This is a genomic window from Streptomyces sp. NPDC041205 (assembly GCF_055591765.1).
The window spans coordinates 136,783-192,229 of sequence record NZ_JBVIZH010000012.1 but is presented as its reverse complement, the minus strand read 5'-3'; the positions used below and the strand labels follow the sequence as shown (position 1 = coordinate 192,229).

Below are 55,447 nucleotides of genomic sequence, written 5' to 3'. Positions count from 1 at the left end.
GCAGCTCGTCGAGGTCACGTCCGGCCCCGTGGAGCGGTACTTCGGCCTGGCCGGCGTCCAGCTGCACACGGCCGCGGCAGCCACGGACGCCCGCATCCCCGGCCTCGACCCCCAGGAGGCCGAGCGCCTGCGCGACCGCCTCACGGAGCTCGGCGAGGCCCGATCGGCGGGGCTGTGAGCGGGGCTCGGGAGCGTGAGCAGGGCGAGGCGGAGACGGCCGCTGACGTGCGGCCGCCCGCTGAGGACGTGGAACCGGCACGCTCCGACGATCTGGAAGCCGCGGAGGCCGCAGAGGCTACGGAAGCCGCTGGTGACGTGGGTGACGCAGGTGACACGGGTGCCGCAGACGACACGCAAGGCATACGAGAACGGCGTCTGCACCCCGTCACGCCACTGCGCCGCGCCTGGGCGCCGGTCGCGATCCTCGTCGGCTGGGCCTTCCACGACCCGGACGGCACCCAGCGCCGACTGTCCGAGCTGACCGCGACGACGCTCGCCCTCGGCGCCACGGCCGTGGTGGTCGGCGGCGCCCTGTACGGCTTTCTGAGCTGGTGGTTCACGCACTTCGCCGTCACGGACACGGAGTTGCGCATCCGCACCGGGCTGCTGTTCCGGCGCACCGCGCACATCCGCCTCGACCGGCTCCAGGCCGTCGACGTGACGCAGCCGCTCGCGGCCCGCCTCGTGGGCGTGGCCAAGCTCAAACTGGACGTGGTCGGCACCGAGAAGAAGGACGAGCTGGCCTACCTCGACGAGAAGCACGCCGCCGCGCTGCGCGCCGAACTGCTCGCGCGGGCGGCCGGTTTCGCCCCGGAGACGGCCCGCGCGGTCGGCGAGGCGCCTGCCCGGAACCTGCTGCACGTGGAGCCCCGCATGCTCGCCGTGTCGCTGCTGTTGACCGGCGCGCCCTGGGCGCTCCTGGTGGCCGCGCTCGTCGTGCCGACGGTGCTGTGGCTGATCACGCACAACGCGTGGACGGTCATCGCGACGGCGCTGCCCATGCTGGGCGGCGCGTTCGCGAGCAGTGTGGGCCGGTTCATCGCGGAGTACGACTGGCGGGTGGGCGAGTCCCCCGACGGCCTGCGCATCGACCACGGGCTGCTCGACAAGGCGCACGAGACGGTGCCGCCGGGGCGCGTGCAGACGGTCCACGTGGTCGAGCCGATGCTGTGGCGGCGCCTGGACTGGGTGCGCGTCGAGCTGGACGTGGCGGGTTCGTCCAACAGCGTGCTCGTGCCGGTCGCCCCGCGCGCGCTCGCCGAGTCGGTGATCGCGCGGGTGCTGCCCGGAGCGCGGGTGCCGGCGGCGAGCGAACTGTCACGGCCGCCGAAACGGGCCGCGTGGTGCGTGCCGGTGTGGTGGCACGGCTACGGCCTCACGGTCACCGACGCGGTCTTCGCCGCCCGCCACGGACTGCTCCGCCGCCGCCTCTCCCTGGTCCCGCACGCGAAGGTGCAGAGCGTAAGGCTGTCCCAGGGCCCCTGGGAGCGCTTCAAGGACGTCGCCGACGTACTGGTGGACACGGGGGCCAACAAGACGGTCACAGCCCGCCTACGGGGCACGGAGGAGGCCGCGGAACTCCTGCGCGCCCAGGCGGAACGCTCCCGGACGGGGCGGCGGGAGGCGTTGCCGGACCGGTGGATGGTGGGTGGGGGTTGAGGGGAGGGGGCGCGGGGCGAATCTGACTCGTGGGCGCGGGGCGACTCCGACCCGCACGCATGCGCAGTGACTCCGACCCGCACACACGCGCAGCGACTCCGACCCACGGACGCGCAGTGACTCCGACCCACGGACGCCCGGCACCACCAACGCCCGGCGGTGCGCCGCGTCCTGCGGAGACGGGTCGGCGGAAGGCGCGCGGCAAACCCGGGGACGAGGGCACGAGACACGGCCAGGGCCGAAGGGTGCGCCGCGTCCGGGTGAAACGGGTGGGCGGTCGGGGGAGGGCGCACGGCGACTCAGCGACGAGGCGCACGCAGGACCACCCGTGCCGGACGGCGCCCCGCGTCCCACAGCAACGGGCGGGCGGGTGGGGGAAAGGCCGCCGCGCAAGCGGCGGTCGGCCCAGGGCGCCCCGGGTCAGGGGAACGCTACGCGCGCAGTGCGGTGCGCAGCCCCTCCACGTCGATCTGCTCCGTCTCGTCGTGGGCCGTCAGGTCGATGACCTGCCCGACCCCGCGCTCGGCGTCCGTCGCCGCGTCCGACGGCCTGAACTCGGCCTCGGCCTCCGCCTTGTGCACCGCGAGGGCCTCCTCGCCGACGACGTCCGCGAGGTCCTCGTTCTGCACGGCCTCCAGGGCGGCCGGAGCCACACTCTTCGCGGACGTGCTCTTCGTACCGAAGAAGTCGAAGCCGCCCTCGCCCGCGGGCCGCCGCACCCGCGCGGGCGGCACCACGGCCGCCGCGGCGGGAACCGCGAAGTGACCGGCGACCGCACGCTCGTGACCGTGCCCGTCGGCCGCCGCGGGCTTCCCCGGGCCGTCACCGCCGTCCACGTCACCGGGGCCGTCGTCGGCGACGGCGTCGGCGATGTCGGCGGCGTCGAGGCCGCCCTCCGTCACCGCGGGCCGCGCGCGTGCCCGCACCAGCCGGTCCAGCGCGTCGTTGGCGCGCCCGTACAGCGAGGGCGTAGGACTCGCCCCCGGCCGGACCGCGCCCCGGGCGCCCCCGGAAGTCCCGGAGTCCTGGGCGGAACCAGCCACGTCGGCGGACGCAGCGGGCACCGCGCCCTGACCCGAAGAAGCCGGATCGACGGACTCGACGGACTCGACCAACGAACCAGATTCGACCGACTCGGCGGAATCCGCGGACTCAGCAGCCGAAGCGACATCCCCAGCCCCGCCCGCAGCCCCGTCCACCTCAGCGGATACGCCCGCCTCGCCGTCATCCGCCCCCGCCCCGGGCGGCAACGCCCGCGTCGGAGTGCTGCCTGTCTCGATGGCGAGCAGCCGCCGCCGCTCAAGGGCGCTGGCCCGTTCCGTCTCCGCCGTCGCGTACCGCCGCAGCAGCGCCGCGTGCTCGTTGCGGAGCGCCGCGAGCTCGGCCCGCTTGGAGCGCAGCTTGGCCTCCAGCTTGGTGCGCAGCTCGCGCGACTCCTCCAGGTCGGACTCGGCCTCGGCTATGCGCTCGTCGTAGCGCCACTCGTCGCTCGCCCGGGCCCGGCTCAGCTCGGCGACGCGTTTGCCCGCCGACCGGTCCCACTGGCGCATGACGACCGAGCCGATGACGGCACTCGCGGCCGCCGCGGCGGCGAGGCCGCGCAGCACGACTGGTTCCGCGAACATCCAGGCGCCGCCGGCGCAGACGAGGGAGAAGCCTGCGACCGCCGACGGAGGAAGCAGCCTGTGCAATGGTGGGGAATGGCGGTGACGTCCACGTGGCATGGCCAGAAACTTACCGCGCGTAGGCGAAGTCTGGTGCCCCGCCCGCCAAATTCCCGGTACCCCCACCACAACTCCCCACCACGCCGAGCCACTTCCTCCTGGAAGCGTCACTCCATCTCCTCCGCGCGGATTCCGCAACCCGGCGCGCTCCGCTTCCGCATTCCGCCGCGAAGGCTCCCCGAGGATCCGGAGTTCGGCCTGGCCCGGGACCGCGCGGAGCGCGCGCCCGGGCCGTCCGGGGGCCTACTTCTTGATCAGCCCCTTCGACTCCAGATACTCCTTGGCGACATCCGCTTCCTTCTCGCGCTCGGCGTCGACCTTGCGGTTGAGTTCGATGAGATCGTCGGTCGTGAGCGTCTTGGTGACCTTGGCGAGGGCCGTGGCTATCTTCTTGTCGCCCGCCGACTTCTCGTTGACCACGGGAAGGATGTTGTCGGCGTTCTGGAGCTTCTTGTCGTCCTCCAGGATCACGAGGCCGAAGTTCTTCAGCGTCGCGTCCGTGGTCGTCGTCAGGACGAGCTGGTCCGTCCCGTTCTTCACGGCCTGCTTGGACTGGGTGGTGCCGACGCCCTTGGGGTCGATTCCGGCGACGTCGATGCCGTACTTCTTCTTCAGGCCCGGCGCGCAGAACGGCCGCGTCTCGCATTCGTCACCGGCGGCGATCCGGACCTTCTCACCGGACTTTCCAAGATCGGAAAGCGTCTTGAGCTTGTGCTCCTTGGCGTAATCCTCGGTCACCGCGAAGGCGTTCTGGTCCACGGCCTCACCGGCCGGGAGTGCCTTCAGACCGCGCGCCCCGGCGAGCTTGGTGAGCTGACCGTAGGTCGCGTCGAGATCACTGGAGGCGACCGGCTCGGCGTCCGCGCCGTTCTTCTTCAGGTTGAGGAATTCCGTGAGCGTGGCCGCGTATTCGGGCGCCACGTCGATGGTGCCCTTCTTCAGCTCGGGCTCGTACACCTCGCGGTTCTGGACGGTCTTCACCGACGCGTCGTACCCGGCGTCGCGCAGGACGCCCGCGTACAGCTCGGCCAGCACCTTCTGCTCGGTGAACCGCGCCGAGCCCACCACGATCTTGCCCTTGTCGCCGCCGTCGGACCCCTTGTCGTCCTCCAGGCTGTCGCCGCCGCACGCGGTGAGACCCGCGGTCAGCGCCACGACGGCCGTGGCCGCCCCTGCCATCCGTCGCGCGCGACGCGTCCTGCTGTTCATCGGTGAACCACCATTTCGAGAGTTTCCACATCAAGCGTCAAGAAGGGCCCCGGCCCGAACGGGCGGAGCCGACACGGAGCGCCCCGCCGCTCACTCGCTCACACGGGACCGCCCCCGCATCGGATCGAAGACCCACCCGGCGAGGACCAGGACACCCTCCACGGCCAGCGCGAGCAGCGCCACCAGGAAGGCGCCCGCGACGACCTGCGGGGTGTTCTGGAGGTTGAACCCGGCCGTGATGATCCGCCCGAGGCCCCCCTCCCCCGCCATAGCGGCGAGCGTCGCCGTGGCGACGACCTGCACCGCCGCCGACCGGACGCCCGTCATGATCAGCGGGTACGCCAGCGGCAGTTCGACGCGCGCGAACAGCTGCCGCCCGCTCATGCCCATGCCGCGCGCCGCCTCGACCACCGACCGGTCCACCTCGCGCATGCCGATGTAGGCGTTAGTGAGCAGCGGCGGCACGGCGAACAGGACGAGCGCGATCAGCGTCGGCAGGTCCCCGTGCTCGCCGAGCGGGGTGAGCGTGAGCAGGATGAGGACGGCGAGCGTGGGCACCGCACGGCCCACGTTGGAGATGTTGACCGCGAGCGCGCCGCCCTTGCCGATGTGGCCGAGCAGCATGGCGAGCGGCAGCGCGATCAGGCAGGCCACGGCGAGGCACACGCCGCTGAAGTACAGATGCTCGGCGAGCCGGTGCCACACCCCCTTCTCGCCCTGCCAGTTGGCCGACGTGGTCAGCCAGTCGTAGGCACCGGATATCGCGTTCATACGGGCTCAGCCACCTTGGCCACGCTCTTGGCCGCGCCCGCCTTGCGCGCGAAGCGGCCCGGTCGTATTCGATGAGCTCGCGTCCAGGGCGTCAGGAGCCGCTGGAGGGCGAGGAGCAGCAGGTCGGCCGCGATGGCGAGCGCGACGCACAGCGCCGATGCCGTGAGCACCTGCGCCTTGAACTGGGTGTCGAGGCCGTCGAGGATCAGCGTGCCGAGGCCGCCGTAGTCCACGATGGCGCCGACGGTGGTGAGGGCGACCGTGGAGACCGTCGTGATCCGCACACCCGCGAGCAACGCCGGAAGTGCGAGAGGCAATTCCACTTCCCACAGCAGTCGCAGCGGGCCGTACCCCATCCCCTTGGCGGCTTCTCTGGCTTCTTCGGGGACCGCCTGGAGACCCGCGAGGATGTTCCGCACGAGGATCGTCAGCGAATACAGCACGAGGCCCGTGACGACCAGGGACGCCGACAGGCCGAAGAAGGGCAGCAGCAGCGAGAACATCGCCAGGGACGGAATCGAGTACAGCACGGTGGTCACGCCGAGAATCGGTGCCGCGAGGAAGCGCCAGCGGCGCGCGAGCAGCGCGAGGGGCAGTGCGACCGCCACTCCTATCGCCACTGACGCAGCCGTGATCGCCACGTGCTCCACCGTCGCGTCGATCAATTCCTGGCTGCGGGAACGGACGTACTCACCGCAGATCCAGTCGTTCGCCACCAGGCAGTCGCGCTTGCTCACCCGCCCCGCCTCCCCCGAAAGCCCGTCACCATGCCCACCCGTACACGTGCCGAAAGCCACATGTTCCGCTGTCTGGCGACCCTAACCCCGAGCACTGACAATCACCGAGACGCAGCGAGGCTCTTCGTGCCGGCGCAACACGGCCTTCACAGAACACGCGCCACAATGGGGAATCATGATCCGGTTCGAGAACGTGACCAAGCGGTACGCGGACGGCACAACGGCCGTCGACGACCTGTCCTTCGAGGTGGGCGAGGGTGAACTGGTCACGCTCGTCGGCCCGTCGGGCTGCGGCAAGACCACGACGATGAAAATGGTGAACCGGCTCATCGAGCCCACCGGCGGGCGGATATTCCTCGACGGCGACGACATATCCGGAATCGACCCCGTCCAACTCCGCCGCCGAATCGGCTATGTCATCCAGCAGGTCGGTCTGTTCCCGCACAAGACGGTCCTGGACAACACGGCGACCGTCCCGCACCTGCTCGGCGTGAAGCGCGCCAAGGCCCGCGAGCGCGCCGCCGAACTGCTCGACCTCGTCGGCCTCGACCCGGCGACCTTCGGCGACCGCTACCCCGAGCAGCTCTCCGGCGGCCAGCGCCAACGCGTCGGCGTGGCCCGGGCGCTGGCGGCCGACCCGCCCGTGCTGCTGATGGACGAGCCGTTCGGCGCGGTCGACCCGGTGGTGCGCGAGCACCTGCAGAACGAGTTCCTCCGCCTCCAGCAGGCCGTGCGCAAGACCGTGCTCTTCGTCACGCACGACATCGAGGAGGCCGTCCGCCTCGGCGACCGCATCGCCGTCTACGGCCACGGCCGCATCGAGCAGTTCGACACCCCCTCGACCGTCCTCGGCTCACCCGCGACCGAGTACGTCGCCGACTTCGTGGGCGCGGACCGGGGCCTGAAGCGGCTTTCGGTGACCCCCATCGAGGAGGGCGACCTGGAGCAGCCGCCCGTCGTGCACCTCGACGACCCGCTGCCCAAGGAGTTCGACGCGGACGCCCGCTGGGCCGTCGTCCTGGACGGCGAGAACAACCTGCACGGCTGGCTCTCCGCCGAGCACGCTCGCGTGGGCACCGGCACGGTGCGCGCGCACGCGCGCCGGATGGAGGCGTGGCTGCCGGTGGGCGCGAGCCTGAAGCAGGCGTTCTCGACGATGCTCCAGCACGACGCGGGCTGGATCGCGGTCATCGACGAGAAGAGCGAAGGCCGGTTCCTCGGGGTGCTCACCCCGGCCCGGCTGCACGAGGCGCTGCGCCGCTCGACGGCGGCGGACGCGCGGGCCATCCCGCGCGACGAGGTGGAGCTGGAGACGGTGGCCTCGGTCCTGGGAGCCTGACCCCCGGCACCGGACGCCCGGCGTCAGCGCACGCCGGGCGCCGCTCCGGGGCCGCCGTCGGCGCGAGCCGGGCGCTCCTTCACGGCCGGCGTCAGCGCACGTCCGACCCTCCGGTCAGCCGTCCGCTCATCCACACCAGCGACGCCGGGATCTCACGCCGCCAGGTGTTGAAGTTGTGGCCCCCGCTCTCCAGGGTGATCGACGACACCCGGGTCGGCGCCTTGACCTTGTCGATGAACTTCTTGGTGTCCTTGAAGTTGCCCTCGCCCTTCTTGCTGGTGGTCACCAGCAGGGAGGTCTTGGGCGGCGGCATGTGGTCGAGGTACCACATCAGGTCCGCGCGCCGCTCCAGGTCCTTGTCCCCGTGGAACAGGTTGCCCGTCGTCACGTCCTGGGCCGCCTTGTAGTAGGCGGAGAGGCCGACTCCGGCGCCGTACACACCGGGGTGGTGCATGGCCAGCTTCAGGGCGCAGTAGCCGCCCGTGGAGTCGCCGATGATGCCCCAGCTGTCGGGCTTCTTGCCGACCCGGTAGTGGTCGGTGATGGCGTCGGGCAGGTCCTTGGCGAAGAACGTCTCGGACTGCGGGCCGCCGGGGATGTCGACGCACTCGGTGTCCCGGGGCGGCGCCACCGTCGGCCGCAGCATGACCAGGATCATCGGCTGCATCTTGCCGTCCTTGGCCTGCCGGTGGGCCGTCTGCGGGTAGTGCAGGCCCTTGATCAGGGCTTCCGCGGTGCCGGGGTAGCCGGTGAGGACCGCGGCCGCGGGGAACGTGCGGTGCTTGTACTGCGGCTGGAAGTACTCCGGCGGCAGATACACGTACGCCGGGCTGGCGATCCTGGAGTTCCGGCCCTGGATGTCGATCTTCTGGATCTGTCCGCCCACACGGGGGATGCCGCCGCCGGGTACGTCCACGGACTTGGTGTCGACCACCCGGACGGGCCCCTTCTCGCCCTTCATGGCGTCGTGGTCGACGACCACGCCCTGCGCCGTCTCCTGACCGAAGAGGTCGGCCCAGGTGGCGTAGAAGCCGAACGCCTGGTTGGCGGAGAGGCCGACCGACGCGAAGACGGCCAGCTGTGTGGCGAGCAGCAGCCCGACGCGGCCGGTGACGGCCCGCCAGCTGCGGCGTGCGAGCCGCGGCCACAGCCAGATCGTGCCGATGAACAGCAGCACGGCCAGCGCTACCGCAAGTGCCAGCACATTATTGCTCGTGAGACCCATGGGATGATCCTGCCTGCGCTTTCTGCCTGTTCTCTTCCCGGGGGGCGGAACCGTCGGCTCCAGACGAGCGACGTTCCTTTTCCGCCAGCTTTACACCGGTTTTCCGGCCGGGAGTGAACCCGTGTCCCCGAAGGACCGTCCTAGAGGGCGCAATATCACCGGACGCCACCTTTGGCACCGGATGGAAGCTCTCTCGCAGAACTACGGGATGCGATGTCTGTCAGGATAGATGGGGAAATGTCGGGTGCGGTTCCAGGAGGCAACGACGGCAGCGACCGAGGGCTGCGCCGGTTCTTCCGCGGCCCCCGCCCCGAAGCCGTCCCGGTCCTCGCAGCGAGAATCTGCACCCTCGTCGCGCTCCTGAACATCGCGGCCGGTGTGTTCCCCCGCTTCCGGCGCAGCCGGCTGCACACCTTCGCGGAGGTCCTGCCGGGCGCGCTCGGCCCCTTCGCGGCCGCGCTCGCGCTGAGCTGCGGCGTCCTGCTGCTCCTGCTCGCGCACGGACTGCGGCGGCACAAGCGCCGGGCGTGGCGCGCCGCGGTGGTGCTGCTCCCCGCGGGCGCGGTGGCGCAGTTCGCGTACCGGCACTCCTTCATCGGCGCGGCCATCTCGCTCGCGCTCCTCGCGCTGCTGCTGCGCCACCGCGGCGAGTTCGCCGCGCTGCCCGACCCGCGCAGCCGCTGGCGCGCCCTTGCCAACTTCGTGCTCCTGGGCGCCGGCTCCATCGCGCTCGGCCTGGTCATCGTCAGCGTCCACCCGAAGAAGGTCGTCGGCGACCCGAGCATCTCGGAGCGCCTCGCCCATGTGCTGTACGGCCTGTTCGGCTTCGAGGGGCCGGTCGACTACACCGGCAACACCTCCTGGACGGTCGGCTTCTCCCTCGGCGCCCTCGGCATGCTGACCGCTCTCACCACCATCTACCTGGCCTTCCGCCCCGAGCACCCGGCGGCGCGGCTCACCCAGGACGACGAGAGCCGGCTGCGCGAGCTGCTCGCCAAGCACGGCGGCCGGGACTCGCTCGGCCACTTCGCGCTCCGCCGCGACAAGGGCGTCGTGTTCTCGCCCAGCGGCAAGGCCGCCGTCACCTATCGCGTCGTCTCCGGTGTGATGCTCGCCTCGGGTGACCCGATCGGCGACGTGGAGGCCTGGCCGGGCGCCATCGAGCGCTTCATGGACGAGGCCAAGGCGCACTCCTGGACGCCCGCCGTCATGGGCTGCTCCGAGACCGGCGGCGAGGTCTGGACCCGCGAGACGGGCCTGGACGCCCTGGAACTCGGGGACGAGGCGGTGGTGGATGTCGCGGATTTCTCCCTGTCCGGGCGCGCGATGCGCAACGTGCGCCAGATGGTCAAGCGGATCGAGCGCAATGGCTACGAGACGCGCGTGCGGCGCATCCGTGACCTCGGCGAGAAGGAGCTCGAGCGCATCCAGCGCGCCGCCGAGGACTGGCGCGGCACCGACACCGAGCGCGGCTTCTCCATGGCCCTCGGCCGCATCGGCGACCCGAACGACGGCGACTGCCTGATCGCGACGGCCCACAAGGCCGAGGAGAAGCCCGGCCCCTACGGCGACCTGAAGGCCGTCATCCACTTCGTGCCGTGGGGCAAGGACGGCGTGTCCCTGGAGCTGATGCGCCGCGACCGCTCGGCCGACCCGGGCATGAACGAGCTGCTCATCGTCGCCGCCCTGCAGGCCGCGCCGAAGCTCGGCATCGAGCGGATCTCCCTGAACTTCGCGATGTTCCGGGCCGCGCTCGCGCGCGGCGAGAAGCTGGGCGCGGGCCCGGTCCTGCGGGCCTGGCGCGGCCTGCTCGTGTTCCTGTCGCGCTGGTTCCAGATCGAGTCGCTGTACAAGTTCAACGCGAAGTTCCGGCCGCGCTGGGAGCCCCGCTTCGTCGTCTACCGCTCCAGCCGCGACCTGCCGCGGATCGGCTTCGCGGCGATGCAGGCCGAGGGATTCGTGACGTTCGGCCTGCCGCGCTTCCTGCGCCGTGCCATCGCGCAGCGGCGCCCCTGCCCGCACCAGACGGCCCAGACCGCCGAGCGGGAGGTACGGGCGGCGTAACAGCCGTCCGCTCGGGCCTAGGCTTGAGGCATGAGTACGTTGCGCGGGCGGGGAACGGTCGAGGGTCTGCCTCAGTGGGACCGGTGTGCGGTCATGGGGGTGGTGAACGTGACCCCCGACTCCTTCTCCGACGGCGGCCGGTGGTTCGACACCACGGCCGCCGTCAAGCACGGCATCGACCTGGTCGCCCAGGGCGCCGACCTGGTCGACGTGGGCGGCGAGTCGACCCGCCCCGGCGCCTCGCGCGTGGACGAGGACGAGGAGCTGCGGCGCGTCGTCCCCGTCGTACGGGGCCTGGCCGCCGAGGGCGTCACGGTCTCCGTGGACACCATGCGGGCCCGAGTTGCCCGGGAGGCCCTCGCCGCGGGCGCGGTGCTCGTGAACGACGTCTCCGGAGGCCTCGCCGACCCGGACATGGTGCCGTCGGTCGCGGCCGCCCAGGCGCCGTTCGTGGTCATGCACTGGCGCGGCTTCCTCACCGACATCCACGCACGGCCCGTGTACGCGGACGTGGTCTCCGAAGTCGTCGACGAGCTCCACGCGCGCGTGGAGGCCGCCATCGACGGCGGGATCGCCCCGGAGCACATCGTCGTCGACCCGGGCCTCGGCTTCTCCAAGGACGCCGAGCACGACCTGGCGCTCCTCGCCCGCCTCGACCGGCTGCAGACGCTCGGCCGCCCCGTCCTGGTCGCCGCGTCCCGCAAGCGTTTCCTCGGCCGGGTCCTCGCGGGCCCCGAGGGCGCGCCGCCGCCCGCGCGGGAGCGCGACGCCGCCACGGCCGCGGTGTCCGCGATCGCCGCGCACCAGGGCGCCTGGGCGGTGCGGGTGCACGAGGTGCGGGCCACGGCGGACGCGGTGCGGGTCGCGCGGGCGGTCACCGGCGCGGCCGGGGAGGCGGGCGCTCAGTGACGCGCGCGGGAACGGATGTCGAGCAGGTCGAGCTCGCCAACACCGCCTTCTACGAGGCCTTGGAGCGCGGTGACTTCGACGGCGTGTCGGACCTGTGGCTGGACGCCGGGGACCTCGCCGACGCGGAGACGTACACCGGGCCGCAGGACGCGGACGACGACATCGGCGCGGGCGCGGCGGCCGAAGGGGACCACGCCCACCCCGAGCGCGCCGACAACCCCGACAACGGCGAGGGCGGCGCTGACGCGACCTCGGCCGGGCCCGCCATCTCCTGCGTGCACCCGGGCTGGCCGGTGCTCACGGGCCGCGGCGAGGTCCTCAGGTCGTACGCGCTGATCATGGCCAACACGGAGTACATCCAGTTCTTCCTCACCGACCTGCGGGTCAGCGTGGCCGGTGACACGGCCCTGGTGACCTGCACGGAGAACATCCTCAGCGGGGGCCCGGCGCCGCAGGAGGGCGACGAGCTGGGGCCGCTCGTGGGGCAGCTCGTGGTCGCCACGAACGTGTTCCGGCGCACGGCCGACGGCTGGAAACTGTGGTCGCACCACGCGTCACCCGTGCTTGCCGAATCCGGTGACGAAGAGGACGACGAGACACCCGCATGAGTGGTGGCGGGTCGCCGCCGAGTGGGTAGGGGCACCCGCGAACCGTCGTGGGAGGGCCGTCCGGCGGCCCCACGGGCGAACACTGTCGGTGCTCGCAGGTAGATTCGAATGTGGCTGGTGTGCCGACCGCACTCGGCGGGACCGGCCGATACCGACGACTGTCAGGAGTGATTCGCGTGGATCGTGTCGCGCTGCGTGGCCTGAAGGCGCGCGGGCACCACGGTGTGTACCCGCGGGAACGCGAGGAGGGCCAGACCTTCATCGTGGACCTGGTCCTCGGCCTGGACACCCGGGCGGCCGCGGCCGACGACGACCTGGCGAAGACCGTGCACTACGGCATCGTGGCGGAGGAGGTCGTGGCCGTCGTCGAGGGCGAGCCGGTGAACCTCATCGAGACGCTCTCCGAGCGCATCGCCCAGGCCTGCCTGAAGCACGACGGCGTCCTGGAGGTCGAGGTCACGGTCCACAAACCGGACGCCCCGATCACCGTCCCGTTCGACGACGTGACCGTCACCATCACCCGGAGCCGCGTATGACCCCCCACAGCGACCCCACCGTCCAGCCGGTCCCCACGTCCGTGGTGGAGCAGGTGGACGCCGCCGACACGACGCTCTCCAACCCCCAGCGCGCGGTGATCTCCCTCGGGTCGAACCTGGGCAACCGCCTGGAGACCCTCCAGGGTGCCGTCGACGCCCTGGAGGACACCCCCGGCCTGCGGGTCAAGGCGGTCTCCCCGGTGTACGAGACCGAGCCCTGGGGCGTCGAGCCCGGCTCCCAGCCGTCGTACTTCAACGCTGTGGTGGTCGTGAAGACGACGCTCCCCCCGGCCTCGCTCCTGGAGCGCGCGCACGCCGTCGAGGAGGCCTTCCACCGGGTCCGGGACGAGCGCTGGGGCCCGCGCACGATCGACGTCGACATCGTCGCGTACGCCGACGTGGTGTCGGACGACCCGGTTCTGACCCTCCCCCACCCGCGGGCGCACGAGCGGGCCTTCGTCCTCGCCCCGTGGCACGACGTCGAGCCGGAGGCGCAGCTCGCGGGCCGCGGTCCGGTCGCGGAGCTGCTCGCCGGGGTCGGCCGTGAGGGCGTGGCGCCCCGCGTCGACCTGGAACTCCGGCTGCCCGAGTAATCGTTAGGTCCACAGCGCACGGAATCCGTGCCACGGGCACGGCACGGCGACACGGCACGACGGCACGACGGCACGACGGCACGACAAAAACGGCAAGGGACAAGAGGGGCGACCTCCGGAATGAAGCAATTGCGCGTGAGGATGCTGGCAGGCCTCTTCGCCGTCGCCGGAGTGCTGTCCTGGGCGGGGGCCCGGCTGTGGGACTCCGTGGGCACGCTGCCCCGGGTGCCACTGGCCGCGCCCATCGTCCTCGCGCTGATCGCCGTGGTGCTGCTCGCCACGGCGATCTCACTGCGCGCGCGCCTGAAGGCCCAGCGGGAGCGGCGCCCCGGCGCAAAGGGCGTCGAGCCGCTGATGGCCGCCCGCGCGGTCGTCTTCGGTCAGGCCAGCGCGCTGGTCGCCGCCCTTGTCTGCGGGATGTACGGCGGCGTGGGCGTCTTCATGCTGGAGTTCCTGGACATCCCCGCCCGCCGGGACCAGGCGTACTACGCCGGCTTCTCGGTCCTCGCGGGCATCGGCGTGATAGCGGCCGCCTTCTTCCTGGAGCGGGTCTGCAGGCTCCCGGAGGACAGCGACGACGAACACGGCGGGGCAAGCCCCGCCGTGTGACACCGACACCGCCCGCGCGCCGACAAGGCATCGGACAGACACCCGCTGACACCCACTGACGATCGCGCTGTCGCGACTACCGCGGCTATCGCGGCTATCGCAGCTATCGCAGCTATCGCGCCATGATCAGGCTCATCGCCTCATTGCGCGTCGCCGGGTCCCGCAGCTGCCCCCGCACCGCCGACGTGATCGTCTTCGCGCCGGGCTTGCGGACACCCCGCATGGTCATGCACATGTGCTCGCACTCGACCACGACGATGACCCCGCGCGGCTCCAGTATCTCCATCAGGGAGTCCGCGATCTGCGTGGTCAGCCGCTCCTGGACCTGCGGGCGGCGGGCGTAGACGTCGACGAGCCGGGCGAGCTTGGACAGGCCGGTGATCTTGCCGTCGGAGGACGGGATGTACCCGACGTGGGCGACGCCGACGAACGGCACGAGGTGGTGCTCGCAGGAGCTCATCACCTCGATGTCCTTCACCAGGACCATCTCGTCGTGGCCCAGGTCGAACGTCGTCGTCAGAACGTCCTCGGGCGACTGCCACAGGCCCGCGAATATCTCCCGGTAGGCCCGCGCCACCCGCCCCGGCGTCTCCCGCAGGCCCTCGCGGTCCGGGTCCTCGCCGACCGCGATCAGCAGCTCCCGTACGGCGTTCTCGGCCCGCTTCTCGTCGAACTCACCGATCGTGCCCTCGCCGTCCAGCGTCACGGGGTCGGTCATCTGTGCCTCGTTCCTGGGTCCTGTGTTGCGGACGGCCGAAAAGAGCCGCGCCCCCCAGGCTAGAACCTGGGGGGCGCGGCATCCATTCCGGGCCTGGTGGAGCGCCCGGGACGGGATGTTGCTCAGCTCTCGGGGCGGTCCTCAGGGGCCACCTCGAGGGACTGGGTGTCGCTCGTGCCGGTCGCACCGGTCGCTCCGGCGGTCACCGCGGGGGTGGCACCGTTCGCGCCGTTCGTCAGCGACAGTTCCTTCGGCGAGAGCACCGGCGGGCGTGTCGACGGCGTACGCCGGGTGGAGCCCGTCCAGGCCGGACGGGCCGGGCGCTTGACGATCGGGGCGAAGATCTCCGCGATCTCCTCCTTGCCGAGCGTCTCCCGCTCCAGGAGCTGGAGGACCAGGTTGTCGAGAACGTCGCGGTTCTCGACGAGGATCTCCCAGGCCTCGTTGTGCGCGGTCTCGATGAGCTTCTTGACCTCTTCGTCGACCAGCGCCGCGACCTCTTCCGAGTAGTCCCGCTGGTGCGCCATCTCGCGCCCGAGGAACGGCTCGGTGTTGTCGCCGCCGAACTTGATCGCGCCCAGACGCTCGGTCATGCCGTACTGCGTGACCATCGCGCGAGCGGTGGCCGTGGCCTTCTCGATGTCGTTGGCGGCACCGGTGGTCGGGTCGTGGAAGACCAGTTCCTCGGCCGCGCGCCCGCCCAGCATGTACGCCAGCTGGTCGAGCATTTCGTTGCGCGTGGTCGAGTACTTGTCCTCGTCCGGCAGGACCATGGTGTAGCCGAGGGCGCGGCCGCGCGACAGGATCGTGATCTTGTGGACCGGGTCCGAGTTCGGAGACGCCGCCGCGACCAGGGCGTGTCCGCCCTCGTGGTACGCGGTGATCTTCTTCTCCTTGTCGGACATGATCCGGGTCCGCTTCTGCGGGCCCGCCACGACGCGGTCGATGGCCTCGTCCAGCATGTGGTTGTCGATCAGCTTCTGGTTGCTGCGCGCGGTGAGCAGCGCGGCCTCGTTCAGCACGTTCGACAGGTCGGCGCCCGTGAAGCCCGGCGTACGACGGGCGACCGCGCCCAGGTCGACGTCCGGGGCGACCGGCTTGCCCTTCTGGTGAACCTTGAGGATCTCCAGACGGCCCTGCATGTCCGGGCGGTCGACGGCGATCTGCCGGTCGAAGCGGCCGGGGCGCAGGAGCGCCGGGTCGAGGATGTCCGGGCGGTTCGTGGCGGCGATCAGGATGACGCCGCCCTTCACGTCGAAGCCGTCCATCTCGACCAGCAGCTGGTTGAGCGTCTGCTCGCGCTCGTCGTGGCCACCGCCGAGACCGGCACCGCGGTGTCGGCCGACGGCGTCGATCTCGTCGACGAAGACGATCGCCGGGGCGTTCGCCTTGGCCTGCTCGAAGAGGTCACGCACTCGGGAGGCACCGACACCGACGAACATCTCGACGAAGTCGGAACCCGAGATCGAGTAGAACGGGACGCCCGCCTCGCCCGCGACGGCGCGCGCGAGCAGCGTCTTGCCCGTACCGGGCGGGCCGTACAGCAGCACGCCCTTGGGGATCTTGGCGCCGACGGCCTGGAACTTCGCCGGCTCCTGGAGGAACTCCTTGATCTCGTGGAGTTCCTCGACGGCCTCGTCGGAACCCGCGACGTCGGCGAACGTCGTCTTCGGGGTGTCCTTGGTGATGAGCTTCGCCTTGGACTTGCCGAAGTTCATGACTCGGCTGCCGCCGCCCTGCATCTGATTCATCAGGAACAGGAACACGACGACGATGAGGACGAACGGGAGAAGGGACAGCAGGATGCCGACGAAGGGGTTCTGCTTCGACGGGGAGACGGTGTAACCGTCCGGGATCTGCTTGTCCTCGTATTTGGCCTGCAGCGTCTTGGCGAGCTCGACGCCCTGGTCGCCGATGTAGCTCGCCTGGATCTTGCTGCTGCCCTTGACCTTCTGGCCGTCCTTGAGCTCCACCTTGATGGTGTGATCGTCACCGGTGGTGAGCTTGGCCGACTCGACCTTGTTGTCGGCGATGGCCTGCACGACCTGGCCGGTGTCCACCGTCTTATAGCCACCGGACGAACCGACGACCTGCATCAACACGACCACGGCAAGGACGGCCAGCACAATCCACATGACTGGCCCACGGAAGTATCGCTTCACGTCCATCCACACGGAGCGATGCCGCTCCGTACCTCCTGCCATAGTGAGTTTGATAAAGACTGTTCTTCGGACGGTACCCCAGCATTGTCACCCGAAGCCGCACGGGACGGCTGGCAAACCCGTCTTCGCATGCTCCAACGGCGGGACGCGGCTGAGGGTTCCCGGGAAGTCAGCCGCCGTACACGTGCGGAGCCAACGTTCCGACGAACGGGAGGTTGCGGTACTTCTCGGCGTAGTCGAGGCCGTAACCGACGACGAACTCGTTCGGGATGTCGAAGCCGACCCACTCCACGTCGATCGCGACCTTCGCGGCCTCCGGCTTGCGCAGCAGCGTGCACACCTTCAGCGAGGCGGGCTCGCGCGAGCCGAGGTTGGAGAGCAGCCAGGACAGCGTCAGGCCGGAGTCGATGATGTCCTCGACGATCAGGACGTGCTTGCCCTTGATGTCGGTGTCCAGGTCCTTGAGGATGCGGACCACGCCGGAGGACTGCGTACCGGCGCCGTAGGAGGACACCGCCATCCAGTCCATCGTGAGCGGCGTGGACAGCGCGCGCGCCAGGTCCGCCATGACCATCACGGCGCCCTTGAGCACGCCGACGATCAGCAGGTCCTTGCCCGCGTACTCCGCGTCGATCTTCGCGGCCAGCTCGGCCAGCTTCGCGTCGATCTCTTCCTTGGTGATGAGCACCGACTGAAGGTCGGTGCCCATGTCGTTCGCGTCCACCCGTATCACTTTCGGTCGTCCCACCGGCCGGTCGGGAAAACGCTCCCCAGTCAGCCTTGCCGGATGACCAGTCTGCCACCCTGCCGCTGTGCGACGACTTTGCCCGGGAGATTGATGGCTCCCTGGCCGCGCCAGCCGGTGATCAGCCGGTCCACCTCTTCGATGTGCCGGGCGAACAGCGCGCCGGCCGGGGCGCCCGCCTCGATGGCCGCGCGGCGCACGATGCGGCGGCGCACCGCGGGCGGCAGGGCGAAGAGCTTCGCGCACTCCAGGAGGCCCCCGGCGTCCCGCACGGACGACTCGGCCTGGGCGGCCCAGGTGTCGAGGGCGTCCGCGTCGTCGCGGGAGAGCTGCGCGGTGCGCGCGAGGGCTTCCACGACGCCCTTGCCGAGCGCCTTCTCCAGGGCGGGCAGGCCTTCGTGCCGCAGCCGGGAGCGGGTGTAGGCCGGGTCTGCGTTGTGCGGGTCGTCCCAGACCGGCAGGGACTGCACCATGCAGGCCTTGCGGGCGGTCTGGCGGTCCAGGTGCAGGAACGGCCTGCGATAGCGGCCACCGGCCCCGGAGACCGCGGCCATGCCCGACAGGGAGCGGATGCCCGAGCCGCGGGCGAGGCCGAGCAGAACCGTCTCCGCCTGGTCGTCGCGGGTGTGGCCGAGCAGGACGGCGGCGGCTCCGTGGCGCTCGGCGGCGTCGTCGAGGGCCGCGTACCTCGCGTCGCGGGCGGCGGCCTCGGGTCCCACCCGTCGCCCACCCCCCGTGTACGAGGCGCCATGCGCCGCCCTGTCTGATTCGCGGCCGACGTGCACCACCAGGGACTCGACGGGGTCGAGGCCGAGCGCGGTCATGCGGGTGACGACCTCGGCGGCGCGCAGGTCGGAGCCGGGCTGCAGGCCGTGGTCGACGGTCACCGCGCCGGCTCGGATGCCGAGCTTGGGGGCTTCGAAGGCCAGTGCGGAGGCGAGCGCCATGGAGTCGGCGCCGCCGGAGCACGCCACGAGCACGAGCGGCGGGGGCGGCTCGTGCGGGAGGTGGGGGGCGGCGGGATGCGGGGTGAGGGTGCGCCGGGTGGCTACGTCGGTCAGTACGTCGTGAAGTACGCGGCGGACCGCCAGGCGTATCGCCGCGACCGCAGGATGGGGACCCATTCCGGTTGGTTCCCTTCATGAAGTTCGGGGGGTGAGCCTCGGTTCAGTCACTCAGAGTGTGTCGATGGTGACAGAACCGAGCCGTTACCCGAGCATTGCACGCCTACCCATGGCTCACGGTCCCTCGGACGGGTGATTGCGGGGGCGTTCTCCTGCCGTCGGCCGCGTCTGTTCGCTCAGTCTGCCTTACGGTGCACCCGCGCGACCCAGTCCGCCGGTTTGGCGATCTCCGCCTTGGTGGGAAGCGTGTTCGGAGAAGTCCACACGCGGTTGAAGCCGTCCATGCCGACCTCCTCCACGACCGCCCGCACGAACCGCTCGCCGTCGCGGTACTGCCGCAGCTTGGCGTCGAGACCGAGGAGCTTGCGCAGCGCCTGGTCCAGGCGGCTCGCGCCGCGCTGGCGGCGCTCCTTGAACTTCTCCCTGATCTCGGTCACGGACGGTACGACGTCGGGGCCGACGCCGTCCATCACGTAGTCCGCGTGCCCTTCGAGCAGGGACATCACGGCGGTCAGGCGGGCCAGGATCTCGCGCTGGGCCGGGGTCTGGACGAGCTCCACGAAGGTGCGGCCGCTGTCGCCGTCGTCGTCCGCGCCGTCCGTGCGGCCGCCCGCCAGGCTCTGCGCGGCCTCGCGGACGCGTTCGAGGACGGTCATCGGGTCGACCTCGGTCTCGCCGAGGAACGACTGGATCTCACCCTCCAGGTGGTCGCGCAGCCACGGCACCGACGAGAACTGGGTGCGGTGCGTCTCCTCGTGCAGGCACACCCAGAGCCTGAAGTCGTGCGGGTTCACGTCCAGTTCGCGCTCCACGTGGACGATGTTCGGTGCCACGAGCAGGAGGCGGCCGCCGCCGTTCCCGGCCGCGGGGAGTTCGCGGGTCGCCGGGGCGAAGGTCTCGTACTGGCCGAGGACGCGTGACGCCAGGAAGGACAGGAGCATGCCCAGCTCCACGCCCGTCACCTTGCCTCCGACCGCGCCGAGGACCGCGCCGCCCGGGCCGCTGCCCCTGCGGTCCTTCATCTTCTCCAGGAGCGGCTTGAGCAGTTCCCTGAAGCCCGCCACGTTCGCGCGGACCCAGCCCGCGCGGTCCACGACCAGGACCGGGGTGTCGTGGGTGTCCTCCGTGCCCATCCTCGTGAACGAACGGACGTGCGCCTCCGAGGACTTGGCGTGCTTGCGGAGCTCCGCGACGACCGCGCGGGCCTCGTCCCGGCTCACCTCCGGGCCCGGCCGCACGAGCCGGGTCGCGGTCGCCACCGCGAGATTCCAGTCGACCATCTCCGCACCACCGAGGCTCGTCATGCGTCAACGGTACGTGGTTGGCTGCGCCCGCGTACGGGGTTGGGGGCGCCGTTGTCCGTCCGTCCGGCCGGGTCGGGCTGGGGCGCCCCCCGGGCGGACCAGCCGCCCAGGGGGCGGGGCTAGTCGCCCCGGCCCGCCAGCGCCGACGCCATCGCGTCCAGCGCCGACTGGGCCCCCTGGGGATCCGTCGTCCCCGTCGTCATGAAGGCGAAGGCCAGGAGGCGGCCGTCGGGGTCCACCACCGTGCCCGCGAGGCTGTTGACGCCGGTGAGGGTGCCGGTTTTGGCGCGGACCACGCCGGTGCCCGCGGAGGCGTCGGGGTAGCGGTTGACGAGGGTGCCGGTGAAGCCGGCGACGGGCAGGCCCGTCACCACGGAGCGCAGTTCGGGTCGGCCGGGTCCGGCCGCGTGCTTGAGGAGCGCGGCGAGGAGCCTCGCGGAGAGCCGGTCGTCGCGGTCGAGGCCGCTGCCGTCGGCGAACCTCGCGCCGTCGAGGGGCAGTCCGAGCTTGTCCAGCCGCGCCCGTACCGCCCGGGACGCCCCCTTGAAGCTGGCGGGCTCGCCTCCGGCCACCGCGGTCTCGCGGGCGAGGGCCTCGGCGATGTCGTTGTCGCTGTGCGTCAGCATCCGCTCGACGAGGGCGGACATCGGCTGCGACCGGGTCCGGGCCAGCTCGGCGGCCTCCTCGGGGGCCCTGCCGGACTTCGGGTCGGCCTTGAGGCCGATGCCGCGCTCGCGCAGCAGGTTGGCGAAGTTGTGCGCCGCGTCCCGCGCGGGCTCGGCGGTGCGCGCGGCGGGCCCCGAGGAGGAGTCGTCGAGGCGGCCCTCGTCGGCCATCAGGGCGCTGACGGGGGCGATGTTCTCGTTCGGGCCGATGGGGTGCTGGGGCGGCCCGGAGTAGCGGGAGGTGTCGTACGACAGGGAGACGTCCTGGTCGGCGCCGCGCTTCTTGAGGGCCTTCGCCGTGTCGTCGGCGAGTTCGCGCAGGCTGGCGGACTCGTCGACGTACCGGCCCTCGCCGCGGGCGGTCAGGGTCGGGTCGCCGCCGCCGACGAGGACGACGTCGCGGGAGTCCCGGGAGTCGCGGCCGATGACCGTCTTCGTGGTGAGGCGGTGGTCGGGGCCGAGGGCCGAGAGCGCCGCGACCGCCGTGGCGATCTTCGTGGTCGACGCGGGCGTGAGGCCCCGGCCCGAGCCCTTGCCGTACAGGCGCTCACCCGTGGCCACGTCCACGACCACCCCGGACCGCTCGGGGCCGAGCTTCTTGTCGTCCATGAGGGGGCGCAGGACGTCCGCGAGCCGCCTGCCGCCGGTCTCCGGCGCCTTACGGGCGGAGCGGCCGAGTCCGGCGAGTACGGAGGGTGCGCTCGGGGCCGCGTTCGGGGCCCCGCCACCGGCGCCACCGGCGTGATCTGCGCCACCCCCGGCTTCCCGGGAAGCCGCCAGGTCCCGCTCGGCCGTACGCTGGCCGGAGGAGTCCCAGGGGCCGGCCGCGGCGATCGCCACGGCCGCGACGACAAGGCCGACGGCGGCCGATGCCGCCGTGAGCTGCCAGGTCCTGAGTTTCGCGGGAGGCTTGACGGCAAGCCGCCTCAGAAGCTGCAGCAGCTTTTCAGGCTGCTGCCAAGGCTTGCGCTCGTCCACGACGACCTGCCCCTTTCGCGATCACACATCTGCGTGAGGGACACTTAACCACCCGAAGTATGTGCTGATCATGGAGGAGCCACCCGTGGAGTTCGACGTCACCATCGAGATTCCGAAGGGTTCGCGGAACAAGTACGAGGTCGACCACGAGACCGGCCGCATCCGCCTGGACCGTCGACTCTTCACGTCCACCAGCTACCCGGCGGACTACGGCTTCGTCGAGAACACCCTCGGCGAGGACGGCGACCCGCTGGACGCACTGGTCATTCTTGACGAGCCGACCTTCCCGGGCTGCCTCATCAAGTGCCGCGCGATCGGCATGTTCCGGATGACGGACGAGGCCGGCGGCGACGACAAGCTGCTCTGCGTCCCCGCGTCGGACCCGCGCGTGGAGCACCTGCGCGACATCCACCACGTCTCCGAGTTCGACCGCCTGGAGATCCAGCACTTCTTCGAGGTCTACAAGGACCTGGAGCCCGGCAAGTCCGTCGAGGGCGCCGACTGGGTCGGCCGCACCGACGCCGAGGCCGAGATCGAGGCCTCCTACAAGCGCTTCGAGGCCCACGGCGGCCACTGAGCCCTTTTTGCGCCTGAACCGGCGCCGCTCCCGCAGACCTGGTGCTCGCCATCGTGGTTTCGCAATCGATGGTTGCTGTTCGCGGGTGGTGACATCGACGGGCCGCGTGACCCTGAAGGGGGCACGCGGCCCGTTCGCGTGCGGCGACAGATACGTGCGCATACTCGCGTGCCTCGTGCGCATACTGACGTACGTAGGGTGCGCACGACACGTACGTACACAGGAACGAGGCATCACCCCGTGGCAGAGGTGGAGGAGGACCGCAAGCCGCAGTCGGACGAGGCGCACAGCGCCTTCGCCCCCGTCGGCGGTGTCGACCAGGCGACCGCGCCGGAGGAGGACCACCCGTCGTCGGAGTTCACGATCCCGACGGGTCTGCGGATCCCGCAGCTGCCCGAGGACAAGGAGTCCTCGGCGTTCACGCCACCTCCTTCGTACGACGCCCAGCACCCGCCCGCCTTCACCCCGCCCGGCGGGATCCCCGTGGTCCGGCTGGTCAAGGAGGCACCCTGGCAGGACCGGATGCGCACGATCCTGCGCACGCCGGTGGCCGAGCGCCCGGCGCCGGAGCCGACGCAGCGGCACGAGGACGACGAGGGGCGCGCCGTGCCGCGCGTCCTGGACCTCACCCTGCGCATCGGGGAACTGCTGCTCGCGGGCGGTGAGGGCGCGGAGGACGTGGAGGCGGCGATGTTCGCCGTCACGCACTCCTACGGCCTGGACCGCTGCGAGCCGAACGTCACGTTCACGCTGATCGCGATCTCGTACCAGCCCTCCCTTGTGGACGACCCGGTGACGGCGTCGCGCACGGTACGCCGCCGGGGCACCGACTACACGCGTCTGTCGGCCGTCTACCGGCTCGTGGACGACATCAGCTCCGAAGACGTCGACATCTCCCTGGAGGAGGCCTACCGGCGCCTCGCGGAGCTCCGCCGCAACCGGCACCCCTATCCGGGCTGGGCGCTGACGGCCGCGGCCGGGCTGCTCGCCGGTTCGGCGTCCGTACTGGTCGGCGGTGACGTCCTGGTGTTCGTGGCGGCCGCGCTCGGCGCGATGCTGGGCGACCGGCTCGCGTGGCTGTGCGCGGGGCGCGGGCTGCCGGAGTTCTACCAGTTCGTGGTCGCGGCGATGCCCCCGGCCGCGATGGGCGTGGCGATCAGCCTGCTCGACCTGCCGGACGTGAAGGCGTCCGCGGTGATCACCGGTGGTCTGTTCGCGCTGATCCCCGGGCGAGCGCTCGTCGCGGGCGTACAGGACGGCCTGACCGGCTACTACATCACCGCCGCCGCCCGCCTCCTTGAGGTCGGGTATCTGATCGTCGGGATCGTCTGCGGCGTCCTCATGGTGCTCTATCTGGGCGTGACGCTGGACGCGGGCCTCAACCCGGAGACGTCGATCCACTCCTCCGACCGGCCGTGGATCCAGATCCTCGCGTCCATGTCGCTGAGCCTGGCCTTCGCCATCCTGCTTCAGCAGGAACGTTCCACCGTGCTCCTGGTGACGCTGAACGGCGGGGTGGCCTGGATCGTGTTCGGTGCCCTCGCCCGCACCGGGGGCATCTCGCCGGTGGCGGCGACGGCGGTCGCGGCCGGGCTCGTGGGCCTGTTCGGCCAACTCCTGTCGCGCTACCGGTTCGCGTCCGCGCTGCCGTACGTGACGGCGGCGATCGGGCCGCTCCTGCCCGGTAGCGCCACGTACTTCGGGCTTCTTGAGATCGCCCGGAACAACCTCAACCCGGGGCTCGCCTCGCTCTCCAAGGCGGCGGCCCTGGCCCTCGCCATCGCGATCGGCGTGAACCTGGGCGGCGAGCTGTCCCGGCTGTTCCTCAAGGCGCCGCGGGTGGCCGGCGGCCAGAAGGGCCGCCGCGCGGCCAAGCGGACGCGCGGCTTCTAGGGCTTCTTCTCGTACGTTCCGGCCGGGGCGATCTAATACCTGTTCCGGCCCTGCTGGTCGGGCTCTTCGGGGTACGGGGGCTGCTGGCGGCCCAGGTACTGGGTCTGGTGGTCCGGGTACGGGGGCTGCTGAGGCTGCTGACCGTCGTACTGCTGGGCGGCGGGGTCGTACGGGGCTTGGTACTGCTGGCCGTCCGCGGGGTTGCCGTACTGGCCGCCGCCCTGCTGGCCCTCGTACTGATTGCCGTACTGGTTGCCGTACTGGGCCTGGTACTGCTGGTGCTGGGCGTGCTGGTCCGCGTATCCCTGCTGCTGGTGCTGGTCGCCGTACTGCGGCTGCTGGGGCTGGTACTGGTGCTGCTCCGGGTGGCCGCCGGGGTATCCCGGCTGCTGCGGCTGCTGGCGGCCCAGGAACTGGGTCTGCTGGTCGCCGTACTGCGGCTGCCGCGCCTGGTAGTGCTGGCCGTCCGCGCCGCCGTACTGGCCGCCGCCCTGCCGGCCCGGGTACTGGCCCTGCGGGGGGTACGGGGACTGCTGGGCCTGGTGCGCCCCCTGCTGGCCGCCCCCCGAGCGGTCGTCGAAGTCGTCGTGGCCGTCGCGCTCGGCCACCGGGGCCTGCGCGGCCTCCTTCTTGCCCTTGGAGCGGGCCCGCAGGAACTCGATGATGATCGGGACCACCGAGATGAGGACGATCAGGATCAGGATCGCCTCGATGTTCTTGTGGACGAACTCGTGCTTGCCGAGCCAGGCGCCGAGCAGCGTGACGCCCGCGCCCCACAGGACGCCGCCGATGACGTTGAACGTGATGAACGAGCGGTACCGCATGCCGCTGACGCCCGCGATGATCGGCGTGAACGTCCGCACGATCGGCACGAAGCGGGCCAGGACCAGGGACTTCGGGCCGTGCTTCTCGAAGAACTCGTGCGCCTTGACCACGTTCTCCTGCTTGAAGAGCTTGGAGTCCGGGCGGTTGAACAGCGACGGGCCGACCTTCTTGCCGAAGAGATAGCCCGCCTGGTCGCCGAGGATCGCGGCGACGACGATCAGGATGCAGGCCAGCCACAGCGGGGTGTCCAGCTTGTTCGTCGTGATCAGCAGACCCGTGGTGAACAGGAGCGAGTCGCCGGGCAGGAAGAAGCCGATGAGCAGGCCCGACTCGGCGAAGACGATCAGGAGCAGGCCCCAGAGCCCGAACTGGTTCAGCAGGTAGTCCGGATCCAGCCAGCTTGGTCCGAGCGCAAGCGTCGTCACGGTTCCGGGCTCCTGTGGGTGTGAGGGGGTGCGGCGGTGGGGCTCTGCGGGCGGGCCGTGCGGTGTGATGGCATCGGTCGCCGCCCAAAGTTACCAACGCGAGGTGACGCGGGCAGGTTCCACCGGTTCCCCTCAGGTTCCCTCGGGAGCCGGGCGACGCGCCAGCCACCCTGAGGCCAAGCTCGCGCCCCCGGGGACCACGGGACGCCCGGGACGTCCCCCGGCCCCCGGGGAGGCGCGGTCACTCGCCCCCGGCGCCCGCGCGGGCGGCGTTCGCGTGGATCGCGTCACGCATGTACACCGCGAGGCCCGGCCGGATGGCCTCGTACGTGGCCGTGAAGCGGGCGTCGGACACGTACATGTCGCCGAGGCAGCCGTGCAGTTCGTGCGCGCAGTCGTAGTAGCTGGAGCAGATGAAGCGGCGGTGCTCCTCCGCCACGTCCATCGCCGTCGCGGAGCCCGCGGGCTCTCCGGCGGCCAGCAGGTCACCCATGCGCGCGTGGATCGCGTCCAGCTCCTCGGTCAGCCGCTTCCAGTCCTCCTTGGTGTACGCGGCGGTGCGGCGCTGCGACTCGGCGTACGCCTCGGTGTCGCCCCAGCGGCGCTCCACCTCCTCCGCGTGCTCGTCGGGATCGAAGTCTCCGAAGACCTCGAACTTCTCCTCGGGCGTGAGATCGATGCCCATGCGTCTCGCCTCCATGGCGGTCTCCACGGCCGCGACCATCCGCTGCAACTTGGTGATCCGGGCGGACAGCAGGTCGTGCTGGCGGCGCAGGTGCGCGCGCGGGTCCGCGTCCGGATCGTCGAGCAGGGTCGCGACCTGGTCGAGGGGGAAGCCGAGCTCCCGGTAGAACAGGAACCGTCCGCTTGATCGTCTGACCTGCGGTCTTGCCCCGGAAGGGCCCGTGAGCTGCGAAAACTACCTTCAGTAGTTGCCGCCGTTTTCCGGGCCCTTTCTGGTCCTTGTGCCCTGCGTGTGCCCTCGGGCACAGGGCAGCGGGACGTCTTGGCGCCGCAGGCACGCCCCACCGGCTCAGCGCAGATCGAGAAGCATCACGTCGTGGAGGTCCGCACCTGCCCAGGGGCGCGCCTCGCCGACCTTCTCGTACCCCCAAGCCCGGTACGCGCCCACCGCCGCCGCGCTGTCCGGGTGGACGTTGAGCAGCACCCGCTCGACCTCGGAACCGTTGAGTACCGCCTCGTGCAGGCGGTGAGCGATGCCGCGCCCGCGCCACGGTGCACGTACGGCGATCTCCATGAGTCCGAAGGTGCGGTGCCCGTCCTCACGCCGCATGTCGTCGTGCACGGGTGTGGTGAGTTGGTTCCACCATCGTGTCTTGGCGCTGAGCGGGTAGCCATAGGCGATACCGACTGGCTCGCCGTCGCGCGTGCGGGCGAGGGCTCCCCGGAAGGCGCTCTTGCGGGTCTGCGAGCGGAAGCGACGAAACGCGTCCGTGACCTCGTCCTCTTCCTCGCTGTACGGCGGTTCAGCGAACGCCTCGGCGTAGACGATCCGAAAGGCCGACTCGGCCTGTGCTGCCTGCGGGCCGTCCATGCTCTCTACGTCGATGGCCTCTTGCTGAGTCATGTGGTGCTCCCTCATACGACTCCACGTAGGCGTGCCACGCAGTCCCGAGCCGTTCCGCTGTCGATACGGGCTGCGGACTGCTGGAACTCCCGCATCTTGCCCGCGAGGCGCGGCGAAGAGACGCCCCCAGAAGCGTCTAGAGCGGTGTTCATCTCCGCGCACGCCTCGTCGGCTTCCCCGGCAGCGAGGAGCACGCCTGCGAGCTTGACGCGGTACGAGACGCTGTTGCGGACCAGACCGCCACCGATCCCCCGTACGGCGGCGCGCATGAACGGCACGGCACGCTTTGGCTGGCCCGCTCGTACATACATGTCGGCCGTGGCGTAGTCGACCTCAAAAGGACCGACGAACTGTGCCCAGTTCGGCACTGCACCATCGGAGTCCACGCGGCCCTGGAAGGTGACCGCGCGGCTAAGGGCGCGGCGCGCCCCGGACAGGTCTCCGGTGTGGGTGGCGACGTTGGCATCGCGTAGCGCGATGACCAAGTGCACGGTCGGCCCTGCCCCCGCGTGGCTTGCGAGCCGGTAGGCGGTCTCTACAGCGCTCGCCGCCTCCCAGGCGCGGTCGGCCTTGACCGCGAGTAGTACCAGGGTCTCCAGTACTGAGACCTGAAGCAGCGGATTGCCGACGAGCTGCGCAGCGGCGAGAGCTTCCATGCAGGCCGCGCGCCCTTCATCGATGCGCCCACCGTCATACGAGTACCAGGCTCTGTGCCCGTGCAACTCCGCGATCATCGTCTGTAGCTCACGGCCAACGCGCGAGGTGTACGACGCCGAGCGAAGTGCCCCCGTGATCTCGCCCTCAAGACGGCGAGCCTGTTCCATGGCCGGGACGCTGCCCTCTGTGTGATCCGTCCGATAGAGGCTGTCCAACCGCGTGCGCAGGCGACCCAAGTCGGCCGTACCAACGTGCGGTCCCGAGCGGGCAGGGAGGAGGGCAGACGCAGCGAGGGCGCCCGTGTCGGCGACGAACGTTCGACGCTTCACGTCTCCAGCGTCGCCGAGCGGCGCCGCAATCGCCACGCGATGCGCGGGGACGTCGAACCCCATCTCGGCAAGAGGTACGCCGAACACCGCTTCTAGCACCACCTGTTGGGCCGGATGAGGCAACGGCGGCGGGCATTCCCTTTCCCACCGTCGCACCTGCCGCACGCTCGCTGAGGCGTCGACACCAAGGCGCACGGCTTCCTTCAAGAACACGGCCACGAAGGACTCTTGGGTGTATCCCGCAGCGCGCCGCAGCGCCACGAGAGTGCCCGTTCCCGCTGCCATGGGCGTCCCTTCGCGACTGCGGATTGTTCTCTCACCGTAGTGACTTGGCCGTCGAGGCGAGAGTGAAACGTCCGCCTAAACGTCCGGTCGCTCGATGCCCGCCCCCTGGGATCAGGCAGTGCACTGGTGGGTGCGCTTCTTCGGCAAGCCGAAGAGCACCGCGAAGACAGACCCCCGCGACCGCGCGAACGGCCCGGGGGCATGGCCACCAGCCGTATGGAGGTTGACGACATGAGCCACGGTATCGCCCGGCTCCTGCTGCGACTGCTACCGCTCTTGCTGCCCGCGTCGGGCCGTCATCGGTCGCGCGGCAGAGGCGCAGCCATGCCGCCCGAGGACACGCCGACGGCGCGCCTGCTACGCGTGCCCATGCTGCGCGGGGAGGACATCAGACTTGTGCGTCCGTACCTGACCGCACACGAACGGGAAGTGCGCCACCTGAGTTCTAGGCGTAGGGGGCTGCGGCCGACACGGCCTTGCATCAACATCCGGCCCCAGTTCGTTGACGGCGTGGCGGTGACCACGCGATGACGGGTACGGGGCACCTGCGGTTGATGCCGTGGCCGGATGAGCGAGGACTCGCCTGCTATCTGAGCACGGACGACGAGAACGGCTTTCTGTCGCGAGTGGCCGATCAGGTCGAGGCGGCTCAGCTCGGCATGGCCTGCGATCTGCTCGACCACGTCGACGATCTGCTGTCCGGAGAGGAGGTGACCGCCGAGCAACTGCGCTACTGCGCTGACCGGTTGCGGGAGTCGTTGCGCGAGACCTTGCGCGTCGCCGACAGTCGCGGCGAGCGTCTGCCCGCCCCTGACGTGGACGCCGAAGACATCCCGCACGCGGTCTCTCTCGGCCTTCTGGCCCACACACACGGGAGCACACAGCAAGGGGGCCCGCAGTGACCCGCACCTTCCGTTACGTGCCCTACAGCCGCGTACAGGATCCCTACGCGGCGCCGGAGTACGGGGCCCGCTGCGTCAGCGGCGACGATGCCGACTGCGACGAGTCCTCTGGGCTGCACAACGCTCCGGAGCCGGTCGAGGAGTGGCAGCGCAAGCACACCCAGGAGACCGGACACCTGCGCTACCGCCGCGTCTTCGCCGACTACGCGGTCATGGAGCCTCCGGGCGGGCTGCCCGCCGAGTTGGAACCCGCCCGCGTCCACCGGGTCACCACTTGACGCCCTCGCCGAGGAGCCAGCGGCGGGCCCGCTCCACCCGCCGCACGCGGCCCGGCCCTTTGCCCGTGAGAGGGCCGGGCCGCACTTCCGACACCGGGAAGGAGGTGAGACCGTGGGAGGCAACGACGGGATACCCGAAGTCAACGGGTACGACGTGTTCGAGCAGGAGATCATCACCCCTGCCGAGCCCGAACCCGAGCCGGACAGCGAAGACGAGGACGACACCGATGGCTAAGAAACCATGGGTTGGCGTCGGCGCCTACATCAAGCGTGACCTGCCCGACCGCGCCCCCGCTTCGGTGTGGTGCGGCAAGCACCCCAAGGACCGCACTCGACTCGTGGCGCGCGCCGGATGGGTGTGCTTGGACTGCGTACGGGAGGCCAGCAAAACCGTGCAGTAGGGCAGCACCTCCGTCCCCTCCACCCTCGTACCAGAGGGCGGAGGGGACGGCCTTCAGTGGCCAGTTGAGCGGCGCTCCGCGCGCGCGGGAAGCGCCGCGACCGGTCGCGCGCTGACAGGGCCTCCCGCGCACGGGGCGGGAGGCCGTTCCGCCTGCGCCCGCTTCGCCCAAAGAGACTGTCAGTTGGGTGCGGTACACGCGCGCGCCCGCGCGCCCGAGTCACGACCGGTCGCGGCGCGACATACCCCGCGCTCAGCCGGGGGACGGTGGGGACGCAGGGGACGACGTTCCCGGCCTCCTCTCTGCGCCTCTCCTTCCTTCTCTGCTTAGGACAGAGGGGAAGGGGGTGGGAAGCGTCCCCCGCGTCCCCCAGAGGGCGTGGGGCGTGGGTTGCTGCGGCGTGGGCGGGGGTCCGGTGGGGACGCTGCGCGCTGCCGGGTGCGTCCCCCGTCGTCCCCTGGGCGTCCCCCTGCGTCCCCCCGGGAGACAGCGGCGCCCCGGTCGGCGGGTGCCGTTCCGGGGCGCGTCGAGGGCGTGCAAGGCAGTTCATGACGGCGGCGGGGCGCATGTGATCGCCCACACCTTGCCGTGCTTGTTGCTGCCCGAGGTGCGCGCCACCTGGATGCCGCGTGCGCGGAGTGCGGGGGCGACCTGGCGGATGCGGGCGCTGAGGACGCCGGGCGTCTTGGGCCAGCCGTCGACCAGGCCGCGCCCGTCACGGCCGAGGGCACGGTGCAGCTCAGCCATGGTCCCGTGCCATCCGTGAGCCGGGAAGTCGTACGCGGCGGTCCACTCTCGCAGGGCGGTTGCGACCGGATGCCCGTCAAGGACGGCGTCGTTCAGGGCGTCCTGTGAGCCGTTGAAGGCGTCGAGGCTGCGCCAGCCGGTGACGCGGTCGAGGGCGTGCAGCAGCTCGGCGAAGTCGGCGAGGCGGGGGCGCTCGGTCAACTCGGCTGCGGCGTGCGGGAGGTCGGCCCAGACGGCGGCAGCGAGGTCGAGCAGGGCGCCGAGGATGCGCGGGTGTGCCTGCTCGTACGCGGCCCACAGAGCGGCTGCGGTACGTCGCTTGTGGCGGGGGATGGGTTGGAGTTCGAGCGGCAGCATGCGCTCGGCGAGGTCGTTGCGCAGTGCGCCGAGGTCGATGCCGGTGAGCAGGACGGGGCGTTGGTAGGTGAGGACGTTGACGTCGTCGTCGGTGTACAGGGCGCGGGTCACCTGTGCGTCGCCGGTGACGATGCGGCACAGGGCGTCGGAGAGCCAGCCGGGCATGCCTGAGAGGTTGTCGAGGGCGAGCACCCACCCGGCGGCGGTGGTCGGCCCGAGGTCGCGCAGGTTGTCGGGGGCCTGGCGCAGCGGGGCGCGGGCCCCCTCGATGACCCCGGCGAGCATCTGCCCCGACGTGCTCTTGCCCGTGCCTTGCTCGCCCGTGAGGTAGGCGACGGGGCGGGGGACGTCCGGGCGCAGGGCGGCGAGGAGCCAGCCGACGGCGAGCGGCAGCGTCTCGGCGGTGAAGGGCAGCAGTGCGGCGAACTCCTCTATGCCCGCGCGCCAGCCGCCCGCTATCCGGTCCGGGCGCGGCAGGGGCCGAACCAGCCGACTGCGGCGCCACACGGGCCCGGCCTCGACGTCCGGGCACGTGAGCGTCCAGCCGTCCGGGGCGAGGCGTACCGACTCGCCGTCGGGGCGCCCGAGGTCGAGCCACGTCACGGCGCGGTCGTCCGGGTCGGCGGCGATGCGCAGCGGCAGCTCGACGGCGGCGGCATCCATGGCGAGCGCGTCGAGCGCTGCCACGGCGTCGGCGAGGGCGGACTGCGAGGGCGTGCGGTTGTGCTCGGTGACGTAGGCGCGGATGAGGTGTTGGCGCAGGCTGCCGGTGCCTGTGTGGGCGGTGGCGCGCAGCGGTACGGCGACGGGCGGCCCGCCGTACGGCACGGCGTACGGGGCGCCGTTGTGGTGCAGGTAGCGGAATCGGTTCTGCCCAAGCACGCGCAGCACTTCGGCCTGCGGCGGCTGGCGTTCCTGCTGCGGGGCGCGCGGTGGCTCCGTGTCCCGTTCCGGGCGGCGGAAGGGGACGACGGAGCGCGCGGCGGCGTTCGAGTCGAACGCGGGGGCTTGGGTCACGCGGCGGCCCCGGTGAGCGCACGCGGGTGCCGCTCGCCTGCGACCAGTCCCGAGCGGATCGCGGCGGCGGCCTCGCGCTCGGACAGTCCGGCGTGCCGGGCAGCGTCGGCGAGGACGTCGGCGACCTGGACGCGGTCGAGGCGGCCCGTGCCGCACAGGGTGCCGAGGTTGAACGCGGCCCGGTTGAGCGCGTCGTTACGCGTGCCGGGCTGCGCCTCGGCGACCGCCCGCAGCTCGGCCTCGACGGCGGCGGCCACGTACCCGCTGCCCATGCTGCGCGAGCGCCACGGCAGCGTGGCGCGGGGCCGCTCGGGGCGTACGCGGTGCCCCGTGCGGTCGAGGTCGCGGGCGAGCCACACGGGCAGCTCGGCGACCGTGCGGCAGCCTCCAAGCGCCGTGTACGCGCCCGTACGGGTGACGGTGCCGGGAGCGACGGCGTACGACGATCCCGCGCGCACGTCCAACTGCCAGCCGAGTGCCCCCGCCTGCGGGCGCCACTGCGTACCAGCGGGCGCCCGGAACCAGTAGTGCACCCCGCCCGACGGCGTGCACACGGTGAGCGTTTCCGGGGCGACGCCGGGCAGCATGGCGCGGCGCGCCTCGACGAGCAGCGCGAGCACGTCGCGGCCGTCGAGGACGCTACCCGGGGCGATGTCGGCGGGCAGTTCGACGCCGGGCAGCAGCCGCCCGGAGTCAGTCGGCACGTCCCCGCCGTGGGCGTCGACGTCGAGGATCACGAGGCCCGATCGTCCGGCGGCGACGCCAACCCCGGCGGCGGGCGTACGCGCCCACCACGTGGTGATCCGGTCGGCGTCCGTGGTGGCGGCGAGGACTCCGTGACAGGGGTGCCCGTCGGCATGGCACAGGCACGCGTGTCCGTCGTGCTCGACGTAGGCAGGGTTCGGGCGTTCGGCGGTGCCCGGAGAGCAGCGCTCGCAGCCGCGTACGGGCACCTTCAGGCCCGGGGCGAGCGGGTGCACCGCGTAGCCCTGAGCGGCCAGCCACAAGGCCACGTGGAGCGGATCGACGGGCGAGGCGGGCGAGGGGCGGGCGTGCGTAGTGTGCACGGTAGGGCGTCCTTCCGAGCGGGCCGGGCGGTGAGAAACCCGGCGCCGCTGGTGATCACTGGCGAAGTGGTGGGCAAGGGCGTTCGGGCCGTCGGCGTTGCTGCGCCGACGGCCCTTGTTCCTGGTGCGGGCGCACGGGGCGTGCATCACGCGGCGGCGTCGGTGGCGCGCTCGTCGAGCCACTTCTCGATGTCGGACCAGCGGGCGCGCAGGTGGCGGCCGACCTTGATCAGGCGGGGGCCACCCCCGCGATGACTCCACTGGTAGACGGTGGCGAGCGGCACGCCGCAGTAGTCGGCGAGTTCTTGCGCGGTGGCGAGCTTGCGGCGGGCGAAGTCGGAAGCGTTGGTGATCTGAGCGCGGGGCACGAGTTGACTCCAATGTCGTTACGACATCCCCCCATGTCGAGGAGACGATCACCGTGTCACCTTGCCAACGGGCCGCGTTGCATGTCAACGTGACTTCCTGAATTGTCGTATCGACAGAGGAGTCACGGTGACGGTCCCCCAGTCCGCGAGCGACGTCGTCGCTCAGCGGGTCCAAGAACTACGGAAGCGCCAGGGACTCACGGCAAAGGGCCTCGCCGAACGCTGCGCCTTGATGGGTGCCCCCGGCATGACAGCCTCGGTGATCGCCAACATCGAGAGCGGGCGCCCCGACCCGAACGGCCGCCGACGGCGGCAGATCACCCTCGAAGAGTGGTTGATCCTGGCTCAGGCTCTGCACGTTGCGCCGATTCACCTGCTCGTACCGGTCGACGACGAGCACGCGCGCTACGAACTCACCCCGGAGGAGCCGCACCCCACACACGGGCTGCGCAGGGAAAGCGCGGGCTGGGTCCGTGAATGGATCAGGGGCGAGGCCCCGCTGACCTTCACAAACGAACGCATCTACCGCAGCGAGCTCCCGGCCGAGGAATGGAAGTCCCGCGAGCGAAACCAGCGCGAGGGCTACGAGACCAACAAGCAAATCTGGGAAGCCTTGTCGGCGGCAGGCCTCATGCCCAAGTCGCCAACGGATGAAGCGGACGACGCAGAGGGCGGGGCGGGTTCGAATGGCTGACGTCTACGACAGATGGCACAAGTCGCGCCCGGGCAAGGACGACAAGGCGTGCCCCGACCACACCAGCAAAACGCGCAAGCTCGTGCCGAGCGGCGAGCACGGCAAGGGGAAGCGGTGGCAGGTCCGTTGGCGTGACGCGAGCGGCAAGCAGCGCAAGGAGAACTTCGACAAGCGCGCCGCAGCCGAGACCCGCGCGGCGACCGTCAAGGCCGACCTTGACCGGGGCCTGTACGTCGACCCCGCCGCTGGCAAGGAGAGCTTCCGGGCCGTCGCCGAGCGGTGGCGCGCCTCGGCCGTGCACCGCCCGAGCACCGCGACGCGCGTCGAGCGGGCGCTGCGGCGGCACATTTACCCGACGTTCGGCGACCGTCCGATATCGAGTGTCCGCTCGTCGGAGATACGGGCATGGGTGAAGGACCGCGCCGCCGTGCTGTCGCACAACAGCCTGCGCACGACGTACGCCTACCTGGTGACCACGTTCCGCATCGCCGTGCAAGACGGCATCCTGCGCGTGAACCCCTGCGAGGGCGTGAAGCTGCCCGAGGGACGCCGCCCCGAGATCGTGCCGTTGCACCCCGACGCCGTCCGTGCACTCGTCGAGGCCGCGCCGTCCCGGTACGGGGCGCTCATCCTGTTCGCTGCGGCGTCCGGGCTGCGGCAGGGCGAAGTGCTCGGCCTTGAAGTCGGGCACGTCGACTTCCTGCGCCGCACCGTGCGCGTGGAACAGCAGTTGGTCGGCCCGGACGACGGCGAGCCGTTCCTCGGCGAGCCCAAGACGCACGAGAGCTACCGCACGGTGCCGCTCGCCAAGTCGGCCGTTGACGCACTCGCCGCGCACCTCAAGGCACACCCCGCGCCCCTGGTGGACATCGAGGACCGCACCGACCCGCGCAAGCCGAAGCAGCGCAAGGCGCACCTGATCTTCCCGAACGAGCGGCGCGAGGCCGTACGCCGCTCGTCCTGGGCCCGCATGTGGGGACGTCTCGTCGAGCGGGCGAACGCGGCGCTCGACGAGCAATACGCCGCAGCACACGCGCAGTGGGTACGCGACGGGCGGCCCGAGGGCGCCGAGCCCGAGCGCGTGCAGGTCCCCAAGGGCACGAGCATGCACGACCTGCGGCACTTCTACGCCTCGCTGCTCATCCGCCACCGCGAGGACGTCAAGACCGTTCAGAAGCGGCTCGGGCACTCGAAGCCGTCCATCACGCTCGACACGTACACGCACCTCTGGCCCAACCAGGAGGACACCACTCGGGACGCCGTCGAGGCCGTTCTCGGCGCCGATGTGCCCTCAAAGTGCCCTCAGCCCCTCACGGGTGGCACATCCGCCCAGGTCAGCGCCATAAGCCAGCGGTAGAACCGGATCTGCTGCAGCCGGTCCAGGTCACCGTCGCTGTAGCGCCGGTGGCCCGCGTGGCTGCGCTCGCTCGGCGCGAGCAGGCCGATCTCGTCGTAGTGGTGCAGCGTGCGCACCGTGACTCCGGCGAAACCGGCGACCTGTCCCACGGAATAGCTCATGGTTTCCGCCCTCTCCTGCTCGGTACGCGTCCCAGCCTGAGTCCTCACGTCACGTGAGGTGCAAGCCCAAAGGCTCGGCCATATCCTCCCGAATGGGACAGCACCCGAGCCTCGGCCGGAAGGATCCTCGATGCCCCTCCACCACGGCCCCGACCGGCCCGACGACCGGCCCCTCTCGGTGAACCCGTTCTACGGCGAGGCGAACCCCGTCGGCGGCATGACCCAGGCCCCGCCCAAGCACCGGCTCCCCGACGGGCCGCTGCCTCCCATGACCGCGTACCAGCTCGTCCACGACGAACTCATGCTGGACGGGAACTCCCGCCTCAACCTCGCCACCTTCGTCACCACCTGGATGGAGCCGCAGGCCGGGGTCCTGATGGCGGAGTGCCGGGACAAGAACATGATCGACAAGGACGAGTACCCGCGCACGGCCGAGCTGGAGCGGCGCTGCGTCGCGATGCTCGCCGACCTGTGGCACGCCCCCGACCCCGCGACGGCCGTCGGCTGCTCCACCACCGGATCCAGCGAGGCCTGCATGCTCGCCGGGATGGCGCTCAAGCGCCGCTGGGCGCGCCGCAACGCCGACCGCTACCCCTCCCGCGAGGCCCGGCCCAATCTCGTCATGGGCGTCAACGTGCAGGTCTGCTGGGAGAAGTTCTGCGAGTTCTGGGAGGTCGAGGCGCGGCAGGTGCCCATGGAGGGCGACCGCTTCCACCTCTCCGCCGAGGCCGCCGCCGCGCTCTGCGACGAGAACACCATCGGCGTCGTCGCCGTCCTCGGCTCCACCTTCGACGGCTCCTACGAGCCCGTGGCCGACGTGTGCGCGGCGCTCGACGCCCTCCAGGAGCGGACCGGGCTCGACATCCCCGTCCACGTCGACGGGGCCTCCGGGGCGATGGTCGCGCCCTTCCTCGACGAGGACCTCGTCTGGGACTTCCGGCTCCCTCGCGTCTCGTCCATCAACACCTCCGGGCACAAGTACGGGCTCGTCTACCCGGGCGTCGGGTGGGCACTGTGGCGTACGCCCGCCGAGCTGCCCGAGGAGCTGGTCTTCCGCGTCAACTATCTCGGCGGGGACATGCCCACGTTCGCGCTCAACTTCTCCCGGCCCGGGGCGCAGGTCGTCGCCCAGTACTACACGTTCCTGCGACTCGGGCGGGAGGGCTTCCGGGCCGTCCAGCAGGCCTCCCGGGACGTCGCCCGGGGGCTTGCCGCCGGGATCGAGGCCCTGGGGGACTTCCGGTTGCTCACCCGGGGGGACGAGTTGCCCGTCTTCGCCTTCACCACGGGTGCGGGCGTGGGCGCCTTTGACGTGTTCGATGTTGCCCGGCGGTTGCGGGAGCGGGGGTGGTTGGTGCCCGCCTATACGTTTCCGGCGCACCGTGAGGACCTGGCGGTGCTGCGGGTCGTCTGCCGCAACGGCTTCTCGTCCGACCTCGCGCAGCTCTTCGTGGAGGACCTGGGACGGCTCCTCCCCGAGCTGCGGAGGCAGCCGCATCCGCTTACGCGGGATCGGGGGGTTGCTACGGGGTTTCATCACTAGGGGCGGTGGGGGTGGGGCCTTGCCGGGGGCTCCCCGATCCCACCCCTTCCCGAAACTGGGGGCTGCGCCCCCAGACCCCCGCTCCTCAAACGCCGGAGGGGCTGAAATACAGCAGCACATGATCTAGCCCGTCCGGCGATTGAGGACGAGGCGCGAAGCGCCGATCAGCGGGTCGCCGGGGGCGCAGCCCCCGGGTTCGGGAAGGGGCGGGGTTGGGGAATGCCCCGCAGGGCCGCCCCGCGCCCTACTTGCTCAGCGCCCCGAACCTCCGTACCGCCAGCGGCAGGAACACGCCCACCAGGGCCAGGGGCCAGGCCACCGCGAGGAGTTCGGCGTGGTCGGCGGCCCAGGACGTGCCGGTCACGCCGGGGTCGTTGCCGAAGAGGTCACGGACGGCCGTGGCGGCCGCGGACATCGGGTTCCACTCGACCGCGGCGCCGAGCCAGTCGGGCATGTTCTGCGGGACGGTGAAGGCGTTGGAGAGGAACCCGACGGGCCAGACGAGGATCTGCACGGCCACGACGAGCTCGGGCTTGCCGGCGACCATGGCGAGGTAGATGCCGAGCCACAGCATGGCGAACCGCAGGAGCATGAGCAGCCCGACGGCGCCGACGACCCCGGCGAACGACCCGTGCCAGCGCCAGCCGATGCCGAGCCCGACGCCCATCATGACGATGAGGGACGCGAAGGACTGAAGCATGTCGGCGACGGAACGGCCCACCAGGACGGCCCCGTTGGTCATCGGCATGGACCGGAAGCGGTCGATGACGCCCTTGTTGAGGTCGGTCGTGACGGCGACCATCGTGGCGTCCAGACCGAAGACCATCGTCAGCGCGAACATGCCGGGCACCAGGAACTCGGCGTAGTCGCCCTGGATGCCCTTGCCGCCGCCGATCAGGTAGTTGAACATCAGCAGCAGCATCACCGGGAAGGCGAGCCCGACGACGACCTGCACGGGCTGGCGCGCCCAGTGGGCGAGTTCGCGCCGGGACATGGTCCAGGAGTCGGTGAGGGCCCAGCCGATCCGGGAGCCGCCCGCCCCGGCCGGCGCTGTCGGCGTACCGCCGGTTGTCGTACTCACACGGCCTCCTTCATGCGTTCCTGGTCCTCCGTGCGCCCCGTGAGGCGCAGGAACACCTCGTCCAGGGTCGGCCTGCGCACCGCGATGTCCTCGGCCTCGATGCCCGCCTCCTGGAGTGCCCGTACGACCCGGGTCAGGGCATCCATGCGGTCGATGACGGGCGCGCTGACGAGGCGCCGGTCGGCGTCCACCGTCGCGTCGTCCGCCGCGCCGGGCAGCAGCCGGGCCGCGCGCACCAGCTCGGCCGCGTCGCGCACCACGACATCGATGCGGTCGCCGCCGAGCTGGGCCTTCAGGTCGTCGGCGGTGCCCTCCGCGATGACCTTGCCGTGGTCGATGAGGGAGATGCGGTCGGCCAGCTGGTCGGCCTCTTCGAGGTACTGCGTGGTCAGGAGGACCGTCGTGCCCGCGCCGACCAGGGAGCGCACCGCGTCCCACACCTCGGCGCGGCCGCGCGGGTCGAGGCCCGTCGTCGGCTCGTCCAGGAACAACACCTCCGGTTCCGTGATCAGCGAGGCGGCGAGGTCCAGGCGGCGCCGCATGCCGCCGCTGTACTGCTTGACCGCCTTGCGGCCGGTGTCCGCGAGGCCGAAGCGGTCGAGGAGCTCGTCGGCCCGCACGCGCGCGTGGCGTGCGCCCAGGTGGTAGAGGCGGCCGAACATCTCCAGGTTCTGGTGGCCGCTCAGCTCCTCGTCGACGGCCGCGTGCTGGCCGAGCAGGCCGATGCGGCGGCGCACCTCGTGCGCCTGCCGCCCCGCGTCGTACCCGGCGATCTCCACGCGCCCCTCGTCCACCCGGAGCAGCGTGGCCATGATCCGCACCGCCGTGGTCTTGCCCGCGCCGTTCGGCCCGAGCACGCCGTGCACCGTGCCGCGCGCCGCCACCAGGTCGAGCCCGTCCAGGGCCCGCTTCTCGCCGTACCGTTTCCGTGCGCCTTCGACGACGATCGCGTCCGTCATCCGACTCCTTCCGGGGTTCACCACTGCCCAGCCCACGCAAGTAGTCAAGCTTGACTACCTTGCGGGCCTCGAAGGTACTGCCCGCTTCTGGATTCGTCAAACTTGATTAGTCAGAAATTTTCTTGTCTCCCGAGAGGCACCGCCACGCTCGGACGTCGCCGCACCCAGGCCCACCGTGCCCAGGTGTCGTCGCGCTCAGGCGTCGTCGCCCGCGTGCCGCTCCCCCGTCGCGAACGGGTTCTCCTCGCCCTCCGCGAGCACCCCGACGAACGGCTCACCCTCACCGGCGAAGGTGTACGCGCCGCCCTCGATGCGCTCGATCAGGCCGCGCGTCCACGTGGCGCCCGCGTCGGCCTGATGCAGCCAGAGGTTCATGATCTCGCCGATGTGGCCGAGCTGCTCGGGCCCGTCCTCGGGGGTGTAGTACTCGGTGACGGACGCGCGCCAGTCACCGAGACCACGGATCCGCCGCTCAAGCAGGTCGATCACCTCCGCGCGCGGCAGGTCGACCATCAGGCCCACCGCGGCCGAGAGCATGTCGGGCTTCTGGTTGTACGTCGAGACCAGCGCCTCACGGAGCAGGTCGAGGAACTCCTCCGTGCCCTTCTCCGTCATCTCGTACTCGGTGCGCGGCGGGCCCCCGGCCGTGGACGGCGCGGTCTCGTGCTCGTACAGCAGGCCTTGCTTCGCCATCTGCTTCAAGGCGTGGTAGATCGAGCCCGGCTTGGCGTTGGACCACTCGTGGGCGCCCCAGTACTCCAAGTCGTTGCGGACCTGGTAGCCGTGGGCCCGCCCGTGCTGACGGACGGCCCCCAGGACCAGCAGCCGGATCGCCGACATTCACCACACCTCTCCGAGACAGCCAATCAACTTTGACTAGCGTATCCCTGGTCCATCGCCACCAGCTCGAAAGCCGTCTTGCCGTCCAACGACTCCCTGATGATGTCGGCGTGCCCGGCGTGCCGCCCGATCTCCTCGACCAGGTGCAGCATCAGCCAGCGCATCGACACGGCGCCGTCGTCCGGGAACCAGGGCTGGTCCGGCAGCGGGAAGGTGTCGTCCAGGCTCGGCACCGCGCGGATGAACGCGTCCGTCTCCGCGGCCACCCCGGCCCAGAACGCGAGGACGTCGGCGAGCGTCTCGCCCTCGACGAGGCGGAAGCTGTCGCCCCAGGTCTCCTCGGTGCGCTGGCGCTCGTTGGGCTTCTGCTGGGCCAGGCGCAGCCAGTTCAGCTCGGTCTCGGCGACGTGCTTGACCAGGCCCGCGAGGTTCAGCTCGCTGGCGCTCGGCCGGCCGGACGCCTGCTCGTCGCTGAGGCCGAGCACCGAGCGGCGGATGCCGCCGCGCTGCGCCTCGACGAAGGCGATGAGTGCGCCGCGCTCGTCGCCGGGAGCTTCCGCGTTGACGTGGGTGACCATGGTGTCCGCCTCTCTTCGCCCTGCCGGGCCGTCGGCCTGTCCGACACCACAGAAACTACGGGCCATTGCGGACAGGTGCTGTCCGCAATGGCCCGGGAGATGCGGAGAATTTTTCGCGACCGGCATCCGGTGATCGGCGGCCGGCGACCGACGGCCGGTGTTCGACAGCCGATGATCGACGGCCGGTGATCGGCGATCCAGGACCGCCGACCGACGACTAGCGCCTCGGTCAGAACGGGAAGCGCGAGCGCCCGTGCTGCACCGAGATCCACTTGTGCGTCGTGAACGCCTCGATCGTCGCGTCACCGTTGAGGCGGCCGACGCCCGAGTGCTTCTCGCCGCCGAAGGGCACGATCGGCTCGTCGTGGACCGTGCCGTCGTTGATGTGGATCATGCCGCTGTTGATGCGGTGGGCGAGCCGGACGCCGCGCTCGACGTCGGCGGTGTGGACGGCGCCGCTCAGGCCGTACGGAGTGTCGTTGGCGATGCGGACGGCCTCGTCCTCGCCGTCGAAGGGCAGGATGAGGGCGACCGGGCCGAAGATCTCCTGGCGCAGCACGGGGGCGTCCTCGGGGAGATCGGTGAGGATGGAGGGCGCGACCAGGTTGCCCTCGGTGCGGCCGTGCAGCAGGGCCTTGGCGCCGGCCTGGACGGCCTGTGTGACGAGCGACGACACCCCGTCGGCCTGCGAGGAGTTGATGAGCGGGCCGATGTGGGTCTCGGGGGACGCCGGGTCGCCGACCTTCAGGGACTTGACCTTGGCGACGAACTTCTCGGTGAACTCGGCCTCGACGGAGCGGTCCACGAGGATGCGGTTCGCGGCCATGCAGACCTGGCCCTGGTGGACGAAGCGGCTGAAGACGGCCGCGTCCACGGCGTAGTCCACGTCCGCGTCGTCCAGGACGATCAGGGCGCTGTTGCCGCCGAGTTCGAGGATGCAGCGCTTGAAGGTCTGGGCGCAGACGGTGGCGACGTGGCGGCCGACGGCGTCGGAGCCGGTGAAGGAGATGGCGCCGGGGACCGGGTGGTCGATGAGCGCGTCGCCGATCTCGGCTATGTCCGTGATGACGACGTTCAGGACGCCCGGGGGCAGCCCGGCGTCCTCGAAGATCTTCGCGATCAGGCTGCCGCCGAGCACCGGCGCGTTCTGGTGCGGCTTCAGGACGACGGCGTTGCCGAGCGCGATGGCCGGGGCGACCGACTTGATCGAGAGCAGGAAGGGGAAGTTGAAGGGGCTGATGACGCCGACGACGCCCACCGGGACGCGGTAGAGGCGGTTCTCCTTGGTGTCGTCGGGCGAGGGGAGCATGCGGCCCTGCGGGGCGAGCGCGAGATGTATCGCCTCGCGCAGGAACTCCTTGGCCAGATGCAGTTCGAAACCGGCCTTGACGAGCGTGCCGCCGAGTTCGTCGACGATCGCCTCGGTGATCTCCGCCTCGCGGTCCTCGATGATGCGCAGGACGCGCTCGAAGACGGTGCGCCGGGCATAGGGGTTGGTCGCGCCCCATGCCTCCTGGGCGCGCTGCGCCGCTCGGTAGGCCTGGTCGACCTCGTCCGCCGTGGCGACGGTGATCGACGCCAGCTTCTCCCCGTTGTACGGATTGAAGTCGATGATGTCCCAGGAACCGGAGCCGGCCTTCCACTCACCGTCGATGTACTGGTGAGCCAGATCGGTGAAGAAGGACATGACGCGAGACCCCTTGCCGCAGAGAGCAGACACCTAATTTCACGTCATACTACTGACGATTCACGTCAGTTGGAGTAGACCACGGAGAAGGTCACGGCTGTCGGCCGGATTCGGACAGTCCTCCCGCAGCTCGGCCATCACGCGTTCGTACTGGGCGACTTCTTCGCGCTTGTCCAGATACAGGGCGCCGGTGAGCTGCTCCAGATAGACCACGTCCGACAGATCGGACTCGGGGAAGCTGAGCATCGTGAACGCCCCGGACTCGCCCGCGTGTCCGCCGAAGGTGAACGGCATGACCTGCAGCGTCACGTTCGGGCGCTCGGAGATGTCGATCAGGTGCTGGATCTGACCGCGCATCACTTCCCGGTCGCCGTACGGCCGTCGCAGCGCAGCCTCGTCGAGGACGCACTGGAAGCGCGGCGCGCGCTCGGACACGAGCAGCTTCTGGCGCTCCAGGCGCAGGGCCACCCGCCGGTCGACGTCCGCCTGGTTGATCCGGCCGCCACGGCCGCCTGAACCCGCCTTGCCTGCGGCGGCGGCCTTCATGCCGCGCTCGACGACCGCGTGGGCGTACGCCTCGGTCTGCAACAGGCCGTTGATGAACTGGACTTCATAGACACGGATGAGGGAGGCGGCGCCCTCCAGGCCGATGTATGTCTGGAACCAGCCGGGCAGAACGTCGGAGTAACTGTGCCACCAGCCCGTCAGGTTGGCCTCCTTGGCGAGTGAGAGGAGAGCGTTGCGCTCGGCCTCGTCCATGACGCCATAGAGCGTGAGGAGGTCCTCGACGTCCCTCGACTTGAAGCTCACCCGTCCCAACTCCATGCGGCTGATCTTCGATTCGGAAGCGCGGATCGAGTAGCCCGCCGCCTCACGGGTGATGCCCCGCGACTCCCTCAGGCGCCTCAGTTGTGAGCCCAGCAGGATGCGCCGTACCACCGAGCCGCTCGACTCCCCAGCGGTCACTTCGCTCAGTCCTCCCCAAGGTGTGAGACCCGCAGTCTGCCATTAAACGCTTCAGGCCGTACTCGTTCGGTTACGGAAAGGGAAAGCCTCCGGAAGGTCTGCACAAGAAGTCGTAGGAAGAAATAGGCAAGAAGCAGCCTAGGAATGGTCAAGTCCGGCGCGTGCACGTGCATCTGCCCTTGCATCTGCTGTACGCATTCGGAACCATGGTCCGCGCGTCACCGCTGCGCCATCGCTGTGCCGCCCGGCTGTACCGACCGCGCCACCGCTTCATCGCTTTGTACCGCGAACCGCGAAAACCGGGGAGTGCCTCGCATGGGGACGAATGGATCGACCATGCTCGAGCCGTTACGGCAGGGCCTTCCTCCGCTCGACCCCTCCGCGGTCTCCAGTGCGGCCTCCTGCGCTCTTCCCGCCCGGTACGAAGCCGTGGGCAGCGCCCGGCAGTTCACCCGCAAGACACTCGTGTCCTGGGAACTGGAGGAGCGCTTCGACGACATCGCGCTCGTCGTCTCCGAACTCGTCACCAACGCCCTTCGGCACGCGCTGCCCGCGGACACCCCGCGTGCCGCGTGTCCGGTCGGCGCCACCGAGGACGCGCCCGTGCGGCTGCACATGATGCGCTGGACCTCACGGCTGGTGTGCGCGGTGCGGGACCCCAGCGACGACAGTCCGGTCGCGCGCGAGGAGGCGGAGGACGACTTCTCCGCGGAGTCGGGCCGCGGGCTGTTCCTGGTGGACTCGTTCAGCGACGGCTGGGGCTGGCACCCGCTCGCGGGCGCGCTGAACGGCAAGGTGGTGTGGGCGCTGTTCCAACTGGCGTAGCGCCAGGGGAACAGCCCACCCCCGTCTCCTCTGTCCCGCGACGCGTCACGGCGCCCTGCTCGGCGGTGGTCGGCCGCTGAGCAGGTCCGGCGGTGGTCAGCCGCCGATCAGGTCGTCGAACTCGCCGTCCTTCATGCCGAGCAGCATGGCCTCGATCTCGGCGCGCGTGTAGACGAGCGCGGGGCCCTCGGGAAACCGCGAGTTGCGGACGGCCACGTCGCCGCCCGGCAGTCTCGCGAACTCCACGCAGGCGCCCTGCGAATTGCTGTGCCTGCTCTTCTGCCAGACCACCCCGTGAAGATCCGTGGCCGCCATGCCGTTGAACACGTGGTGCACAGGTCGCTCCCCGGTGGTGCCGTGGCTGTCGTTGTAGCCGTCAACTGTCCCGGATCATAGCCGTGTTCATGTGCCAATGCATGGGCAGATGCACGTGCACGCGCCGTGGTGAGCTGGTTACAGCCCCTCCGCCGCTTCCCCAGTGCCCGCATGACATGCGAACGACGGCCCCCGTCCATGATCTTCCGCGCCAAGTTCCGCGCCGGGTTGTCCGGATCGAATACCTCGTGCACTGAGAACAGACGCCATGGGAAGCGAAACGGCTGCATTTTTGGCCGAAGACGCGGCCGGTACGTGTGCAAACAGGGGCGAAAGGGCGGCGCGGGGCGGCGGTCCGACACCCGGTGGGCCCGGCAACAGGCCCCCGCCACTGCGGGACATCACCCTCCGGTCCAGCGGGCGCCACCGTCCGGCCCAGCGGATGTCACCGTCCGGCCCAGCGGACGCCACCCCTCCGCTTCAGCGTGACGCGGGCGGAAGCAGCGCCATCTCGCGGGCGTTCTTGATGGCCTTGGCCAGTTGCCGTTGCTGCCGCACAGTCACCCGGGTGACCCGACGGCTGCGGATCTTGCCCCGGTCGGAGATGAACTTCCGCAGCAGGTCGGTGTCCTTGTAGTCGATGTACGTGATTCCGGCCTGATCCAGGGGGTTGGGGCGGGACTTGAGGGGCTTGCCCCGGTCTGCGCGGCGCGTGGACCGCGAGGACGGCGAGGACGGTGCGGGGGACAACGTCAGACCTCCAGGAGGGCGTCGAAGGCGGGGGTGAGGGTCTTCCAGGCGGCGCGCCCGGCGGCGTACTCCTCGTCCGTGAGCAGGCAGGACTCCAGGACCTCGGCGAGCCCGTCGCGGTCGAGGCCGGGCGAGGTGAAGACCAGGTGCTGGCAGCAGTCCCCGTGCTCGGGGTGCCAGTCGAGGGCGGCGGCGGCCCGGCGCACCGGCGGCACCATCTCCCAGGCCGCGTCCGGCAGCGAGGCCAGCCACGGCCCCGCGTTCTCCACGCACAGCGCGCCGCCCGCCGCGTCCCAGGCGAGCAGCGTGTCGGGCCGGTCGGCGAGCCAGAAGCGGCCGCGGCTGCGGGCGGCGGCGCAGGTCAGGTCCTCCAGGGCGGCGAAGAGCCGCTCCGGGTGGAAGGGCCGTTCGCGGTGCCACACGAACGTGCCGACCCCGCTCTCGTCGGCCTCCGCGGGCAGCAGCGCGCAGGCCGGGTGCTGGGCCGCGGCCGCCGCCTGGACGTCGAAGCCGCCGAGTGCGGCGCCCGCCAGGTCGCCGTGGCCGATCGGGACCTGGCGGGCCGTCGGATGGAGCTGGGCGAGCAGCGCGCGGTCCGCCGCATCGGCACCCTCGGGCTCCAGGACGGCGAGCACGGGGGCGTACTCCAGCTGGCGTGCCCAGGTGTCGGCGACGGTGCGCTGGTCGGAGGCGGCCGCGGCGATCCCGGCGTCGGCGAGGTCGTCGCCGTTGCTGAGGCAGGGCAGCAGCAGGCTCGGGTCGACGGCGGTGAGCACGCCGCTCAGGCGCAGCGCGTCGGAGCCGTGCCCGGCGATGACCTCGGCCATCGCCTTCGGCTCGACGGAGTCCCACAGTTCGACGACGGCGAGCCGCGTCAGGCCGCTCGCCGCGAGCCGTTCGAGCTCGGGCACGAGGTCCTCGCGAAGGGCGCAGCAGGCGCAGTCGTTGACCAGCGGCGCCTCGCCGGTGGACAGGGTTCCGCTCGCGTCGCGGACGGTCCGGGTCACGGTGCCGTACGCGGCGGTGGACAGGTCGTGGTGCAGGGCGACGCTGTCCGGCACGGTGGCGAGCAGCCGGTCGACGGCGGCGGCGCGGGCCTCGGTGTGCAGGCCCGCGACGACGGCGACGTCCATGCGGCAGGGGGTGCCGTAGGGGCGGCCGGAGCCGCCGGGCCCGGGGGCGCCCATCAGCGACCGCCGCCGTAGCGCCGCTCGAAGCGCTCGACGCGGCCCGCGGTGTCCAGGACGCGCTGCTGGCCCGTGTAGAAGGGGTGGCTCGCGGAGGAGACCTCGACGTCGATGACGGGATAGGTGCGGCCGTCCTCCCAGACGACCGTCTTCTCACTGGTCGCCGTGGACCGGGTGAGGAAGGCGAAGTTCGCGGCCTTGTCGCGGAAGACGACGGGGCCGTACGGCGGGTGGATGCCGTCGCGCACGGGGATCAGCGCTCCTCTCGGAAGTCGACGTGCCGGCCGGCCACCGGGTCGTACTTGCGCAGGGTCAGGCGGTCGGGGTTGTTCCGGCGGTTCTTGCGGGTCACGTACGTGTATCCCGTTCCGGCCGTGGACCGGAGCTTGATGACGGGGCGGAGTTCGTTGCGAGCCATGACGGCTAGTATATGAAAATGAATCCCGTTTCCAAATGGACGGGAGCGAATCCGACCGAGAGGTGCGTCACCATGTCCGCCCACTGCCAGCTCACCGGCGCGAAGCCCGGGTTCGGCAACCACATCTCGCACTCGCACCGGCGCACCCCGCGCCGCTTCGACGCGAACATCCAGCGCAAGCGCTACTGGCTGCCCAGCGAGGGCAGGTACGTGCGCCTGCGGCTGAGCGCCAAGGGGATCAAGACCGTCGACACCATCGGGATCGAGGCCGCCGTGGCCAGGATCCGTGCGCGCGGGGTGAAGGTCTGATGGCCAAGAAGAGCAAGATCGCGAAGAACGAGCAGCGGCGCGCGATCGTCGCGCGGTACGCGGCGCGGCGGGCCGAGCTGAAGGAGATCATCCGGCGCCCGGACACACCGGACGCCGAACGGCTCGCCGCCCGGCGGGAATTGGACCGCCAGCCCCGGGACGCGAGCGCCACGCGGGTGCGCAACCGCGACAGCGTGGACGGGCGTCCCCGCGGATACGTAGGCACGTTCGGGCTCTCCAGGGTGCGGCTGCGTGCGCAGGCCCACGCGGGATTCCTGCCCGGCGTCCGCAAATCCTCCTGGTAGCTTGGCGCGCGATTCGACGGGCCACGGCCCGGAACACGGCTCCACAAGGGGGACTTCAGTGCACACGCGTGTCCGCAGCACGACGATCGGCGCCGCGGTGGCCTCGCTCGCCGCCGCGCTCGTCCTGACCGGTTGCAGCAGCGACGGCGACGACAAGGGCGACGGCGACAAGGGCAAGGACAAGGGGGCGTCGGACAGCGCCTCCAAGACGCCGGGCGGCTCCGACGACGACTCCGGCTCCGACGGCGCGGGCGCCTCGGGCAAGGACCTGGAGGGCAGCTGGGTCGCCACGACCGGCGGCAAGCCGGTCGCCCTTGTGATCACCGACAACCGCGCGACGCTGGTCGGCGAGCACGTGTGCAACGGCTTCGCCGCGGTCGGCGGGGACCAGACGATCAAGCTGAAGTGCGCCGACGGGGACATGGACCGCACCAAGGGGCGGATCGACTCCGTCGACGGCAAGACGCTGAAGATCACCTGGGAGGGCTTCGGCAAGGACGAGTTCCTGCGTACGAAGGGCGGGAAGCTGCCGGAGGGGCTGCCCACGGCGGACATTCCGAAGTCGTAGCGGGGCGCGGCAGCCGACGCTTCAGCGGGTCGTGGGGTCCTCGGGACCCCGCGGCCCGTCGGCGTTCCCGGACTCCGCCTCCCCCTTCGACTCCACCCCGGCCTCCACCCCCGCCTCCGCCCCCGCCCCTGTCCCTGTCTTCCGTACGTTGGTGTCGGTGCCGTCGACCAGCATCGGCGGGGGTGCGGTGTCCAGGGCGTCGGAGAGGTCGGCGAGGGCGCGCAGGAGGAGGGTGCCGCCGCGGCGGACGACGCGGTCGGGGGCGTCGCCCGACTCCCAGGCGTCGAGGGCGTCGCGGACGGGGCCCCACTCCGGTACGCGGCGTTCGCGCACGGCCTGGGCGCCCCGCTCGGTCGCGGTGCGCAGGGCGTCCGCGAGGGCCGCGGCGGCCGGGACCGGGGGCGTGCCGCGGTCGGGGAGGTGGGCCTCCAGAAGCATGGCGACACGGCCGAGTTGGGACAGGGCCTGCTCGGCGTCGGCGGCCGCGGCGCGGGAGAGGCCGCGGTGGCGAACGGGTTCGTGTTCGGCGCGCTCACGGGCCTCCTGCCAGGAGGCGCGGGCGGCGCGGGCGGCGAGGAGGGCCGTGCGGACGTCGGGGCAGTTCTTGCCCGCGGGGTCGGCGTAGTGGGCGACGACGGCCGCGGCGTAACGGCCGTTCGCCGTGAGCCAGTCGGCGAGGCGGGTGCGCAGGCGGGGGGTCTCCCAGGCGGGGTACAGGGCGTACGCCGACATGGCGAGGACGCCGCCGATGAGGGTGAGGACGACGCGTTCCGGGACGGTCTGGGTCCACTGCTCGCCGCCCATGCCGAGGAGGAAGACCACGTACGCGGCGACGCAGGCCTGGGCGGCGACCTGGCCCGTACGCATCAGGAGGTACATCAGGCCCGCGCTGGCCGCGGCGAGGGCGCCCGAGAGGTACGTGCCCGGGTGGGCCAGCTGGACCAGGGCGGTGGCCAGGGCGACGCCCACGAGGGTGCCGCCGAAGCGGGCGACCGCGCGGGCGTACGTCTGGGAGAAGTCGGGGCGCATGACCATGACGGCGGCCATGGGGGCCCAGTAGCCGTGGCCCAGCGGCAGGAAGGTGCCGGCCGCGTAGCCCGCCACGGTGACCGTCGTGACGCGCAGGGCGTGGCGGGTCACCGGGGAGCGGGGGTTCAGGTCGGCGCGCATGGCCTTGGCGGCGGCGGGGGCCAGGGCCGCCAGGCCTGGGCGGACGAGGGGGCCGTCGGTCACGGCTGGGGCAGCGGGGCCAGCCGGAGTGGTGGGGGTGTTCGGGGCGGCTGGAGTGGTGGGGGTGTTCGGGGCGGCTGGAGTGGTGAGGGCGTCCGGGGCGGCTGGAGTAGTGGGGGCGTCCGGGGCGGCTGGAGTGGTGAGGGCGTCCGGGGCGGCTGGAGTAGTGGGGGCGTCCGGGGCGGCTGGAGTAGTGGGGGCGTCCGGGGCGGCTGGAGTAGTGGGGGCGTCCGGGGCGGCTGGAGTAGTGGGGGCGTCCGGGGCGGCTGGAGTAGTGGGGGCGTCCGGAGCAGAGGTCGGCGCAGAGGTGGGACCAGGGGTGGAGGTCGGGAGGGTGGGTGGTGTCGTCGTGCCTGTTGCCACCTCCACCACGTCTCTCAGGAGGGTGCCCAGGCGGGTTGCCGCTCTCTGGGGTGGGCCCTTGAGGATGGCGCCCGTGTCGGGGGTGCGGAACGTGGAGATCGCCGCCGGGGGGAGGTCCACCGGGGTGCCGTGGCGGATGGCGCGGGCGGCCGCGTCGAGGATGGCGCCCGCGGCGGCGAGGAGTTCGCGGACCCGGTCGCGTTCGGGGCCCTCCGCCGGGGCGCCGAGGGCCGGGTCGGCCAGGGACGCGAGGACGGGCCGGATGCGTTCGGCGAGGCCGCGGGCGCCGTGGAGTTCGGCGGGGCGGGTGCGGGCCTGGCGCGGGGTGATGTGGGCGGCGGCGCGGGCCGTCATCAGCGGGGCCGGGTCGAAGGGCGCCACCGGGTCGTGGCGCAGGCGGCGCGCGTAGTCCGCCTCGGCGGCCAGGGCGTCGGCGAGGGCGTCGCGGTGGGCGCCCCAGCGGCGTACCGGGAAGACGATCACCAGGGCCGCCTGGACGGCGCCGCCCACGACCATCATCGCGGCGTGCCCGGCCGCGGCGGCGACGGACGTGGGCAGGGTGATCGTGACCAGCATGATCGCCACGTTGGAGGTGGCGATCAGGCCGATGGTCGGGCCCGCCGCCCAGCTCAGGCCCGCCAGGAAGGTCCACAGGGCGAGGAGGGCGAGGAAGAGGAGGAGGTGGCTGCCGGTGAGGTAGCCGAGGAAGGTGGAGATCGCGAGGCTGGTGCCGGAGGCGATGGCGAGCTCGGGGCGGGGGCGCCAACTGCGCTGGAAGGTGGCGATGGCGGCCTGGAACGCGCCGAAGGCCGAGCTGGCGGCGACGGCGGGCCCGAACAGGGCGAGGCTCGCCCCGATCACGATCGCCAGCCCGACGGCCCCCCGCAGGGCGACCAGCGGTTCGAGCCGAGTCCGCTCCACAGCGAGCCCCGAACGCGCCGTCTGCCGCAGGGCCCGCCACCAGGTCACGGTGCGATCGTACGGGGGATTGGCGGTTTGGGGTGGGGTGGGGGTGTTTGGGGGGGTTCGTCGGTGGGAGTGAGTGAGGTGTCCGAGGGGGACTGTCACGGGCAGTGGGCTGCTGCCGCCGAGGGCGCGCCACGTCCGACAGCAACGGACGCGCGAGAGCACGCCCCGGGGACGACGGGACCCAGGCACACGGCTGCCGCCGAGAGTGCGCCACGGTCGACAGTCACGGGCGGGTGGGTGGGAGAGGCCGCCGCGGAGCGGCGGGCTGGGGAGGGCGCAGGGGGAGCCGCAGGGGGCAGTGCGGTGAGCTGCGCAGGGCGGCGGCGGGAGGCCGGACGGCCAGGGGGCTCGGACGGGGCGGAGGCCGGACGGGTCAGGCGGGCTGGTCCTCGTGGCGCCGCGCGCGAACCGCGTCCAGGTACTCCTCGATCGCGTCCCGGTTCCGGGTCAGGCACTCCACCCGCCGCGTCATGCTGTCCCGCTCCCGCTCCAACGTGGCCAGCATCTCCGGCGTGGCGTCCGGGAAGTGGATGACCCGGGGCTTGTCCAGGCAGGGCAGGATCTGCTTGATGAGCCGCGTGGGCAGCCCGGCGTCGAGGAGGCCCCGGATCTGCAGCACACGGTCGACGCAGGCCTCGTCGTACACGCGATAGCCGTTGGCCGCCCGATCGGCGACGATCAGCCCCTGCTCCTCGTAGTAGCGCAGCAGCCTGCGCGGCGTGCCGGTGCGCTCCGACAGCTCTCCGATACGCATGCTCACGCTCACCCTGCGCCCCCTCCTCCGGTCACTCCTGCCTCACCCTTGCCTCCCAGGAAGTCTCACACGCGTGTGCAGGCTGGCGTTGGTGGCCGCCGCGGCCCCCTCGGCCCAGCCCGCGCCGTCCCGCACGCCGCGTACCCGCGTGGTGGTCGTCTCCGGGAACATCCGCTCCGTCCGGTCGGCGACCGCGACGTCCCGCGCGGCGAGGACAGGAAGCAGCGCCCCGCCCCCACCGGCCTCTTCGTGGGTGACGGGCGCGGCGGCCGCTTCGAGGCGGGCGCCGACGCGCTGGGCGTACGCCATCCAGAAGGCCTGCCGGAACGTCTTGGTGCGCTTGCGCCCGCCCGCGCGCTGCCCGGCCTCCGCCGTCGTCATGGCGGCGAGGCCCTGCACGAGGAGGGAGGTGTGCAGCAGCTCCACCACCTCCAGGTCGGCTTCGAAGCCGACGACGGTGGAGAAGCCGAGGGCCTCGTTCCACACCGCGCGGCAGCGGTTCGCGGCGGCGACGGCGTCGAGGAGGATCGCCTTGGCGGTCTCGTACGGGGCGTCGACACCGATGCGGCAGGCACCGGGCGCGTCCGGGCGGTGCGTACGGGCGGCGAGCAGCGCCTCGTCGACGCTGTGCCGCGCCATCAGCTCCTGCGCCTTCGCGGTCAGCGCCTCCGCCTCCTGCGGGTAGCCGGTCGCCTCGGCCTTGGCGAGCAGGGCGCGGATGCGGGTGAGGGCGCGCGGCTCGTCGTCGCGGTGCGGCGGCGGTACGTGCAGGGGGGTGCCGGGCGCCGGACCGACGGGCTCGATCGGGGGCAGCCGGAGCAGCAGGCGGTAGAGGGCGAGTACGGCGGTGGCGTGCGTGAAGCGGTCGGGCCCCCGCCAGGGTTCGTGGGCGTCGAGGGCAGCGAGCTGCGCGGGCCAGCGGGCGGGCAGCAGGCCGGGGGCGTAGCGGAGGGTCTCGGCGCGGATCAGGGTGGCGGCGAGGCGTACGTGGGGCTCGTCGAGGTCGCGCCGGACCAGGCGCAGGACGTCGGCGGGCTGCCAGCCGCGCTCCCAGGCCCGCCGCAGCAACTCCTCGCCGCGCGCGGCGAGTTCGGCGTCGGTGGAGGGGTCGGCGGCGAGGAGGGACGCGCCGGTGTCGAGGCCTTCGTCGGCGTGGGCGTGGCGGTTGGCGCGGCCGGTGCGGTTGGCGCGCCCCGCACCCTCACCCCGCCCGGCCCCCTCGGCCCGACCGACCCCCGCGTCCGCCCCGTACAGCGCCGCCGCGAACGCCCTGTCGATCACCGAATCCATACCCCTAAGGGTAGGCCTGGCCCTACCTTCGACCCGCCCGCCAGTGGTCGTGAGCGCGGGGCCCCGGCGCGGTTGGCTCGGGGCATGGTTCTTGCGTCGCTACGGGCCCGGTGGGCCGGATTTCTGGGTGCCTTCGTCGCCGTCGCCCTCGGGGTGGCCCTGATCGCCGCGACGGGGGTGGGGCTCGCGGCGAGCCTGCGCGCCCCGGAGCGGGAGCCGGTGCGGTTCGCCGATTCGCCGGTGGTGGTGGCGGGCCGGGACACGCTGACCGTGCCGGTGCGGCGAGGGCCCGAGATCCGCCACGTCACGAAGAAGCTCGCTCATCCACACCCTGTGGACAACGAACTGCTGCGCGAACTGCGCCGCCTCGGCCAGCTCCGAACAGCCGGTCAGACCCGCACAGCCGGTCAGACCCGTACAGACCGTACGGCACCGGACGCCGTCGGCCTCGACGCCCCCGCCGCCCGGGTGCGCGCCGTCGTCGCCGCGTCCGGCACCGGCGCCCGCGTCCTGACCGGCGCCGACCGCCGCCAGGTCGACCCGGACACCGAACGGGACGCACGGGCACTGGTCGCCGTGAACGCGTTCCTCGGCACGGCGGGCGGGGTCGCCGCCTTCGTGTCGGTGTTCGTGACCGCGTCGACGTTCGCGTTCGTGGTGGCGCTGCGGCGGCGCGAGTTCGGGCTGCTCCGGGCGGCCGGGGCGAGCCGGGGGCAGGTACGGCGGTGGCTGCTCGCCGAGGCCCTGGCCCTGGGCGCGGCGGCATCGGCGGCCGGGTGCGCGGGCGGGGCGTGCGCGGCGCCGGTCCTCGCGCGGACGCTGGTCGACACGGAGGTGGCGCCGCCGTGGTTCACCGTCGACGGCGGCCCCACAGGTTTCGCCTGGACCTGGTGGCCGTACCAACTCGCCTTCTGGACCGGCCTGCTCGTGGCCCTCGCCGGGTCGTGGAGCGCGGCGCGCCGGGCGGGCCGGGTGAGCCCCGTGGAGGCGCTGCGCGAGGCGTCCCTCGACACCGGCGTGATGCCGCTCGGCCGCCGCGTCGTGGGCACCGCGCTGCTCGCGGGCGGGGTGGGGCTGCTCGCGTGGACGCTGTGGACGGAGCCGTCGGAGCTCCTGAAGCGCAAGACGTACGTGACGCAGCCGATGATCCTGTCGACGGGGGTGGCGGCGCTGGCGCCCCTGCTCGTACGGCACGTGGTCGCCGTGTTCCGGCGCCCGGCGTTCTTGGTGCGGCGCCCGGCGTTCCTGGCCCGGCGGCACCCACTCCCGGCCCACCGCCCCTCCCGACCGAAGTCCCACCCCGCAGCAGCCCTCACCCTCGCCCGCCTCGCCCGCGCCAACGCCGCCGGTTCCGTGCGCCGCACCGCCGCCGTCGCCGCCCCCGTCCTCGTCACCGTCGCCACGGCGGGCTGCCTGCTCGGCTCGGCCGCGACGGTGGGCGCGTCGAAGGCGACCGAGGCGAGGGAACGTACCGCCGCCCACCTCGTCGTCACCGGCGACGACTTGAGGCAGCCGGGACGGATCCCCCGGGCGACGGTGGCCGCGTCGGCGAGCACCGCCGTCTTCGTACGCGAGGACGACGACACCGCGCTCCTGCGCGCCGAGGCGCGCGCCGTGACCGACCCGGCGGCGTTCGCGGCGACGCACCGGCTGCCCGTGGTCGCCGGTGACGTACGCCGGCTCGACGACCGCTCGATCGTCGTCAACGAGGAGTGGCAGCGGCACCGCGTCGGCGAGCACGTCGACGTGTGGCTCGGCGACGGCCGTCGGGCGCGGCTGCGGATCGCGGCGGTCCTCGCGCGCGGCACGGGCGACAACGGGGCGTACGTGACGGCCCGCAACGCCCCCTCCGCCCCGCTCGACCGCGTCGACGTACGCCTGCGGGACGGCGCCGACCGCACGGCCGTCGCGGCGGCCCTGCGGACGACCGGCGGGCAGGTGCGCACGGCCGGGCAGTGGCTGGCCGCCGAGCACCCCGGCGTGAAGCCCCAGACGCGCCTCGGCCTGCGCATGCTGCTCGCGCTCTGCCTCGCGTACACGGCGATCTCGCTGGCGAGCACCCAGCTGATGACGGCACCCGTACGGGCCCCCGAACTGCGCTCGCTGCGCCTCCTCGGTGCCGCGCCCGGCCAGATACGGCTCGTGGTGGCCGCCGAGGCGGTCCTCGCCGTGGCGGTGGGCGCGGTGCTCGGCCTCGCGGTGACGCTGGTCGGCCTGGGCGGCCTGAGCGCGGGCCTCGCGCGGCTCTCGGCACCGGCGGGGCTGGTGGTGCCGTGGGACGTGATGGGGGCGTGCGCGGGGGTTCTGACGGTGGTGGCGGTGGGGGCGGGGGTGATGGGGTGCCGGGGGCTGCGCGCGGAGGGCCGTGGCTGAGGGTCGCGCCAGTGCCGGGCCGGGATTCCTGCCCCTGGCCGGTCCGCGAGCCCTTCCCTCCTCGACCTACGAGTCCCGCCCTCGGCCGATGAGGCCCCGCCGCCGGCCTATGAGGCCCCACCGCCGGCGTCGCATGGTGCCCCTCGGCCTACGAAGTCCCCGCCCTCGTCGATCAGCCGCCGTACCTCCCGGTCGACGAGGCCGAGGCGGGCCTCGTCGACGAGGGGCACCGCCGCGACGGCCGCCGCGCGCCCCGGGACAACGGGTTCCCCACGGACATGGGCGGAGGCCATCCGGCCCCCGGGCATGCCGGTCGTCCAGCACCGATGCCGACCCTGACACCCCGCTGCGCGTCGCGAGGCGCGGCGGCACTCCCGGGGCAGTGGTGCGGGCGACCCGCGCAAGGCACGACGGCCCTCCCCAAGGCAGCGGCACGGGCGACCCGCGCAAGGCACGACGGCCCTCCCCAAGGCAGCGGCACGGGCGACCCGCGCAAGGCACGACGGCCCTCCCCAAGGCAGCGGCACGGG

The 55,447-nt window shown here is 71.8% G+C and carries 54 protein-coding genes and 2 pseudogenes (1 of these 56 cut by a window edge); 23 read left to right on the top strand and 33 right to left on the bottom strand.

What is annotated here, in order from left to right; genetic code table 11:
- Both ACZ6BG_RS35455 and ACZ6BG_RS35450 read left to right on the top strand, forming a co-directional pair.
- Positions 1-178, top strand: the final stretch of a protein-coding gene (locus ACZ6BG_RS35455; protein WP_469009405.1) for a PH domain-containing protein. 338 nt of this gene lie to the left of the window's left edge; the window shows 178 of its 516 coding nt (coding positions 339-516); its start codon lies beyond the left edge, outside the window; the stop codon is at positions 176-178.
- A gap of 137 nt (positions 179-315) precedes the next feature.
- Positions 316-1,659 carry a PH domain-containing protein gene (locus tag ACZ6BG_RS35450; RefSeq protein WP_469009401.1) on the top strand — a complete coding sequence of 448 codons (1,344 nt, stop codon included), beginning with the start codon at positions 316-318 and terminating at the stop codon, positions 1,657-1,659.
- A 431-nt stretch (positions 1,660-2,090) separates the two neighbouring features.
- Here ACZ6BG_RS35450 and ACZ6BG_RS35445 read toward each other — a convergent pair whose 3' ends face one another.
- From ACZ6BG_RS35445 to ACZ6BG_RS35430, 4 genes are all read right to left on the bottom strand, one after another.
- Positions 2,091-3,383 (bottom strand): coiled-coil domain-containing protein, encoded by a 1,293-nt coding sequence (locus ACZ6BG_RS35445; RefSeq protein ID WP_469009399.1) that lies wholly within the window; start codon positions 3,381-3,383, stop codon positions 2,091-2,093.
- 243 nt (positions 3,384-3,626) lie between these two features.
- Complete coding sequence (locus tag ACZ6BG_RS35440; protein WP_469009397.1) at positions 3,627-4,592, bottom strand: ABC transporter substrate-binding protein; 966 nt, start codon at positions 4,590-4,592, stop codon at positions 3,627-3,629.
- A gap of 90 nt (positions 4,593-4,682) precedes the next feature.
- Complete coding sequence (locus ACZ6BG_RS35435) at positions 4,683-5,363, bottom strand: ABC transporter permease (RefSeq protein WP_385712784.1); 681 nt, start codon at positions 5,361-5,363, stop codon at positions 4,683-4,685.
- A complete protein-coding gene (locus ACZ6BG_RS35430; RefSeq protein ID WP_469009394.1) occupies positions 5,360-6,100 on the bottom strand; it encodes an ABC transporter permease in 741 nt (246 codons plus the stop codon). Before ACZ6BG_RS35430 ends, ACZ6BG_RS35435 begins: the two co-directional genes overlap by 4 nt.
- Before the next feature lie 175 nt (positions 6,101-6,275).
- On the opposite strand from ACZ6BG_RS35430, the gene ACZ6BG_RS35425 reads away from it, so the two are divergent.
- The gene (locus tag ACZ6BG_RS35425) at positions 6,276-7,439 is read left to right on the top strand and encodes an ABC transporter ATP-binding protein (RefSeq protein WP_469009392.1); all 1,164 of its coding nucleotides are present in this window, start codon (positions 6,276-6,278) and stop codon (positions 7,437-7,439) included.
- A gap of 91 nt (positions 7,440-7,530) precedes the next feature.
- On the opposite strand, the gene ACZ6BG_RS35420 is transcribed toward ACZ6BG_RS35425, so the two are convergent.
- On the bottom strand, positions 7,531-8,664 hold the full coding sequence (locus ACZ6BG_RS35420) for an alpha/beta hydrolase (RefSeq protein WP_469009390.1): 1,134 nt from the start codon (positions 8,662-8,664) through the stop codon (positions 7,531-7,533).
- Positions 8,665-8,901: 237 nt separating this feature from the next.
- Here ACZ6BG_RS35420 and ACZ6BG_RS35415 point away from each other — a divergent pair, with 237 nt between their 5' ends.
- The 6 genes from ACZ6BG_RS35415 (at position 8,902) to ACZ6BG_RS35390 (ending at position 13,983) form a co-directional block, all read left to right on the top strand.
- A complete protein-coding gene (locus tag ACZ6BG_RS35415; protein ID WP_469009386.1) occupies positions 8,902-10,728 on the top strand; it encodes a phosphatidylglycerol lysyltransferase domain-containing protein in 1,827 nt (608 codons plus the stop codon).
- A 30-nt stretch (positions 10,729-10,758) separates the two neighbouring features.
- Entirely contained in the window at positions 10,759-11,637 is an 879-nt protein-coding gene (gene folP / locus ACZ6BG_RS35410) for a dihydropteroate synthase (protein ID WP_469009383.1), read from the top strand.
- A complete protein-coding gene (locus ACZ6BG_RS35405; protein WP_469009380.1) occupies positions 11,634-12,245 on the top strand; it encodes a nuclear transport factor 2 family protein in 612 nt (203 codons plus the stop codon). The genes folP and ACZ6BG_RS35405 overlap by 4 nt, the downstream gene beginning before the upstream one ends.
- A 176-nt stretch (positions 12,246-12,421) precedes the next feature.
- On the top strand, positions 12,422-12,781 hold the full coding sequence (gene folB / locus ACZ6BG_RS35400; RefSeq protein WP_030361050.1) for a dihydroneopterin aldolase: 360 nt from the start codon (positions 12,422-12,424) through the stop codon (positions 12,779-12,781).
- On the top strand, positions 12,778-13,374 hold the full coding sequence (gene folK / locus ACZ6BG_RS35395; RefSeq protein WP_030361051.1) for a 2-amino-4-hydroxy-6-hydroxymethyldihydropteridine diphosphokinase: 597 nt from the start codon (positions 12,778-12,780) through the stop codon (positions 13,372-13,374). Before folB ends, folK begins: the two co-directional genes overlap by 4 nt.
- A gap of 120 nt (positions 13,375-13,494) precedes the next feature.
- Positions 13,495-13,983 carry a DUF3180 domain-containing protein gene (locus tag ACZ6BG_RS35390; protein WP_468460095.1) on the top strand — a complete coding sequence of 163 codons (489 nt, stop codon included), beginning with the start codon at positions 13,495-13,497 and terminating at the stop codon, positions 13,981-13,983.
- A gap of 112 nt (positions 13,984-14,095) precedes the next feature.
- Here the strand turns inward: ACZ6BG_RS35390 and folE are convergent, their stop codons facing one another.
- The 6 genes from folE to dacB form a co-directional block, all read right to left on the bottom strand.
- Positions 14,096-14,701: a GTP cyclohydrolase I FolE gene (gene folE, locus ACZ6BG_RS35385; RefSeq protein WP_469009377.1), complete on the bottom strand. Its 606-nt coding sequence runs from the start codon at positions 14,699-14,701 to the stop codon at positions 14,096-14,098.
- A 122-nt stretch (positions 14,702-14,823) separates the two neighbouring features.
- The gene (ftsH, locus tag ACZ6BG_RS35380; RefSeq protein ID WP_468482973.1) at positions 14,824-16,869 is read right to left on the bottom strand and encodes an ATP-dependent zinc metalloprotease FtsH; all 2,046 of its coding nucleotides are present in this window, start codon (positions 16,867-16,869) and stop codon (positions 14,824-14,826) included.
- Between the two features lie 163 nt (positions 16,870-17,032).
- Entirely contained in the window at positions 17,033-17,572 is a 540-nt protein-coding gene (hpt, locus tag ACZ6BG_RS35375; protein ID WP_030361055.1) for a hypoxanthine phosphoribosyltransferase, read from the bottom strand.
- 65 nt (positions 17,573-17,637) lie between these two features.
- Positions 17,638-18,732 (bottom strand): tRNA lysidine(34) synthetase TilS, encoded by a 1,095-nt coding sequence (gene tilS / locus ACZ6BG_RS35370; RefSeq protein WP_469009375.1) that lies wholly within the window; start codon positions 18,730-18,732, stop codon positions 17,638-17,640.
- Between the two features lie 176 nt (positions 18,733-18,908).
- Complete coding sequence (locus tag ACZ6BG_RS35365) at positions 18,909-20,036, bottom strand: zinc-dependent metalloprotease (RefSeq protein WP_469009374.1); 1,128 nt, start codon at positions 20,034-20,036, stop codon at positions 18,909-18,911.
- Positions 20,037-20,155: 119 nt separating this feature from the next.
- Positions 20,156-21,679, bottom strand: a complete 1,524-nt coding sequence (gene dacB, locus ACZ6BG_RS35360) for a D-alanyl-D-alanine carboxypeptidase/D-alanyl-D-alanine endopeptidase (protein WP_469009371.1) — start codon at positions 21,677-21,679, stop codon at positions 20,156-20,158.
- 85 nt (positions 21,680-21,764) lie between these two features.
- Here dacB and ACZ6BG_RS35355 point away from each other — a divergent pair, with 85 nt between their 5' ends.
- Together ACZ6BG_RS35355 and ACZ6BG_RS35350 are read left to right on the top strand one after the other, a co-directional pair.
- On the top strand, positions 21,765-22,256 hold the full coding sequence (locus ACZ6BG_RS35355; RefSeq protein WP_030361059.1) for an inorganic diphosphatase: 492 nt from the start codon (positions 21,765-21,767) through the stop codon (positions 22,254-22,256).
- Positions 22,257-22,454: 198 nt separating this feature from the next.
- Positions 22,455-24,149 carry a threonine/serine exporter family protein gene (locus ACZ6BG_RS35350; RefSeq protein WP_469009363.1) on the top strand — a complete coding sequence of 565 codons (1,695 nt, stop codon included), beginning with the start codon at positions 22,455-22,457 and terminating at the stop codon, positions 24,147-24,149.
- A 32-nt stretch (positions 24,150-24,181) separates the two neighbouring features.
- Here the strand turns inward: ACZ6BG_RS35350 and ACZ6BG_RS35345 are convergent, their stop codons facing one another.
- The 4 genes and pseudogenes from ACZ6BG_RS35345 to ACZ6BG_RS35330 all read right to left on the bottom strand — a co-directional run bounded on the left by ACZ6BG_RS35345 (position 24,182) and on the right by ACZ6BG_RS35330 (position 28,258).
- A complete protein-coding gene (locus tag ACZ6BG_RS35345; RefSeq protein ID WP_469009361.1) occupies positions 24,182-25,399 on the bottom strand; it encodes a DedA family protein in 1,218 nt (405 codons plus the stop codon).
- Positions 25,400-25,640: 241 nt separating this feature from the next.
- Positions 25,641-26,261, bottom strand: a pseudogene (locus ACZ6BG_RS35340) (MerR family transcriptional regulator); the annotation flags it as partial.
- Positions 26,262-26,432: 171 nt separating this feature from the next.
- A complete protein-coding gene (locus ACZ6BG_RS35335) occupies positions 26,433-26,987 on the bottom strand; it encodes a GNAT family N-acetyltransferase (RefSeq protein ID WP_469009359.1) in 555 nt (184 codons plus the stop codon).
- An 11-nt stretch (positions 26,988-26,998) separates the two neighbouring features.
- Positions 26,999-28,258 (bottom strand): hypothetical protein, encoded by a 1,260-nt coding sequence (locus ACZ6BG_RS35330; RefSeq protein ID WP_469009358.1) that lies wholly within the window; start codon positions 28,256-28,258, stop codon positions 26,999-27,001.
- A gap of 527 nt (positions 28,259-28,785) precedes the next feature.
- Here ACZ6BG_RS35330 and ACZ6BG_RS35325 point away from each other — a divergent pair.
- From ACZ6BG_RS35325 to ACZ6BG_RS35310, 4 genes are all read left to right on the top strand, one after another.
- Positions 28,786-29,160, top strand: a complete 375-nt coding sequence (locus tag ACZ6BG_RS35325; RefSeq protein WP_469009356.1) for a hypothetical protein — start codon at positions 28,786-28,788, stop codon at positions 29,158-29,160.
- Positions 29,157-29,438 (top strand): DUF7848 domain-containing protein, encoded by a 282-nt coding sequence (locus ACZ6BG_RS35320; protein ID WP_469009354.1) that lies wholly within the window; start codon positions 29,157-29,159, stop codon positions 29,436-29,438. The genes ACZ6BG_RS35325 and ACZ6BG_RS35320 overlap by 4 nt, the downstream gene beginning before the upstream one ends.
- A 112-nt stretch (positions 29,439-29,550) precedes the next feature.
- Positions 29,551-29,673, top strand: a complete 123-nt coding sequence (locus ACZ6BG_RS35315) for a hypothetical protein (protein WP_469009351.1) — start codon at positions 29,551-29,553, stop codon at positions 29,671-29,673.
- Positions 29,666-29,839, top strand: coding sequence for a hypothetical protein (locus tag ACZ6BG_RS35310; protein WP_469009349.1), 174 nt, complete (start codon positions 29,666-29,668; stop codon positions 29,837-29,839). The genes ACZ6BG_RS35315 and ACZ6BG_RS35310 overlap by 8 nt, the downstream gene beginning before the upstream one ends.
- A 546-nt stretch (positions 29,840-30,385) precedes the next feature.
- Here ACZ6BG_RS35310 and ACZ6BG_RS35305 read toward each other — a convergent pair.
- From ACZ6BG_RS35305 to ACZ6BG_RS35295, 3 genes are all read right to left on the bottom strand, one after another.
- Positions 30,386-31,960, bottom strand: a complete 1,575-nt coding sequence (locus ACZ6BG_RS35305) for a hypothetical protein (protein ID WP_469009347.1) — start codon at positions 31,958-31,960, stop codon at positions 30,386-30,388.
- Positions 31,957-33,027: a bifunctional DNA primase/polymerase gene (locus tag ACZ6BG_RS35300; protein ID WP_469009345.1), complete on the bottom strand. Its 1,071-nt coding sequence runs from the start codon at positions 33,025-33,027 to the stop codon at positions 31,957-31,959. The genes ACZ6BG_RS35305 and ACZ6BG_RS35300 overlap by 4 nt, the downstream gene beginning before the upstream one ends.
- 146 nt (positions 33,028-33,173) lie before the next feature.
- Complete coding sequence (locus tag ACZ6BG_RS35295) at positions 33,174-33,395, bottom strand: helix-turn-helix transcriptional regulator (protein ID WP_469009343.1); 222 nt, start codon at positions 33,393-33,395, stop codon at positions 33,174-33,176.
- A 127-nt stretch (positions 33,396-33,522) separates the two neighbouring features.
- On the opposite strand from ACZ6BG_RS35295, the gene ACZ6BG_RS35290 reads away from it, so the two are divergent.
- Positions 33,523-34,089, top strand: coding sequence for a helix-turn-helix domain-containing protein (locus ACZ6BG_RS35290; protein WP_469009341.1), 567 nt, complete (start codon positions 33,523-33,525; stop codon positions 34,087-34,089).
- Positions 34,082-35,446 carry a tyrosine-type recombinase/integrase gene (locus ACZ6BG_RS35285; protein ID WP_469009338.1) on the top strand — a complete coding sequence of 455 codons (1,365 nt, stop codon included), beginning with the start codon at positions 34,082-34,084 and terminating at the stop codon, positions 35,444-35,446. Before ACZ6BG_RS35290 ends, ACZ6BG_RS35285 begins: the two co-directional genes overlap by 8 nt.
- On the opposite strand, the pseudogene ACZ6BG_RS35280 reads toward ACZ6BG_RS35285, so the two are convergent.
- Positions 35,434-35,607: pseudogene (locus tag ACZ6BG_RS35280) on the bottom strand (MerR family transcriptional regulator); the annotation flags it as partial. The gene ACZ6BG_RS35285 and the pseudogene ACZ6BG_RS35280 overlap by 13 nt on opposite strands.
- Before the next feature lie 130 nt (positions 35,608-35,737).
- Here ACZ6BG_RS35280 and ACZ6BG_RS35275 point away from each other — a divergent pair.
- Positions 35,738-37,150 (top strand): glutamate decarboxylase, encoded by a 1,413-nt coding sequence (locus tag ACZ6BG_RS35275; RefSeq protein WP_469009335.1) that lies wholly within the window; start codon positions 35,738-35,740, stop codon positions 37,148-37,150.
- 244 nt (positions 37,151-37,394) lie between these two features.
- On the opposite strand, the gene ACZ6BG_RS35270 is transcribed toward ACZ6BG_RS35275, so the two are convergent.
- The 6 genes from ACZ6BG_RS35270 to ACZ6BG_RS35245 all read right to left on the bottom strand — a co-directional run bounded on the left by ACZ6BG_RS35270 (position 37,395) and on the right by ACZ6BG_RS35245 (position 43,261).
- Entirely contained in the window at positions 37,395-38,231 is an 837-nt protein-coding gene (locus ACZ6BG_RS35270; RefSeq protein WP_469009333.1) for an ABC transporter permease, read from the bottom strand.
- Entirely contained in the window at positions 38,228-39,190 is a 963-nt protein-coding gene (locus ACZ6BG_RS35265) for an ATP-binding cassette domain-containing protein (protein ID WP_469009331.1), read from the bottom strand. The genes ACZ6BG_RS35270 and ACZ6BG_RS35265 overlap by 4 nt, the downstream gene beginning before the upstream one ends.
- 195 nt (positions 39,191-39,385) lie before the next feature.
- Entirely contained in the window at positions 39,386-40,030 is a 645-nt protein-coding gene (locus ACZ6BG_RS35260; RefSeq protein WP_469009329.1) for a PadR family transcriptional regulator, read from the bottom strand.
- A gap of 26 nt (positions 40,031-40,056) precedes the next feature.
- Positions 40,057-40,608: a DinB family protein gene (locus tag ACZ6BG_RS35255; RefSeq protein ID WP_469009327.1), complete on the bottom strand. Its 552-nt coding sequence runs from the start codon at positions 40,606-40,608 to the stop codon at positions 40,057-40,059.
- 229 nt (positions 40,609-40,837) lie between these two features.
- Positions 40,838-42,295 carry an aldehyde dehydrogenase family protein gene (locus tag ACZ6BG_RS35250; protein ID WP_469009324.1) on the bottom strand — a complete coding sequence of 486 codons (1,458 nt, stop codon included), beginning with the start codon at positions 42,293-42,295 and terminating at the stop codon, positions 40,838-40,840.
- Positions 42,296-42,355: 60 nt separating this feature from the next.
- Entirely contained in the window at positions 42,356-43,261 is a 906-nt protein-coding gene (locus tag ACZ6BG_RS35245; RefSeq protein WP_469009320.1) for a helix-turn-helix domain-containing protein, read from the bottom strand.
- A gap of 315 nt (positions 43,262-43,576) precedes the next feature.
- Here ACZ6BG_RS35245 and ACZ6BG_RS35240 point away from each other — a divergent pair, with 315 nt between their 5' ends.
- A complete protein-coding gene (locus ACZ6BG_RS35240; protein WP_380842081.1) occupies positions 43,577-44,086 on the top strand; it encodes an ATP-binding protein in 510 nt (169 codons plus the stop codon).
- Positions 44,087-44,182: 96 nt separating this feature from the next.
- Here the strand turns inward: ACZ6BG_RS35240 and ACZ6BG_RS35235 are convergent, their stop codons facing one another.
- The 5 genes from ACZ6BG_RS35235 to rpmG all read right to left on the bottom strand — a co-directional run bounded on the left by ACZ6BG_RS35235 (position 44,183) and on the right by rpmG (position 46,756).
- Positions 44,183-44,422 carry a DUF397 domain-containing protein gene (locus ACZ6BG_RS35235; RefSeq protein WP_030361071.1) on the bottom strand — a complete coding sequence of 80 codons (240 nt, stop codon included), beginning with the start codon at positions 44,420-44,422 and terminating at the stop codon, positions 44,183-44,185.
- Between the two features lie 459 nt (positions 44,423-44,881).
- A complete protein-coding gene (gene rpsR, locus ACZ6BG_RS35230) occupies positions 44,882-45,151 on the bottom strand; it encodes a 30S ribosomal protein S18 (RefSeq protein WP_469009317.1) in 270 nt (89 codons plus the stop codon).
- Between the two features lie 2 nt (positions 45,152-45,153).
- Positions 45,154-46,284 carry a CobW family GTP-binding protein gene (locus ACZ6BG_RS35225; RefSeq protein ID WP_469009530.1) on the bottom strand — a complete coding sequence of 377 codons (1,131 nt, stop codon included), beginning with the start codon at positions 46,282-46,284 and terminating at the stop codon, positions 45,154-45,156.
- Between the two features lie 53 nt (positions 46,285-46,337).
- Entirely contained in the window at positions 46,338-46,586 is a 249-nt protein-coding gene (locus ACZ6BG_RS35220; protein ID WP_289947538.1) for a type B 50S ribosomal protein L31, read from the bottom strand.
- Positions 46,587-46,591: 5 nt separating this feature from the next.
- Entirely contained in the window at positions 46,592-46,756 is a 165-nt protein-coding gene (gene rpmG, locus ACZ6BG_RS35215; protein ID WP_016645560.1) for a 50S ribosomal protein L33, read from the bottom strand.
- 72 nt (positions 46,757-46,828) lie between these two features.
- Between rpmG and rpmB the strand changes: the two genes are divergently transcribed.
- Genes rpmB through ACZ6BG_RS35200 form a run of 3 tightly spaced genes read left to right on the top strand, consistent with a single transcriptional unit; the run spans position 46,829 to position 47,938 of the window.
- A complete protein-coding gene (gene rpmB, locus ACZ6BG_RS35210) occupies positions 46,829-47,065 on the top strand; it encodes a 50S ribosomal protein L28 (RefSeq protein ID WP_030361076.1) in 237 nt (78 codons plus the stop codon).
- Entirely contained in the window at positions 47,065-47,370 is a 306-nt protein-coding gene (gene rpsN, locus ACZ6BG_RS35205) for a 30S ribosomal protein S14 (RefSeq protein ID WP_468460127.1), read from the top strand. Before rpmB ends, rpsN begins: the two co-directional genes overlap by 1 nt.
- Positions 47,371-47,428: 58 nt before the next feature.
- The gene (locus ACZ6BG_RS35200; RefSeq protein WP_469009305.1) at positions 47,429-47,938 is read left to right on the top strand and encodes a hypothetical protein; all 510 of its coding nucleotides are present in this window, start codon (positions 47,429-47,431) and stop codon (positions 47,936-47,938) included.
- A 21-nt stretch (positions 47,939-47,959) separates the two neighbouring features.
- Here the strand turns inward: ACZ6BG_RS35200 and ACZ6BG_RS35195 are convergent, their stop codons facing one another.
- The 3 genes from ACZ6BG_RS35195 to ACZ6BG_RS35185 all read right to left on the bottom strand — a co-directional run bounded on the left by ACZ6BG_RS35195 (position 47,960) and on the right by ACZ6BG_RS35185 (position 52,544).
- The gene (locus tag ACZ6BG_RS35195) at positions 47,960-50,500 is read right to left on the bottom strand and encodes an FUSC family protein (protein WP_469009301.1); all 2,541 of its coding nucleotides are present in this window, start codon (positions 50,498-50,500) and stop codon (positions 47,960-47,962) included.
- Positions 50,501-50,873: 373 nt separating this feature from the next.
- Positions 50,874-51,254, bottom strand: coding sequence for a MerR family transcriptional regulator (locus tag ACZ6BG_RS35190; RefSeq protein ID WP_469009297.1), 381 nt, complete (start codon positions 51,252-51,254; stop codon positions 50,874-50,876).
- A 42-nt stretch (positions 51,255-51,296) separates the two neighbouring features.
- Entirely contained in the window at positions 51,297-52,544 is a 1,248-nt protein-coding gene (locus tag ACZ6BG_RS35185; RefSeq protein WP_469009294.1) for a DUF2786 domain-containing protein, read from the bottom strand.
- 84 nt (positions 52,545-52,628) lie between these two features.
- Between ACZ6BG_RS35185 and ACZ6BG_RS35180 the strand changes: the two genes are divergently transcribed.
- Positions 52,629-54,917 carry an FtsX-like permease family protein gene (locus ACZ6BG_RS35180; RefSeq protein WP_469009290.1) on the top strand — a complete coding sequence of 763 codons (2,289 nt, stop codon included), beginning with the start codon at positions 52,629-52,631 and terminating at the stop codon, positions 54,915-54,917.
- Positions 54,918-55,447 lie beyond the last annotated feature (530 nt).

What these genes read in the sequence shown, in the direction of transcription:
- ACZ6BG_RS35185 (WP_469009294.1), bottom strand. Translation starts at nt 52,544, where the DNA reads ATGGATTCGGTGATCGACAGGGCGTTCGCGGCGGCGCTGTACGGGGCG.
- rpmG (WP_016645560.1), bottom strand. Translation starts at nt 46,756, where the DNA reads ATGGCTCGCAACGAACTCCGCCCCGTCATCAAGCTCCGGTCCACGGCC.
- ACZ6BG_RS35190 (WP_469009297.1), bottom strand. Translation starts at nt 51,254, where the DNA reads ATGCGTATCGGAGAGCTGTCGGAGCGCACCGGCACGCCGCGCAGGCTG.
- ACZ6BG_RS35330 (WP_469009358.1), bottom strand. Translation starts at nt 28,258, where the DNA reads ATGGCAGCGGGAACGGGCACTCTCGTGGCGCTGCGGCGCGCTGCGGGA.
- ACZ6BG_RS35265 (WP_469009331.1), bottom strand. Translation starts at nt 39,190, where the DNA reads ATGACGGACGCGATCGTCGTCGAAGGCGCACGGAAACGGTACGGCGAG.
- ACZ6BG_RS35325 (WP_469009356.1), top strand. Translation starts at nt 28,786, where the DNA reads ATGACGGGTACGGGGCACCTGCGGTTGATGCCGTGGCCGGATGAGCGA.
- folK (WP_030361051.1), top strand. Translation starts at nt 12,778, where the DNA reads ATGACCCCCCACAGCGACCCCACCGTCCAGCCGGTCCCCACGTCCGTG.
- ACZ6BG_RS35335 (WP_469009359.1), bottom strand. Translation starts at nt 26,987, where the DNA reads ATGACTCAGCAAGAGGCCATCGACGTAGAGAGCATGGACGGCCCGCAG.
- ACZ6BG_RS35180 (WP_469009290.1), top strand. Translation starts at nt 52,629, where the DNA reads ATGGTTCTTGCGTCGCTACGGGCCCGGTGGGCCGGATTTCTGGGTGCC.
- ACZ6BG_RS35240 (WP_380842081.1), top strand. Translation starts at nt 43,577, where the DNA reads ATGGGGACGAATGGATCGACCATGCTCGAGCCGTTACGGCAGGGCCTT.
- ACZ6BG_RS35285 (WP_469009338.1), top strand. Translation starts at nt 34,082, where the DNA reads ATGGCTGACGTCTACGACAGATGGCACAAGTCGCGCCCGGGCAAGGAC.
- ACZ6BG_RS35310 (WP_469009349.1), top strand. Translation starts at nt 29,666, where the DNA reads ATGGCTAAGAAACCATGGGTTGGCGTCGGCGCCTACATCAAGCGTGAC.
- rpsN (WP_468460127.1), top strand. Translation starts at nt 47,065, where the DNA reads ATGGCCAAGAAGAGCAAGATCGCGAAGAACGAGCAGCGGCGCGCGATC.
- ftsH (WP_468482973.1), bottom strand. Translation starts at nt 16,869, where the DNA reads ATGGACGTGAAGCGATACTTCCGTGGGCCAGTCATGTGGATTGTGCTG.
- ACZ6BG_RS35255 (WP_469009327.1), bottom strand. Translation starts at nt 40,608, where the DNA reads ATGGTCACCCACGTCAACGCGGAAGCTCCCGGCGACGAGCGCGGCGCA.
- ACZ6BG_RS35415 (WP_469009386.1), top strand. Translation starts at nt 8,902, where the DNA reads ATGTCGGGTGCGGTTCCAGGAGGCAACGACGGCAGCGACCGAGGGCTG.
- ACZ6BG_RS35390 (WP_468460095.1), top strand. Translation starts at nt 13,495, where the DNA reads ATGAAGCAATTGCGCGTGAGGATGCTGGCAGGCCTCTTCGCCGTCGCC.
- rpmB (WP_030361076.1), top strand. Translation starts at nt 46,829, where the DNA reads ATGTCCGCCCACTGCCAGCTCACCGGCGCGAAGCCCGGGTTCGGCAAC.
- ACZ6BG_RS35260 (WP_469009329.1), bottom strand. Translation starts at nt 40,030, where the DNA reads ATGTCGGCGATCCGGCTGCTGGTCCTGGGGGCCGTCCGTCAGCACGGG.
- ACZ6BG_RS35420 (WP_469009390.1), bottom strand. Translation starts at nt 8,664, where the DNA reads ATGGGTCTCACGAGCAATAATGTGCTGGCACTTGCGGTAGCGCTGGCC.
- ACZ6BG_RS35440 (WP_469009397.1), bottom strand. Translation starts at nt 4,592, where the DNA reads ATGAACAGCAGGACGCGTCGCGCGCGACGGATGGCAGGGGCGGCCACG.
- ACZ6BG_RS35445 (WP_469009399.1), bottom strand. Translation starts at nt 3,383, where the DNA reads ATGCCACGTGGACGTCACCGCCATTCCCCACCATTGCACAGGCTGCTT.
- ACZ6BG_RS35435 (WP_385712784.1), bottom strand. Translation starts at nt 5,363, where the DNA reads ATGAACGCGATATCCGGTGCCTACGACTGGCTGACCACGTCGGCCAAC.
- hpt (WP_030361055.1), bottom strand. Translation starts at nt 17,572, where the DNA reads ATGGGCACCGACCTTCAGTCGGTGCTCATCACCAAGGAAGAGATCGAC.
- folE (WP_469009377.1), bottom strand. Translation starts at nt 14,701, where the DNA reads ATGACCGACCCCGTGACGCTGGACGGCGAGGGCACGATCGGTGAGTTC.
- ACZ6BG_RS35275 (WP_469009335.1), top strand. Translation starts at nt 35,738, where the DNA reads ATGCCCCTCCACCACGGCCCCGACCGGCCCGACGACCGGCCCCTCTCG.
- ACZ6BG_RS35365 (WP_469009374.1), bottom strand. Translation starts at nt 20,036, where the DNA reads ATGACGAGCCTCGGTGGTGCGGAGATGGTCGACTGGAATCTCGCGGTG.
- ACZ6BG_RS35250 (WP_469009324.1), bottom strand. Translation starts at nt 42,295, where the DNA reads ATGTCCTTCTTCACCGATCTGGCTCACCAGTACATCGACGGTGAGTGG.
- ACZ6BG_RS35225 (WP_469009530.1), bottom strand. Translation starts at nt 46,284, where the DNA reads ATGGACGTCGCCGTCGTCGCGGGCCTGCACACCGAGGCCCGCGCCGCC.
- folP (WP_469009383.1), top strand. Translation starts at nt 10,759, where the DNA reads ATGAGTACGTTGCGCGGGCGGGGAACGGTCGAGGGTCTGCCTCAGTGG.
- tilS (WP_469009375.1), bottom strand. Translation starts at nt 18,732, where the DNA reads ATGGGTCCCCATCCTGCGGTCGCGGCGATACGCCTGGCGGTCCGCCGC.
- ACZ6BG_RS35425 (WP_469009392.1), top strand. Translation starts at nt 6,276, where the DNA reads ATGATCCGGTTCGAGAACGTGACCAAGCGGTACGCGGACGGCACAACG.